This window comes from Mediterraneibacter sp. 210702-DFI.3.120 (assembly GCF_020561005.1).
Taxonomy (GTDB): domain Bacteria; phylum Bacillota; class Clostridia; order Lachnospirales; family Lachnospiraceae; genus Mediterraneibacter; species Mediterraneibacter faecis.
This window is the reverse complement of record NZ_JAJCNG010000018.1, coordinates 1-57,671: the sequence shown is the minus strand read 5'-3', so window position 1 is coordinate 57,671 and position 57,671 is coordinate 1. Positions and strand designations below refer to the sequence as shown.

At 41.2% G+C, this 57,671-nt stretch carries 45 protein-coding genes and 1 pseudogene (1 of these 46 running past the window's edge); 41 read left to right on the top strand and 5 right to left on the bottom strand.

Going from position 1 to position 57,671, the window contains the following annotated elements:
- The 6 genes in view from acgA to LI162_RS10480 are tightly spaced (at most 59 nt apart) and all read left to right on the top strand, a layout consistent with a single transcriptional unit that may run on beyond the window.
- Nucleotides 1–117, top strand: partial view of an ACGX-repeat peptide gene (acgA, locus tag LI162_RS10505; protein WP_117499048.1) — the 3' portion only. 24 nt of this gene lie to the left of the window's left edge; 117 of the gene's 141 nt are visible here — the last part of the coding sequence; its start codon lies beyond the left edge, outside the window; it ends in the stop codon at nt 115–117.
- 27 nt (nt 118–144) lie between these two features.
- On the top strand, nt 145–1,209 hold the full coding sequence (gene acgM / locus LI162_RS10500; RefSeq protein WP_227156549.1) for a radical SAM/SPASM domain protein, ACGX system: 1,065 nt from the start codon (nt 145–147) through the stop codon (nt 1,207–1,209).
- Nucleotide 1,210: 1 nt separating this feature from the next.
- Nucleotides 1,211–1,822, top strand: a complete 612-nt coding sequence (locus LI162_RS10495) for a 4Fe-4S binding protein (protein WP_117499050.1) — start codon at nt 1,211–1,213, stop codon at nt 1,820–1,822.
- Nucleotides 1,819–2,592 (top strand): protein-ADP-ribose hydrolase, encoded by a 774-nt coding sequence (locus LI162_RS10490; RefSeq protein WP_117499052.1) that lies wholly within the window; start codon nt 1,819–1,821, stop codon nt 2,590–2,592. The genes LI162_RS10495 and LI162_RS10490 overlap by 4 nt, the downstream gene beginning before the upstream one ends.
- Nucleotides 2,543–3,457, top strand: coding sequence for an SIR2 family NAD-dependent protein deacylase (locus LI162_RS10485; RefSeq protein ID WP_117499054.1), 915 nt, complete (start codon nt 2,543–2,545; stop codon nt 3,455–3,457). The genes LI162_RS10490 and LI162_RS10485 overlap by 50 nt, the downstream gene beginning before the upstream one ends.
- Before the next feature lie 59 nt (nt 3,458–3,516).
- A complete protein-coding gene (locus tag LI162_RS10480) occupies nt 3,517–4,452 on the top strand; it encodes a DUF1848 domain-containing protein (protein WP_020436943.1) in 936 nt (311 codons plus the stop codon).
- Nucleotides 4,453–4,615: 163 nt separating this feature from the next.
- Here the strand turns inward: LI162_RS10480 and LI162_RS10475 are convergent, their stop codons facing one another.
- Nucleotides 4,616–7,003 (bottom strand): glycoside hydrolase family 2 TIM barrel-domain containing protein, encoded by a 2,388-nt coding sequence (locus tag LI162_RS10475; RefSeq protein WP_055157974.1) that lies wholly within the window; start codon nt 7,001–7,003, stop codon nt 4,616–4,618.
- Between the two features lie 244 nt (nt 7,004–7,247).
- Between LI162_RS10475 and LI162_RS10470 the strand changes: the two genes are divergently transcribed.
- Nucleotides 7,248–8,294: a helix-turn-helix domain-containing protein gene (locus tag LI162_RS10470; RefSeq protein WP_055157972.1), complete on the top strand. Its 1,047-nt coding sequence runs from the start codon at nt 7,248–7,250 to the stop codon at nt 8,292–8,294.
- A 224-nt stretch (nt 8,295–8,518) separates the two neighbouring features.
- On the opposite strand, the gene LI162_RS10465 is transcribed toward LI162_RS10470, so the two are convergent.
- Complete coding sequence (locus tag LI162_RS10465) at nt 8,519–9,295, bottom strand: acyl-CoA dehydratase activase (RefSeq protein ID WP_054753777.1); 777 nt, start codon at nt 9,293–9,295, stop codon at nt 8,519–8,521.
- 192 nt (nt 9,296–9,487) lie between these two features.
- Nucleotides 9,488–10,639: a double-cubane-cluster-containing anaerobic reductase gene (locus LI162_RS10460; RefSeq protein ID WP_227156547.1), complete on the bottom strand. Its 1,152-nt coding sequence runs from the start codon at nt 10,637–10,639 to the stop codon at nt 9,488–9,490.
- A 351-nt stretch (nt 10,640–10,990) separates the two neighbouring features.
- Between LI162_RS10460 and LI162_RS10455 the strand changes: the two are divergent.
- From LI162_RS10455 to LI162_RS10320, 28 genes and pseudogenes are all read left to right on the top strand, one after another.
- Nucleotides 10,991–11,173 (top strand): annotated as a pseudogene (locus LI162_RS10455) (AAA family ATPase); the annotation flags it as partial.
- Nucleotides 11,174–11,398: 225 nt separating this feature from the next.
- On the top strand, nt 11,399–14,323 hold the full coding sequence (locus tag LI162_RS10450) for an insulinase family protein (protein ID WP_227156545.1): 2,925 nt from the start codon (nt 11,399–11,401) through the stop codon (nt 14,321–14,323).
- A 23-nt stretch (nt 14,324–14,346) separates the two neighbouring features.
- Nucleotides 14,347–15,246 carry a GTPase Era gene (era, locus tag LI162_RS10445; RefSeq protein ID WP_015529342.1) on the top strand — a complete coding sequence of 300 codons (900 nt, stop codon included), beginning with the start codon at nt 14,347–14,349 and terminating at the stop codon, nt 15,244–15,246.
- A 172-nt stretch (nt 15,247–15,418) separates the two neighbouring features.
- Entirely contained in the window at nt 15,419–16,126 is a 708-nt protein-coding gene (locus tag LI162_RS10440) for a phosphatase PAP2 family protein (RefSeq protein ID WP_227156543.1), read from the top strand.
- Nucleotides 16,116–17,150, top strand: coding sequence for a lysylphosphatidylglycerol synthase transmembrane domain-containing protein (locus LI162_RS10435; RefSeq protein ID WP_227156541.1), 1,035 nt, complete (start codon nt 16,116–16,118; stop codon nt 17,148–17,150). The genes LI162_RS10440 and LI162_RS10435 overlap by 11 nt, the downstream gene beginning before the upstream one ends.
- A 48-nt stretch (nt 17,151–17,198) precedes the next feature.
- Nucleotides 17,199–17,822 carry a CDP-alcohol phosphatidyltransferase family protein gene (locus LI162_RS10430; RefSeq protein ID WP_020435889.1) on the top strand — a complete coding sequence of 208 codons (624 nt, stop codon included), beginning with the start codon at nt 17,199–17,201 and terminating at the stop codon, nt 17,820–17,822.
- A gap of 11 nt (nt 17,823–17,833) precedes the next feature.
- Nucleotides 17,834–18,727: a phosphatidylserine decarboxylase gene (locus LI162_RS10425; RefSeq protein WP_117499064.1), complete on the top strand. Its 894-nt coding sequence runs from the start codon at nt 17,834–17,836 to the stop codon at nt 18,725–18,727.
- A 290-nt stretch (nt 18,728–19,017) separates the two neighbouring features.
- Nucleotides 19,018–20,049, top strand: a complete 1,032-nt coding sequence (locus LI162_RS10420; RefSeq protein ID WP_226866181.1) for an LCP family protein — start codon at nt 19,018–19,020, stop codon at nt 20,047–20,049.
- Nucleotides 20,050–20,282: 233 nt separating this feature from the next.
- Entirely contained in the window at nt 20,283–23,330 is a 3,048-nt protein-coding gene (locus LI162_RS10415; RefSeq protein WP_226866182.1) for a fucose pyrophosphorylase domain-containing protein, read from the top strand.
- Between the two features lie 142 nt (nt 23,331–23,472).
- Nucleotides 23,473–23,907 carry a VanZ family protein gene (locus LI162_RS10410; protein ID WP_015529348.1) on the top strand — a complete coding sequence of 145 codons (435 nt, stop codon included), beginning with the start codon at nt 23,473–23,475 and terminating at the stop codon, nt 23,905–23,907.
- Nucleotides 23,908–24,334: 427 nt separating this feature from the next.
- On the top strand, nt 24,335–25,249 hold the full coding sequence (locus tag LI162_RS10405; RefSeq protein ID WP_055172917.1) for a phosphate ABC transporter substrate-binding protein: 915 nt from the start codon (nt 24,335–24,337) through the stop codon (nt 25,247–25,249).
- An 87-nt stretch (nt 25,250–25,336) separates the two neighbouring features.
- On the top strand, nt 25,337–26,236 hold the full coding sequence (gene pstC / locus LI162_RS10400; protein WP_020435884.1) for a phosphate ABC transporter permease subunit PstC: 900 nt from the start codon (nt 25,337–25,339) through the stop codon (nt 26,234–26,236).
- Between the two features lie 14 nt (nt 26,237–26,250).
- Nucleotides 26,251–27,120, top strand: a complete 870-nt coding sequence (gene pstA / locus LI162_RS10395) for a phosphate ABC transporter permease PstA (protein WP_015529352.1) — start codon at nt 26,251–26,253, stop codon at nt 27,118–27,120.
- A gap of 86 nt (nt 27,121–27,206) precedes the next feature.
- Nucleotides 27,207–27,977, top strand: coding sequence for a phosphate ABC transporter ATP-binding protein PstB (pstB, locus tag LI162_RS10390; RefSeq protein ID WP_015529353.1), 771 nt, complete (start codon nt 27,207–27,209; stop codon nt 27,975–27,977).
- A 3-nt stretch (nt 27,978–27,980) separates the two neighbouring features.
- The gene (gene phoU / locus LI162_RS10385; RefSeq protein ID WP_020435883.1) at nt 27,981–28,643 is read left to right on the top strand and encodes a phosphate signaling complex protein PhoU; all 663 of its coding nucleotides are present in this window, start codon (nt 27,981–27,983) and stop codon (nt 28,641–28,643) included.
- 16 nt (nt 28,644–28,659) lie between these two features.
- On the top strand, nt 28,660–29,334 hold the full coding sequence (locus LI162_RS10380) for a winged helix-turn-helix domain-containing protein (protein ID WP_227156539.1): 675 nt from the start codon (nt 28,660–28,662) through the stop codon (nt 29,332–29,334).
- Between the two features lie 24 nt (nt 29,335–29,358).
- Entirely contained in the window at nt 29,359–30,678 is a 1,320-nt protein-coding gene (locus LI162_RS10375; protein ID WP_055166663.1) for a sensor histidine kinase, read from the top strand.
- 331 nt (nt 30,679–31,009) lie between these two features.
- A complete protein-coding gene (locus LI162_RS10370) occupies nt 31,010–31,393 on the top strand; it encodes a GntR family transcriptional regulator (protein WP_015529356.1) in 384 nt (127 codons plus the stop codon).
- A 32-nt stretch (nt 31,394–31,425) separates the two neighbouring features.
- Entirely contained in the window at nt 31,426–33,870 is a 2,445-nt protein-coding gene (locus tag LI162_RS10365; RefSeq protein ID WP_227156537.1) for an ATP-dependent Clp protease ATP-binding subunit, read from the top strand.
- Nucleotides 33,871–33,973: 103 nt separating this feature from the next.
- On the top strand, nt 33,974–34,387 hold the full coding sequence (locus tag LI162_RS10360) for a hypothetical protein (protein ID WP_015529358.1): 414 nt from the start codon (nt 33,974–33,976) through the stop codon (nt 34,385–34,387).
- A 135-nt stretch (nt 34,388–34,522) separates the two neighbouring features.
- Nucleotides 34,523–35,887 (top strand): DNA repair protein RadA, encoded by a 1,365-nt coding sequence (gene radA / locus LI162_RS10355; protein ID WP_015529359.1) that lies wholly within the window; start codon nt 34,523–34,525, stop codon nt 35,885–35,887.
- 254 nt (nt 35,888–36,141) lie between these two features.
- Nucleotides 36,142–36,516, top strand: coding sequence for a GntR family transcriptional regulator (locus tag LI162_RS10350; RefSeq protein WP_020435879.1), 375 nt, complete (start codon nt 36,142–36,144; stop codon nt 36,514–36,516).
- Between the two features lie 2 nt (nt 36,517–36,518).
- Nucleotides 36,519–37,367: an ABC transporter ATP-binding protein gene (locus LI162_RS10345; protein ID WP_055157950.1), complete on the top strand. Its 849-nt coding sequence runs from the start codon at nt 36,519–36,521 to the stop codon at nt 37,365–37,367.
- Nucleotides 37,367–38,038, top strand: coding sequence for an ABC-2 transporter permease (locus LI162_RS10340; RefSeq protein WP_227156528.1), 672 nt, complete (start codon nt 37,367–37,369; stop codon nt 38,036–38,038). The genes LI162_RS10345 and LI162_RS10340 overlap by 1 nt, the downstream gene beginning before the upstream one ends.
- A gap of 282 nt (nt 38,039–38,320) precedes the next feature.
- Nucleotides 38,321–38,749: a MarR family winged helix-turn-helix transcriptional regulator gene (locus tag LI162_RS10335; RefSeq protein ID WP_227156503.1), complete on the top strand. Its 429-nt coding sequence runs from the start codon at nt 38,321–38,323 to the stop codon at nt 38,747–38,749.
- 131 nt (nt 38,750–38,880) lie between these two features.
- A complete protein-coding gene (locus LI162_RS10330; RefSeq protein ID WP_227156501.1) occupies nt 38,881–41,205 on the top strand; it encodes an ABC transporter ATP-binding protein in 2,325 nt (774 codons plus the stop codon).
- A complete protein-coding gene (locus LI162_RS10325; protein ID WP_195942485.1) occupies nt 41,198–43,015 on the top strand; it encodes an ABC transporter ATP-binding protein in 1,818 nt (605 codons plus the stop codon). Before LI162_RS10330 ends, LI162_RS10325 begins: the two co-directional genes overlap by 8 nt.
- A gap of 108 nt (nt 43,016–43,123) precedes the next feature.
- Nucleotides 43,124–44,023, top strand: coding sequence for an alpha/beta hydrolase (locus LI162_RS10320; RefSeq protein WP_227156499.1), 900 nt, complete (start codon nt 43,124–43,126; stop codon nt 44,021–44,023).
- A 172-nt stretch (nt 44,024–44,195) separates the two neighbouring features.
- Here the strand turns inward: LI162_RS10320 and LI162_RS10315 are convergent, their stop codons facing one another.
- A complete protein-coding gene (locus LI162_RS10315) occupies nt 44,196–44,873 on the bottom strand; it encodes a hypothetical protein (RefSeq protein WP_227156497.1) in 678 nt (225 codons plus the stop codon).
- A 245-nt stretch (nt 44,874–45,118) separates the two neighbouring features.
- Between LI162_RS10315 and LI162_RS10310 the strand changes: the two genes are divergently transcribed.
- Both LI162_RS10310 and LI162_RS10305 read left to right on the top strand, forming a co-directional pair.
- Nucleotides 45,119–47,533 carry a GH36-type glycosyl hydrolase domain-containing protein gene (locus tag LI162_RS10310; protein WP_227156495.1) on the top strand — a complete coding sequence of 805 codons (2,415 nt, stop codon included), beginning with the start codon at nt 45,119–45,121 and terminating at the stop codon, nt 47,531–47,533.
- Between the two features lie 22 nt (nt 47,534–47,555).
- Complete coding sequence (locus tag LI162_RS10305) at nt 47,556–50,255, top strand: GH36-type glycosyl hydrolase domain-containing protein (RefSeq protein WP_226861775.1); 2,700 nt, start codon at nt 47,556–47,558, stop codon at nt 50,253–50,255.
- A gap of 104 nt (nt 50,256–50,359) precedes the next feature.
- Here LI162_RS10305 and LI162_RS10300 read toward each other — a convergent pair whose 3' ends face one another.
- On the bottom strand, nt 50,360–51,100 hold the full coding sequence (locus LI162_RS10300) for an AraC family transcriptional regulator (RefSeq protein ID WP_155204888.1): 741 nt from the start codon (nt 51,098–51,100) through the stop codon (nt 50,360–50,362).
- Nucleotides 51,101–51,241: 141 nt separating this feature from the next.
- Between LI162_RS10300 and LI162_RS10295 the strand changes: the two genes are divergently transcribed.
- The 4 genes from LI162_RS10295 (at nt 51,242) to LI162_RS10280 (ending at nt 57,045) form a co-directional block, all read left to right on the top strand.
- The gene (locus tag LI162_RS10295) at nt 51,242–52,621 is read left to right on the top strand and encodes an ABC transporter substrate-binding protein (protein ID WP_227156493.1); all 1,380 of its coding nucleotides are present in this window, start codon (nt 51,242–51,244) and stop codon (nt 52,619–52,621) included.
- A 90-nt stretch (nt 52,622–52,711) separates the two neighbouring features.
- A complete protein-coding gene (locus LI162_RS10290) occupies nt 52,712–53,668 on the top strand; it encodes a carbohydrate ABC transporter permease (RefSeq protein WP_227156491.1) in 957 nt (318 codons plus the stop codon).
- A complete protein-coding gene (locus LI162_RS10285) occupies nt 53,668–54,516 on the top strand; it encodes a carbohydrate ABC transporter permease (protein WP_055157935.1) in 849 nt (282 codons plus the stop codon). The genes LI162_RS10290 and LI162_RS10285 overlap by 1 nt, the downstream gene beginning before the upstream one ends.
- A gap of 87 nt (nt 54,517–54,603) precedes the next feature.
- On the top strand, nt 54,604–57,045 hold the full coding sequence (locus tag LI162_RS10280) for a glycoside hydrolase family 3 protein (RefSeq protein WP_195942480.1): 2,442 nt from the start codon (nt 54,604–54,606) through the stop codon (nt 57,043–57,045).
- Nucleotides 57,046–57,671: the final 626 nt, after the last annotated feature.

Here is a 57,671-nt window from a genome sequence, read left to right as displayed (position 1 = left end):
TGGAAAAAAGCAGAAACAGAAGCTGGTTCAGCATGCGGAACAGCGTGTGGAGCAGGTGAAAAGCCAGAAGAGACAAGTGCGGCATGCGGAACAGCATGTGGAGCATCTGACAAGTAAAATAAGTTAAGGAAGGAGTTGGATAGGATGAGTCAGTATTTTTCTTTTCAGTGGCATATTACAGATGAGTGTGATCAGCGTTGCAAGCATTGTTATATATTTTCAGGTGAAGGCTGCAAAGAGCTTAAGAGTATGACTTGGAAGCAGATGAAAGAAGTGGTAGAAAACTGTGAAGATTTCTGTAAAGTGTATAACAGAATCCCATATTTTTATATTACTGGCGGTGATCCTATCCTTCATCCGGATTTCTGGAAACTGATGGTGTTGTTAAAATCAAAAAACATACCATTTACATTGATGGGAAATCCATTTCATTTGAACGATGAAATTTGTAGAATGCTAAAGGTGTGTGGTTGCGATAAATACCAGATGTCTTTGGATGGAATGCGAGAAACGCATGACTGGTTCAGAAAGCCGGGAAGTTTTGACCTGACGATTGAGAAAATCGGATGTCTGAACAGAGCAGGAATAAAAAGTGTAATTATGAGTACGGTATCCAAAACAAATATGGAAGAGATACCGGATATTATTGATGAAGTTGTAAAAGCGAAAGTAAAGGTCTTTGCATTTTCGCGCTATGTGTCTACAGGTGGTGAAGTTGACACAAGCATGACACCGGAAGAATACAGAAAACTTCTGGAAGTCTGTGATGCAAAGTATAAGGCATATGAAAAGGCAGGATGTGAGACCTATTTTAATAAAAAGGATCATTTGTGGACGCTGTATGAATATGAAACAGGAGAGTTTAAGCTTCCTGAGAGTGCAGAGGCAGGAATGATCTATGGTGGCTGTAACTGTGGAAACTGTCATATTACCATATCTTCGAATGGAGATATTATGGCATGCAGAAGGGTGACAGACAGTAAAGTAGCCAATATTTTTGAAGACCGACTGGCAGACGTCTGGATCTGTCAGATGGAAAAATACAGAGATTACGATAAATTTGTAAAATGCAGCAAATGTGAACTTAAGGCATGGTGCCGTGGATGTCCGGCAGTTGCCAATGGAACAAGCGGTAACTTTTATGGGGCAGATCCACAGTGCTGGAAGACAAGAAATGAGATTACCGGAGAGATATTGGAGGAGCGATAAAATGGATTTACAAACATGCTTAAAGAAGATGCAACTGGTGGGAGTGCTTGCGTTTGCAACAGTGGACAGTGAAGGAGCACCACAGATACGAAATATCAGTGCCATTCATTACGAACCGAATGCACTCTATTTCTTTACCGCCAGAGGTAAAAATTTTTGCAAAGAATTAATGGAAGATGGCAGGGTTCAGATTCTTGCCTATACGAAATACAAAGAAATGATCCGTTTGTCAGGAAAGGTTTATGCAGTAGCAGAGAATGAACAGAAAAAATGGATGGATATCATTTTTGAAGAACAGCCGTACCTTGCGAATGTATATCCGGGAGATACGCGAGAAATCGGAATTATTTTCTGTATTGATCAGGCGGAAGTGGAGTATTTTAATCTTGGCGTAAATCCAATCTTTCGGGAGACATATATTCTGGGGAATGTTAATATAAAAGAAAAAGGATATTACATAACGGAATCCTGCATTGGCTGTGGCACATGTATGAAACATTGTCCACAGAAATGTATTGAGAAGGGAACACCTTTTGTCATCCGACAGGAGCACTGTCTTCATTGTGGAAACTGTTATGAAAACTGTCCGGTGAAAGCGGTGATCAGGAAATGAATCAGAATGACAGAAGAAGATATTTAATCGAAGAATTATTGAAAGAGCGACCGGAATATGAAAACATGCAGATTCCATCAGATGCAGGTGAGCAGAAAATGCTGCTCCGATCGCTTATGAATATAAGAATGCCGGAGGAAATTGATCCTGCATTTTTGCAGATTCAGGATGCGTACCTTTCAGAAGAAAATGAGAAGAAAGGGATTGTCACATTGGCAGATATCAGGGAGATGCAGCCTGATCTGTATATCTGGAAGGGTGATATTACAAGACTTAAAGTGGGAGCAATCGTAAATGCAGCCAACAGCGGCATGACAGGTTGCTATCAGCCTTGCCATAATTGTATTGATAATTGTATTCATACCTATGCAGGAATTCAGCTTCGAAACTATTGCAATCATATGATGATAAAACAGAGACATGAAGAACCGACAGGGCAGGCAAAGATTACTCCAGCGTTTAATCTGCCGTGTGAGCATGTGATTCATACAGTTGGACCAATTGTGCAGGGAAGGCTGACAAAGAAACACGAACGTTTGCTGATATCCTGTTATGAATCATGCCTTAGGATTGCTGATGAGAATGAGGTGACTAGTATTGCTTTTTGTTGTATTTCGACAGGTGTGTTTATGTTCCCAAATAAAAGAGCCGCTGAGCTTGCAGTACAGACAGTAAAGCAATATAAAGAAAAGACAAAATCAAAGATAAAGGTGATATTTAATGTTTTTAAAGAGGAAGATGAACGACTCTACAAACAGTTACTCGGATAAGATATTACAGATAAAAGAAAAAATCAGACAGGCAGATGCAGTTATAGTTGGGGCAGGGGCAGGGCTTTCTACAGCGGCAGGGTTTGTATATACCGGAGATAGATTTACATACTATTTTTCGGATTTTGAGAAAAAGTATGGGTTTTCAGATATGTATTCAGGTGGATTCTATCCCTATGCGACTTTAGAGGAACACTGGGCATATTGGAGCAGGTATATCTATATCAATCGATATATGGATGCGCCAAAACCGGTATATCAGAACCTGTATGAGCTGGTAAAAGAAAAAGATTATTTTGTTCTGACAACAAATGTGGATCATTGTTTCCAGAAGGCCGGTTTTGATAAAAACAGAATCTTTTATACACAGGGAGATTATGGTCTGTTTCAATGTAGTGAGCCTTGTCATAAGGAAACTTATGACAATGAAGAAACAATTAAAAAAATGGTGCTGAGTCAGGGATTTCAGATAAAAGATGGAGAACTGCAAAAACCGAAAGATGGAGAAGTTAAGCGTATGGTTCCGTCTGGTATGATTCCATATTGTCCACGTTGCGGTAAGCCGATGAGTATGAATCTCAGATCGGATCAGACATTTGTTGAAGATGAAGGATGGCACCAGGCAGCAGAACGGTACGAGAAATTTATACAGGATCACAAAAAGCAGAAAATGGTGTTCCTGGAGCTTGGTGTAGGATATAATACTCCTGGTATTATAAAATATCCGTTTTGGCAGATGACAAACAAATTTCAACATGCATTTTATGTGTGTCTGAATCAGGGTGAAGCATATGCACCTGCAGAAATAACGAGAAAGTCTGTTTGTATGAATGAAGATATTGGAGAGATTCTGAAAGAACTGTAGACTTGTGATAAAGAGCGGTTGTGAACGGAGTGAACAGTGACAAAAGAGGGTATGATAAAATGATAATACAAACAGGAATGAGAACAGATATACCTGCATTTTATTCGAAATGGTTTTTGAATCGGATAAAAGATGGATATGTATGCGTGAGGAATCCCTATAATCCAAAACAGGTGACGAAATACAGCCTTTCACCAGAAGTTGTGGATCTGATCGCATTCTGCACGAAGAACCCTCTTCCAATGCTGCCGTTTCTTGATAAGTTAAAACCGTATGGTCAATACTGGTTTGTAACAATTACGCCTTACGGACGAGATGTTGAGCCAAACGTTCCGGATAAAGAAACTGTGATGGAAGGTTTAAAAAAATTGTCGGATGTCGTGGGCGTAGACAGTATTGGATGGAGATATGATCCGATTTTTATAGATAAAAAACATTCTGTGGAGTGGCATATATCTGAATTTGAAAAAATGGCTGAAAATCTTGCCGGATACACAAAGACATGTGTAATCAGCTTTATAGATATTTATAAAAAGGTGGAACGCAATTTTCCAGAAGCAAAATCAGTACGGGCAGAAGACCGGGCTATGATAGGAAAAGCATTTGTAAAAATAGCATCAAAGTATGGAATGGTTCTGAGGCCTTGTGCAGAAGGAGAAGAGCTTGCCCAATATGGTGCAGATTGCTCCGGGTGTATGACTGTTCATACATTTGAGACAGCTCTCCATAGCAGACTGGAAGTTCCAAAGAGAAAGAAAAATCAGAGAAATGGGGAATGTGCGTGCCTTTTGGGGACAGATATAGGTGCCTATGATACTTGCGGACATTTGTGTAAATACTGTTATGCGAATGTAAATCCTGTTTTGGTCAAAGAAAATATGAGAAAGCATAATCCTGCATCTCCTTTTCTAATTGGTGGACATATGCCGGGTGATATTGTTCGTGAGGCAAAGCAGGAAAGCTGGATTGACAGACAGATTCGATTGGAGTTTTAGAATAAAATTGCATAATAACGGTAATAGAGAAAAGATAATTAGAACATAACAATTGATTTTCAAGTAGCACAACTATATTAGAAAAATGACCGAAAGGAGAACGTCAGAACGGAAAAAGAGTTCTGATGTTCTCCCTTGATTTTATTTAGAAATCTGTAGAGTTTCAGCAGATATTTAATGTAAGTTTTTGTGTGTCTAATCCTTTTCCGGAAACTTTTACAGTGACAGTACCTGGTTCATATCCAGCCCGGATAACGGCTAAGGATTTTCCGTAGAATGTCTTGAAAGTATCACTGCAGAAGCTTTTTTCAATATTCGGTCTTGCAGAGCCATAGCCCTGAAGGGTTGCAGGACCGGAGATTTCTATCTTCAGATTCTGGTCGACAGAAGATTTTGTGATTCCGTTTTCCCCGATAAGATCGATATTAAGGAAGCAGAGATCCTGACCATTTGCGCAGAGACTGGTTGCCTCAGGAGTAAGCTTTATCAAAGTTTTTCCAGTGGCAGAGATCAGTGAGGTGCGGCCTGTTTCTTTTCCGGAGGAGTCATAAGTAACGGCTTCAATTTTTCCGGCTTCATATGGGATTTTTTTGAATTTTGCAATATCTTTTTTTGTTTTCTTTTTACCGGCACTTTTTCCATTGACAAACAGTTCTACTTTGGCTGCATCGGAGTAGACTGTTACAGATGCCTTTTTACCTTCACAGCCTTCCCAGGACCAGCTTTCTACCGCATCTGTGATACGCCACATAGAAAGAGACTGGAAGTAGTCTGCACGTGTATAAGGATCAACGCCAATTGTTGGAGTTTTCTGTAATCCCCAGATGATTTTACTCCATCCGACTTCCGGGCGTTTCTTTCCACAGATATCAATGATACCGGCACCACCGGAAATAATGAGACCTGGATCAGCAGGTTGCTTTGTTTTCTTATCTTTATACTGGATGGTACCGATTCCTGACTCGCCAAGATAATCATATCCAGTCCACATAAAGTCGCCGGTCATAGTGGAAATGGATTTTACAAGCTGCCAGTTATCGTAAAGAGTCTGTGGAAGGGTTTCGGAACCGGTTGTTGCCTGTTCAGGATGATTTTTTGCATCAATTTTATAGCGGCTGGACGCGTAATTATATCCGGGAATATCAAAAATATCGGACATGATTTCAGCAATGGCAGTCGCCTTTTTGGTTTTGGCAGCTTTATTGATGAGTCCGCCCATTTTGTTCATCATGATATTGAAAAATTCAGAGGTTGGAGCATCATCCATTCCTCCGGTACCACTGTTTTTGACGTTGCCGTCTTCGTCTGTGCCATAAATACTTTTTTTACTTTTAGCCATTGTTGCGAGCATCAGGTTGATCCCGGCTGTGACAGGGCGTGTGTGATCCTGTGTATGGCAGAATTCAGTCATGATACGGGCTTGTTCCTGTCCGGTTGCAAGGCCAAGTTCTGTAATCTCGTTTCCAATAGAGTACATCACAACAGAAGGATGGTTATAGTCTTTTGAAATCATGGCAGCAATGTCATCTTTCCACCATTTGGAAAACTTTTCACCGGCGTAATCGTAAGGATTTTTTTTGATCAGCCACATATCAAAAGCTTCGTCAATAACGTACATACCAAGTTTATCACATGCATCCAACATTGCCTTTGAAATAGGGTTGTGTGAAGAACGGATGGCATTAAATCCGGCTTCTTTTAAAATGCGTACTCGCCGAAATTCGGCATCATGGAAGCCACAGGCGCCGAGTACTCCATTATCATGATGGATGCAGGCACCCCGGAAAAGGACGGGATTGTTGTTTACAAGGAATCCATCTTTTCCCCAGGAAAGGGTACGGATTCCGAAAGAGCTTTTTGCAGTATCAATGACAGTTCCGCCTTGCAGAAGAGTAGCCTGACAGGTATATAAATAAGGATCTTCGGAAGACCAGAGGTGTGCATCTGGGATGGTAATTGTGACATCTGTGCCTTCGGCAGATGCAATTTTGCCACTGTCACTGAAAATTTCCAGTACAATTTTTTCATTAGGCTGCATAACCGCATCAGCAAAAATGTGGATTGTATTAAGATCAACAATCTGCACTTTCAACCCTTCTGGGCGAATATAAGAACTTTCGGAACGGTAAAGGTGCACTTCGCGGTAGATACCGGATCCGGAGTACCATCGGCTGTTCGGGACATCTGCGTTGTCTGCAACGACTTTCAGTTCATTTGTTCCGGCAATGACTTTTCCAGTGATGTCAACAAAAAAGTTTGTGTATCCGTAAGGACGTTCGGCAACCTGTCTACCGTTTAAGAATACGATTGCGTTTTGATAGACAGCCTCAAATTCTAAGATCAGAGTCTGTCTGGTTTCATCTTCCGAAAGATTGAAAATTTTAGTGTAAATATATTTGCCACCGGCGAAATAGGCGCTTGCACTTGCAGTTTTATTCTCTTTTGAGCGCTCTTCACGGATCATGGCGTCATCTGGAAGATTGACATGAAGTATTTCGGTGGAGCCGTCTTTCTGCACGGTCCAGTCACGGTTGAAATCTGTTTTTTGCATAAGTTTTCCTCCCCTTTTACTATTGAACAGAACAATTCGGTTATACTAGTGAGTGGTAAAAAAATTTTGACACCCATATCATTTCATATTATTATAAATAATATGAAATGGAGTATAAATGGCATATATGAGGGGATTGAATCCTATATGTATCAGATTCAATTATTAAGAGCTATTCGTGCTAAACAGGAATGATAACTATAAAAAGACGAAAACTGATTTTTATCAGAAAGAGGAATAAACGATGTATTTTCAATCTACGCGTCTTATGATGCATCAGGATTTAATTAAAGAAATGAAGGCGTATGAAAAAGGTTTTGGAGAAAATCATTTTACAGAAGACAGTCTTTCTTTTATTTTAGATTCCTATTATCCGGAAAAAGAAGAAGGAAGAGAGGTGCTTACATTTATAGGACCGAAGGATGTAGGATATTTTTGCATGGACAAGAAGGAATCGGACAAAATTCTTGAAGGAAAAAGTATGCACAGACATAATTTCTATGAGTTGATGTATGTTGCGGATGGAAGGTTATATCAGAATATTGAGAATACCATACATCTTTATCCGAAAGGAAGTTGCTGTCTGATGAATATGAATATTCGCCATCTGGAGGAATTCGATGAGTATTGCAGAGTGATTTTCCTGGAGTTTACACAAGAATATATTTTGAATTTACTACAATTTCCAAGTGTTTTTACCGGGAAACTCACACCGGAATATGAAATGGTAAGGAAGTTCTTTTTACATGAACTGGATAAAGAAGAGGCATCACAACGGGCTTATATCGATTTTATTCCGATGAAAGAGACAAAAGTAGTGCATGATTGTTTTGACAAAATTGCACTAGGCCTGCAGGAGAGAACGCCAAAATCAAATTTTCAGATTGCAGGAGCAATGATTGAAATGTTATCTGCATTGTTTGATAAAGAAGCCTATACGAATACGCCGGTTGCTTTTGGAAATACATCTGAAAGGGAACTGTTTGATCAGATAAGCAGTTACATTCGAGAAAAAGATGGACAGGTACGTAGAAAGGATTTGGAGAAAAAGTTCAGTTATTCAGGGGATTATCTTTATAAAACGGTTGAAAAATATACAGGGTTGTCTCTGTATGAATATAGTACGAAATTTACAATGGAAAAGGCGGGGGAACTTCTTTTGGATTCTGACCTTACAGTGGCGGAAATTATGGAACGGATTGGATTTAGCAATAGGACACAATTTTACAGACTTTTTCAAAAAAATTATGGAATGACTCCGAGAGAATATAGAAAATCGCAGTTTCACTAAATGGAAAGCAAGAACAGCAAATGTATTTGCACGTGTCGAACCTGAAGTAAAAGAACAGGCAGAGTGTATTCAGCAGATGAAGTTGAAGCAGAAATGAAACGGGAATAGTATACGTAGTGCGAATTATGTATGGTGGACGTAATGTTCATAAACAGTTAAGTCAAACAGAAGACGTATAAAAGCACTTCTTAGGAGTTAATCTGAGAAGTGCTTTTTGTGGATATTTATCTTCGTACCTTCATCGCACTAAGTGCAGCACCGATCGCACCGGCGTAACGGGCATCCGGGCAGGAAAAAACATCTTTTCCAAGTTCTTTTGATAAAGCCTCACGGATGTAATCACATTCACACAGACCTCCGGTCAGGCAGAATGTGAACATTTCACCATTCATCCGGCTGACCTGGGCGGCAACTTTACGAATGGTGGAATTTACTACTGCATAAGCAATATTTTCTTTTGGCTCGCCTTTACCGATCAGTCCGATGACCTCAGATTCTGCGAATACAGTACACATAGAGCTGATCGTTGTGTCAGAACCCAGGCGTGCCAGATCAAACATTTCATTTGGGCGAAGGGAAAGTGTGTTGGCCATCACTTCAAGAAAACGTCCGGTTCCGGCGGCACATTTATCATTCATGATAAAATCTTTTACGAATCCCTGTTCAATCTGGATGATCTTCGTATCCTGGCCACCGATGTCAATTACGGTCAGGTCAGGATGCTGAAATAAATGTACGGCACCAAGTGCATGACAGGTGATCTCTGTAACAGTCTTATCGGCATAAGGAACAGAGATACGTCCGTAACCGGTTGCTACACAGTGGGAAGATTCATTAGAAAGATTGATTCCGGCAAACTCCAGTTTTTGACGGATTTCCTCGGCTGTATCTACGCTGCTCCATCCGGTTGGCTGAACGAATTCCAGGATAAGTTCTTTCTTTTCGTTCAAAACAACTGTCTTCGCACAGGTTGAACCGATGTCAATTCCAATATAGTTCATAATAAAAGCTCCTTTATAAAAACAGTCGGCTCTCACACGAGAACAGCCGATTGTTCAGAGCCAACCTCCAAAATGCTACGCATTTCGTCGGTGTGGCGTATCCGCCAAATAAAATTTCAAAAACATTCTTAAAAATGCAAGCATTTTATAGCTGTTTTTTGAAATTTTGCTTGGCTCTGAACAGTTACCAGATTATAACATTTCGATAAAGGCTGCAATACGTGTATTCAGCTGTCCGACATCAGTCTGGGAATAATCTGTCTCAACATTCACGTATGGAATTCCTTTTTCCTCGTTTACAAAGCGGCGGATGGAAAGAGTCTCTACGTTATATGTGTGGCATGCCTGAAGAGTCATCTCAAGGACTCCGTCTACTTTGTACTCGTCGATCAGTCTTCCGAGAAGTTCCAGACGGTTCGGGTTTGGAGTCATAACAGAACATCCGATTGAGAGATAACGCTCTGCGATTGCCTGGTAAATGTCTTCAGCATCTTCGTCGATGAGACGATCGATGGATTTTGCACCGGAGCAGTTTTCAAATGTAACAACGATTCCACCGTTATTTTCGACTGCGTCGATGACCTTCTCTGTTGCACCGCCGATCGGACATCCGGTGATCAGGATTCTCGGTTTCTTATCCTCACGTTTTCCTTCTGCATATTCTTTCTCAATCTTGGCTGTCAGTGCGTCAACTTCGTCGGCAATCAGTGTACGGTCGAGCTTGAATCCACTTCCATACAGAACGCGGAAAAGGTCATGCCCTTTGATCGGAGCAGGATCATGTCTCATAACTCCGTAAAGATTCTTCAAGGATGTGCGGACTTTATTTTCAAGCTTAACTGCTTCACGAACCTGCTCTTCAGTGATCGTTACCTCGAATTTTTCTTCAAGATATTCTTTGAAGCGGAGAATCTCAGCTTTCCAGAGATCAAGAACTTCAGCCCGCTGGGACTGTGGCAGTTCCATGATGAAGACATCTTTGAATTCACCCATATATTCATACATTTTCTTCTTTCCGTCACAGGTTGTCTCTCCGACAACAACGTCTGAGAAGTAGAAGAAAGGACATTTGTCTGTCTTTGCAAATCCATAACTGGATTTGATCAGTGGACATAAGTTACGTGGCAGATCCTTCTCAGCAGCAGGGATCGTCTCATCAGATGTAGAACAGAGGCTGACGGTTACAGCGCCCATTGCCATGGCAATCTCCTTTGGAAAATAAGTACAGTAGGATCCAACCACAGGGATTCCTTTGTCTTTTAACTGTTTTACAGCGAGAAATGATTTCTGACGCTGCTCTGCGAATTCTTCAAATACTTCCGGTAAATCTTTAATAATTTCCATAATCGTTCTCCTTATTGTTGGTTTTGTGGATGGCTGTTGTAGAGAGATTATTTTATTAAACGTATGCTTTCTAAAAAAACAAACGATGGGAATAATACACTCATAACCAAAGTCTTTATAGATAAATTTTATCGTTTTTGAATGAAGTTTTCCAATAGATAATGTGTATATGAAATGAATATATATAGATGAAACCTATAAGTGAAAAAGGAGAAGAAACTACAGTCGGAAATGCGGGTTATAATTTACATATATCATTAAGTGCCAAATGTTATTACAAACCCTACTCTTTGTTTAAGCGGAAAAATATGATACAATAGGGAAAGTAATGTGATAATAACATGCGGAAAGGATCTGGATTATATGAATCAGTTTATGAATCAGGTTGCACTTCAGACCTTTAGCAGTTTTGATACCGGGAATAAGCCATCCGAAGAACAGGAACCGGAGAGATTCTACCACGGATTTGTTCTTGGACTGATCGTGGATTTAGCCGAAAAATATAGAATTACATCGAACAGAGAAAGCGGATTTGCATTTCGTGGAAAAAAGGTTTTGATAGGAACAGAAGAATAAAGGTAAAATAAAGGGATGAAGATTTTAGGGGATTCATCCTTTTGTTATAGTAACAAAAAGATTTTAAAAAGTTTTCTTTCCACTGGCTTTCCTTGTATTTACCAGTGAAATCGGATATACTAAAGAATAGTCAATCTTTGAAAAATTTGATATTTATAAGAACAAAAACCAAGGAGAAAAAGAATGAGTATATATGATTTGAATGCATATGAAGTGCTCCAGACAGAAGATTTATCTGATCTGAAGTCAAAGGGGACACTTCTGAAGCATAAGAAAAGCGGAGCACGAGTGCTTCTTATGGAAAATGATGATGAGAACAAGGTGTTTACAATTGGATTCCGTACACCACCGTCAGACAGTACAGGAGTTCCACATATTATGGAACATTCTGTTCTGTGCGGATCGAAAGAATTTCCGGTGAAGGATCCGTTTGTTGAGCTTGTGAAAGGTTCTCTGAATACATTTTTGAATGCGATGACTTATCCGGACAAGACAGTATATCCGGTGGCAAGCTGCAATGACAAGGATTTTCAGAATCTGATGCATGTCTATATGGATGCAGTATTTTATCCAAATATTTATCAGAATGACAAGACATTCCGCCAGGAAGGTTGGAGCTATAAGCTGGATAATCCAGATGGAGAGTTGACAATCAGCGGTGTTGTATACAACGAGATGAAAGGAGCATTCTCTTCTCCGGAAGGCGTACTTGACCGCGTGGTTCTGAACTCTCTGTTCCCGGATAATACGTATTCCGTAGAGTCCGGTGGAGACCCGGAGGTAATTCCGGAACTTACTTATGAGCAATTTTTAGATTTCCATAGAAAGTATTATCATCCATCTAACAGCTATATTTATCTGTATGGTGATATGAATATGGAAGAGAAATTAAGATGGCTTGACGAGAAGTATTTGTCAGATTTTGAGAATGAACCGGTGGATTCAGAGATTCATCTGCAGAAGCCATTTACAGAGATGAAGGAAGTCGTTCAGGAGTATTCCATCGCAAGTGAAGAGAGTGAGGAGGATAACACCTATCTTTCTTATAATAAAGTGATCGGTACTACACTGGATGAGAAACTGTATCTGGCATTTGAGATTCTGGATTACGCACTTCTGTCCGCACCGGGCGCACCGCTGAAGAAAGCACTTCTCGATGCAGGGGTCGGCAAGGATATCTCAGGATCTTATGACAACGGAGTTTATCAGCCGATTTTCTCTGTGATTTCTAAGAATGCGAATGTAGAGCAGAAGGAAGAATTCGTTCGTGTAATTGAAGATACATTGAAAGATATTGTGAAAAATGGAATCAATAAGAAAGCACTTCGCGCAGGAATCAACTATCATGAATTCCGTTTCCGCGAGGCTGATTTCGGAAATTATCCGCGTGGACTGATGTATGGACTGCAGTTGTTTGACAGCTGGCTTTATGATGAGACAAAACCATTTATTCATATGCAGGCGATTCCGACATTTGAATTCTTGAAGGAACAGGTGGAGACAGGATACTTTGAAGAACTGATCCAGAAATATCTTCTTGATAACACACATGGTTCTATCGTGATCATTAAGCCGGAGCGCGGACGTACTGCAAGAATGGATAAGGAACTTGCAGATAAGCTCCAGGCATACAAAGACAGTTTGTCAAAAGAAGAAATTGATGCACTTGTGAAAGCAACGAAAGAGTTGGAAGAATATCAGGAAGAAGAGTCGGCACCGGAAGATTTGGCGAAGATTCCTGTACTCGGGCGCGAAGATATTTCCAGAGAGATCGCACCGATTTATAATAAAGAGCTTGAGACAAGCGGAGTGAAGCTGGTACACCATGAAGTTGAGACGAATGGAATTGGATACACAGCGCTTTTGTTTGACCTGTCCGGTATTCCGGAAGAGAAACTTCCATATATTAGCATTCTGCAGAGTGTGCTTGGAATTATTAATACAAAGAATTATGAATACAGTGAACTGTTTAATGAGATCAATGTACACACAGGAGGAATCGGAACTTCTCTGGAGCTTTACACAGACGTAACAAAGGTAAAGGAGAAAGAATTCCGTGCGACATTTGAAATCAAAGGTAAAGCACTGTATCCGAAGATGGATGTTCTGTTTTCTATGATGCGTGAGATTCTGATGGAATCTGATCTTGGGGATGAGAAGCGTCTGAAAGAAATCTTAGCAATGTTGAAATCCAGACTGCAGATGTCCTTCCTGTCATCCGGACACACAACAGCAGCCCTTCGTTCCCTGTCTTATACTTCACCGATGGCGAAGTTCAAAGATGATACAGATGGAATCGGTTACTATGAGGTTGTAAAGGAACTGGAGGAAAACTTTGAGGAGAAGAAAGCAGAACTGATTGAAAACTTAAGACAGATTGCACAGCAGATTTTCCGCAAGGATAATCTGATCATCAGTTATACTTCATCAGCGGATGGTCTTGCACCGATGGAAGAAGCATTTGCAAAGATTGCAGACACACTTCACACAGAGGAAAAGGAAGCAGAGATACCGTGTGAAATTCATTGTGTGAAACGCAACGAGGGATTCAAGACATCTTCAAAAGTTCAGTATGTTGCAAGAACAGGTAACTTTATCGACCGTGGTGTTGAGTATACAGGAGCACTTCAGATTCTGAAAGTCATCTTGAGCTATGATTATCTGTGGCAGAATGTCCGTGTGAAGGGCGGAGCTTACGGATGCATGAGCAGCTTCAATCGTATTGGAGAGGGATATCTGGTATCTTACCGTGACCCGAATCTGGAGAAGACAATGGAAATCTACGAAGGAGTTGTGGATTATCTGAAGAACTTTAATGTAGATGACAGAGACATGAACAAGTTTATTATCGGAACGATCAGTAATATTGATCGTCCGATGAATCCGGCAGCAAAGGGAAGCAGATCAATGAATCTTTATATGAACCATGTATCTGCTGAGATGATCAGGGAAGAGAGAGATCAGATCCTTGATGCACAGCAGTCAGACATCCGTGCACTTGCCGATGTACTTCAAGCATTACTTGATGCACATGAACTTTGCGTGATCGGAAGTGAAGAGAAGATTGAGGAGCAGAAAGAGATGTTCCTTGAAATAAAGACGCTTTAAGATGGAAAAAGAAAGGAAAAAGTATGCAGGATAATTTTAAATCAGGATTTGTCACACTGATCGGAAGACCAAATGTTGGAAAATCTACTTTGATGAATCGTCTGATCGGACAGAAGATTGCAATCACATCAAATAAACCACAGACAACAAGAAACCGTATCCAGACTGTTCTGACAACAGAGGAAGGTCAGATTGTGTTCGTAGATACACCGGGAATTCACAAAGCAAAGAATAAACTTGGTGAGTATATGGTGAATATTGCAGAACGTTCTTTGAATGAAGTGGATGTTGTACTTTGGCTTGTAGAGCCATCTACATTTATCGGTGCAGGTGAGAAGCATATTATTGAGCAGTTAAAGAAGGTAAAGACACCGGTTATTCTTGTTATCAATAAAGTTGATATGGTGAAGAAGGAAGAGGTTCTTACTTTTATTGATGCATATCGCAAGGAATGTGATTTTGCAGAAATCGTTCCGGTATCTGCAAGAAGAGGCGATAATACGGATGAGCTTGTGAATGTAATTATGAAATATCTTCCATACGGACCGCAGTTCTATGATGAAGATACAATCACAGACCAGCCGGAGCGCCAGATCGTGGCAGAGATTATCCGCGAGAAAGCATTGCACAGCTTGAATGAGGAGATCCCTCATGGAATCGCAGTAGCAATCGATCAGATGAAGATGAACCACAAAGTGTGTCATATTGATGCTACAATCATCTGCGAGAGAGATTCCCATAAAGGGATCATCATCGGAAAGCAGGGAAGTATGCTGAAAAAAATCGGAAGTACTGCAAGATTTGAGATCGAGCGTCTGCTGGATTGCAAAGTAAATTTGAAGCTGTGGGTAAAGGTTCAGAAGAACTGGAGAGACAGCGATTATATGATGAAAAATTTTGGATACAGGGAAGACGAGATGTAAGCCCTGAAATGCATTTGCGGTAAATTCTGAAGAAATTCTAAAGAAAAAAGTGCTGTTCCTTAAAGAATGGCACTTTTTTCTTTAATAAATGCCAAAGCCTATTGTTATTATGAAAAAGTGGGATAAAATGATGTAAGTACATAGCAATGGAGCAATCTGGTTACATCATAAAATGGGAAAAGAATGGAGAAAACAAGAAGTGAGACAAAGGACAGGGGATTTGGACAGAAAGAGAATAATAGAAATCTTACTCCCGCCGGTAATTGTTTTTCTGGTGAATTCAGCTGTCTACTGGGGAGCACCGAGATTGACAGATACAAGGGAGTACCATAACCTGTCACTTGCATTAGATACAAAGATCCCATTGATCCCGGCATTTATTCTTGTTTATTTTGGATGTTACAGTTTCTGGGTGATTAATTATCTGCTTGTATCATTGCGGGAGGAAGAGATAAAATACAGATTCTTTACGGCTGATTTGTATGCAAGAATCATTTGTTTTCTGTTTTTTGTGTTTTATCCGACAACAAATGTAAGACCAGAACTTGTAGGAAACGGAATTTTTGTTCAGGGCATGCGCTTTTTATATCAGATTGATGAACCGGTGAATTTATTTCCATCAATCCATTGTATGGCAAGCTGGTTCTGTTGTATTGGAATCAGGGGAGATAAAAAAGTACCGGTGTGGTATAAGATCGTATCTGTAATGATTGCAGTGTTGGTCTTTATTTCTACGCTTGTAACAAAACAGCATGTAATTGTGGATGTGATCGGTGGAGTTGCGGTAGCGGAGCTGACCTGGTTTGTGGGCTGCCGGACAAACGGATGGAAAATTTACAGAAATCTGGTTCGTAAAGCAGGAGGAGAAAATGGAAAATAAAAAGAAAATGATATTTAATGTACTTTTTCTCTTTCTTGTCTTTGCGGCAACAATCTATGGAGTATTCCATGGGGAGGATTTAAGTGAGATTGCAGAAATTCTGAAAACAGTGAATTTATACTGGTTGCTTCCGGGTGTTGCCTGTGTGATTATCTTTATCTGGGGAGAGTCAATTATTATATTTTATATGATGCATACGCTTGGTATTCATCTAAAGAAATGGAAATGTTTCTTGTTTTCCTCTGTAGGATTCTTTTTCAGTTGTATCACACCATCCGCAACAGGAGGACAGCCGGCGCAGATTTATTATATGAAGAAAGAGAAAATTTCAATCCCGGTATCAACGCTTGTATTGATGATTGTCACGATTACCTATAAGATGGTTCTCGTTGTGATCGGTCTTGGACTTATGATCTTCGGCAGGGGATTCATCAGAACACATATGTATAATATCCGTCATATTTTTTATCTTGGAACAGGCCTAAATGTATTTTGTGTGGCTTCTATGCTGCTCCTTGTATTTCATCCGGTGCTTGCGCGTTCTATTCTTGTAAAAGGGATGGAACTGCTGGAAAAAATGCATCTGATGCGATATAAAAGTACAAGAATTGAGAAACTGAATGCATCGATGGATCAGTATCATACAACAGCGGTTTATCTGAAAGATCATATAATGGTACTGGTCAATGTATTTGCAATCACATTATTTCAGAGGTTCGCACTGTTTACAGCAACCTGGTTTGTATATAAGGCATTTGGACTGTCCGGAACGAATGCATTCGTGATTATTCTTCTGCAGTCTGTGATTTCCGTTTCTGTGGATATGCTGCCACTGCCGGGGGGGATGGGAATCAGTGAAAAACTGTTTTCGATGATTTTTGAACCAGTTTTTGGAAGTGCACTTTTGATCCCGGGAATGATCTTAAGCAGAGGACTTGGATATTATACAGAATTATTGATCAGTGCAATTTTTACGATCGTGGCGAATTTTACAATAGGAAGAAACTTAAGGAAGAAAGCATAAATAAAAGGATGGTTATTCTGATAAGAATAAAAGCAAGGGGGAAATAAAATGTTAGGTGTTTATGATTACACAGTTATACTTACATATATCAGTCTGTGGATTTCAATTGGTGGGATGATGCTGTCATTGAATGGACATCTGGATCTTGCAGTATTGTGTCTTGCATTGTCTGGTCTGTGTGATATGTTTGATGGGAAGATTGCAAGAACAAAGAAGGATAGAACAGAAATAGAGAAACGTTTTGGAATCCAGATTGATTCACTGTGCGACATTGTCTGTTTTGGAGTTGGACCGGCGATCATCTGTTATTGTATGGGAATGAATGGGATTGTCGGTGTTCTTATTCTTATGTTTTATGTGTTGGCAGGATTGATCCGTCTGGCATGGTTTAATGTAACAGAAGAGTGCCGACAGGATGAGACAACAGAGAACAGAAAGTGTTATCAGGGATTGCCGATCACATCCATGTCGATCGCATTACCGATTCTTGTTGTGCTTCGCCCATTTTTGCACTGTGATTTCAGAATTGCACTGCATGCGATGGTTCTTCTTGTAGGACTTCTGTTTGTTATGGATTTCAAATTAAAAAAGCCGGGGAATAAGACACTTTCTGCATTAGTCGGAGTAGTAGCGGTTGCAGTAGTCTGGACATTGAGACGAAGATTCATGTAAGAGGAGAGATTATGATTTATGCAGACAGAAACGGAAACAGGATGGAGAAAACAACAGGGCAGGACAGATTCCTGGAATATATCTATGGACATACATTGACAAGAATGATGTTGAAACCATTGCTTGGATCCGGGGTATCCCGACTTGGCGGAAAAGTGCTGGACAGCAGAGTGTCCAGGCTGTTGATTCCATCGTTTGTCAGAAAGAATCAGATTGATCTGTCAATCTATGAAAAGAAACATTATTCTTCTTATAATGACTTTTTTACGCGTAAGATTTTAGTGGAGGAACGTCCGATTGACGGAAGAAAAGAAGTGCTGATCAGTCCTTGTGACGGGAAAGTGACAGTTTGTCCGATTCAAAGGGATGGACTTTTTCTTATCAAACAGACACAGTATACAGTCCGTAGTCTTCTGAAGGATGAAAAGCTTGCGAAACGCTATGAAGGTGGAACAGCTTATATAATCCGTCTCACGGTAGATGACTACCACAGATATTGTTATGTGGCAGATGGTGTGAAATCTGCACAGCGAAAGATCAGAGGAGTATTCCATACAGTAAATCCGGTGGCAAATGACTATGCTCCGATTTACAAGATGAATACAAGGGAATATTGTCTTGTACAGACAGAAGAACTGGGAACCGTTTTGCAGATGGAAGTCGGTGCTCTTATGGTTGGACGGATTAAGAATCATAAAAAGAAAGTATCTGTTGTACACCGGGGAGAAGAAAAAGGAATGTTCGAGTTTGGCGGGTCTACAGTCGTTCTTTTGACAGAGCCGGGAAAAGTGCAGACGGATGAAGATCTGGTGAGAAACAGTGCAACCGGTGCAGAGACATTGATAAAGATGGGGGAGAAAATTGGTGAAAAATGTCAGAAAGAACCGTTTTCGGGCGAGAACTGAGGATTTTCTATAGCTTTCTAAAATAAAGTGTGCTAAAATGGCTGTGTTTGTTAAAGAAACATAGCCATTTTTTGCAAATATGCAGAGAAACTGTTACTGTTCACTCCCGTGTCAATCACTCCGCTGATTGACACGGAGGAGGCATGTTTTGGCTTGAATGCATCTCGCCTCATCGCCAAAGGCGATTTAAAATGGCGAGATGCGTTGCTGGTCGCACATCGTGTGAACAGTAACGAGAAACTTTTTCGTATCAATATGGAGATAAGACAGAGAGAGGGAGGAAAATTCAGGTGAAAAAGAGAAGAATACTTGCAGTTCTTTTGATTGTTGCACTTGCAGTTGCTTCTTTTTCCGGTTGTGGAAAGAAGAAAGAAAAGGAAGAGCCAAAGAAAGAGACAAAGCAGGTAGTACAAGAGGAAGAAGAGCCGGAAGAAGTAGAAGAAGAGCCGGAAGTTAATCAGGAGACATTTGCTATTTTTGGAGTTGACTCCAGGGAAAATAATCTTGGTAAGGGAACAAGATCAGACTCCCTGATGGTGGTAAATGTAGATAATACAAATAAAAAAGTGTATATTGCTTCTGTCTATAGAGATTGTTATGTACAGATTGAAGGTCATGGTCTGGATAAGATCACACATGCACACTCTTTCGGAGGACCGGAGCTTGCAATGGATACATTAAATACAAACTTTGATCTGGATATTCAGAAATATATTACAGTTAACTTTATGAATGTTGCAGAACTGGTTGATGATATGGGTGGAATCGAGCAGGACATTACAGAAGAAGAAACAAAGTATATCAACGGTTATATTGATGAACTTAATGGAATCCGAGGAACATCTTCTGCACACATTACAGAAGCCGGTACTTATACATTAGACGGAACACAGGCGGTTGCATTTAGCCGTATCCGTTATACAGAAGGAGGAGATTATAAGAGAAGTGAAAGACAGAGAACAGTTCTCTTTAAGATTTTCTCAAAAGCACAGGAGCTTGACAAAGCGAAAAAGATCGATATTGCCAAGAGCATGCTTGATAAAATTAATACAAACTATTTAGAGAGCGAAGTGCTTCGTCTTTTAAGTACAATCACAGAATACAAGGTGGAAGCAATGGATGCATTTCCAAAGGTATTCTATTCCGGTAAGATTGATGGTGTGTTCTATGAAGTTCCGGTTACACTGAATGACATGAGTACACAGATGCATACATTTTTGTATCCGACAGAAACGTATACACCTTCTGAGACAGTTCAGTCGATCAGTGCTCAGGAAAGCGCAGTAGCGCCGACAGCGAATAATGATTTTACACAGCAGTAAGAGCTGGAGTTAAACCGATTTTTGAAAAGAGTTGTGAGAAATAGAGGATAATCTCGTTTTTTACAGCTCTTTTTTGTATATGAAAAAGTCACGTTCTGGTTACTGTTCTGATATAGAAAAACATCTACTCGGGTTGCAATTACTTTCAATTTTATAAAATGTGTGTTATCCTAGCATTGGATGTTATTTGAACGTTTAACTAAGATAAGAAAAAGGTAGATAAGGGGTAAGAAATGAAATACGAGAAGATGAATAATCTCTTCCTGCGTCAGTCCTATCTGGATTCCTGGGAAGATTATGAAAGAAGTTTAAAGAAAAAAAGCTTTATCAAATGGGATTATATTATATTGACAGCATCAAATGAAGCACAGGCAACGGCTTATCGGAATCAGATCGAGAACCGTCTGGAAAAAGGTCTTCTTCCGGAAGAGACAACGTATGCGGTTCTTCCGGATCCGGAGGGAAAACGTGTGGGATCAGGAGGAGCTACATTTCAGGTGATGCGTTATATTGCAGAACAGGAACCGGAGAGAGAGAATCCTTTTAAGAATCGTAGAATTCTTGTGATTCATTCAGGTGGTGACAGCAAGAGAGTGCCGCAGTATTCTGCAATCGGCAAGCTTTTCTCACCGGTTCCAAGAGAATTGCCGGATGGAAGAAGTTCCACTTTATTTGATGAGTTTATTGTGGGAATGTCAGGAGTTCCATCCAGAATCCAGGAGGGAATGCTTGTTTTGTCAGGTGATGTATTGCTTCTGTTTAATCCACTCCAGATTGATGCGCAGTTTGACGGAGCAGCAGCAATTTCCATTAAAGAGCCGGTAGCTACAGGAAAAAATCATGGCGTATTTCTGAATGACGGACATGATTATGTAAAGTGCTTTCTTCATAAACAGACGGAAGAGCGTCTGCGAGAGATGGGAGCTGTTAATAAAGCAGGAAATGTAGATCTTGATACAGGTGCGGTATTGTTTGGCAGCGCACTGTTGCAGGCACTGTTCCGTCTGATTTCAACAGGGGGCAAAGTAGACGAGAAGAAATTCAGGCAGTTTTGTAATGAAGAAGCAAGGATCAGCTTTTATGGGGATTTTTTATATCCGCTTGCAAATGATTCTACATTAGAAGATTTCTATAAAGAGGCAGCAGAAGGACAGCTCAATGAGGCACTGCATGAATGCAGGACACAGATCTGGAATGCGATCCATCATTTCTCAATGAAGCTGTTGTGTCTGTCACCGGCGGAATTTATTCATTTCGGGACAACAAGGGAATTGAGAAGCCTTGTAACAAAAAATGTGCAGGATTACGAGTTCCTGGATTGGAAGATGCAGGTGAATTCAGCGGTGCAAAAAGAAGGATTTGCAGCGCATAATGCTTATGTAGGAAGCCGTGCAAAGATAGGAAAAGAAGCATATCTGGAGAATTGTTATATTCTTGGTAATTCTGAGGTCGGCGACGGAACCGTTCTTTCCCATGTGCGCATTATGGACCGGAAGATTCCAGAACAGATTGTTATGCACGGAATTGAACTGACAGGTGGGAAAAAAGTAATTAGGATTTATGGTGTACCAGATAATCCGAAAGGAAAATATCCGGGAGAGGTTTCATTTCTCGGCACGACATTGAATCAGTTTATGGCTCAGAATAAAGTGACGAAAGAAGAACTCTGGAAAGGAGAAGAGACCTATCTGTGGTTTGCAGATCTTTATCCGGTGTGTGATGACTGGGAAGATGCACTTGATATGGCTGAAATCATTTACAAGATGGCACATGGTACTGCAACAAAAGAAGAGATTTCCAGATGGCGTGAGACTGAACGTATGAGCCTCTATTCCAGTTTTAATGCAGCAGATATTGAGGCATCCTGTGATCAGGAGAGGTTTCTTGAAAACCGTATTCTTGCAAGGTGTTTCATCAGAAAACTGGAGCAGGGAATGTATTATGCGGATGCACTCAAGATATTTGGAAAGCGTGGAATATCGAAAGAAATCTTTAAGTTACTGATGGAAGATGCGGCAGAAGCAGATTTCTCATTGAAGATTCGAATCTATCATGCAGTCTCCTGTTATATGAAAAAGACAAGAACGATTTATGATGATCTGCATTATGATGCACTTGAGAATGACTGTTTTGGAACAATCCAGGAGGTAATTTATGAAGAAGCAGAGAAGAAACTTCCGGATAGTGCAGGATATAGAATTGTAAAAGATCAGGTTGATATCGCCCTTCCGGTTCGCGTGAACTGGGGCGGAGGCTGGACGGATACACCACCACATTGTAATGAAAAGGGTGGAGTAGTTCTTAATGCTGCAATGAAATTAAGAGGAATTTATCCGGTACAGATCACGGTGAAGAGATTAGATGAGCTTCATGTGGAATTTGAAAGTAAGGATATCGGAGTCTATACAACTGTAGACAGTGCAGCTGAGATCCAGGATTGTCATAATCCATATGATTCATTTGCACTGCATAAAGCAGCTTTGATCGCCTGTGGAATTATCCCGGTCAGGGAAGAAGCAGATCTTCAGGAGATTTTAAAGCGGATGGGAGGAGGAATCTATCTTTCTACCCAGGTTTATGGAGTACCGAAAGGATCAGGACTTGGAACAAGCAGTATCTTATCAGGAGCGTGCGTAAAGGGAATCTTTGAATTTCTTGGTCAGGAGCGTACAGATGCAGAGATCTATGATGTTGTCCTTGGTATGGAGCAGATCATGAGTACCGGAGGAGGATGGCAGGATCAGGTTGGCGGACTGACAGAAGGAATTAAACTGATCTCAACAAAACCGGGGATTGCTCAGAATCTTGTTGTAGAGAAGATAGAAATGCCGGAAGAGGGAAAGAAAGAACTGAAAGAACGTTTCGCATTGATTTATACTGGTCAGAGGCGTCTCGCAAGAAATTTGCTGCGTGATGTGGTTGGTGGCTATATCGGAAGCAGACCAGAATCATTGAAGGCATTAAAGGAGATGAAGGCAGTCGCCGTGTTAATGCGTTTTGCACTGGAGCAGGGAGATATTGACGAATTTGCTGAGCTTTTAAACCAACATTGGAAATTATCCTGTATGTTGGATGCCGGTACAACCAATACCTGTATCGATCAGATCCTTCTTGTATGTGAAGACCTGATCGATGGGAAGTTTATATCAGGAGCCGGTGGAGGCGGATTCATTCAGGTGATTCTAAAGAAAGATGTGACAAAGGAGCAGCTGCATGAACGTCTGCATGGCGTGTTCCAGGACAGTGGCGTAGATGTATGGGATTGCGAATTACTTGTTTAACGTATAAGTAAGACAAGAAATGAAATTTGACAAAGAATTTCTACATGGTATAATGAGCGAAAAAGAAAGCAGTATATCAGTTAGGAGTAGATTTTTGAAGAGCAATAAGAAAACGAATAGAGCGAAGAACAGGAAATTGACGATGATCTCATTTTTGCCGGCAATCATTTGGCTGATCCTTCTTCTGGTTTTGTCAAGCCAGAATGGACCACAGACAGCGGCAACCAGTCTGCCGATGGCAGAATGGATCCAACAGCACTTTTTTCCACAGGACAGTGTGGATTATGTGCATATGTATCTGAGAAAATGGGCACACTTTATCGTTTATTTCATAGAATCAGGATTATTGGTTCTGGCAATGAAGAATGTGATGAAAGCCTGGAAAGCGGCGTGTGCGGTATTCGGACTTTGTACGATCCTGGCAATTGCAGATGAGGCACACAAGGTTCTGATCGTAGGAAGACACTGTCAGTGGGATGAAGCAGGAATCAATATTGTCGGTGTGATCATGGGAGTGTTGCTGACCTGGAGTATTCTATGGCTGATTCGTTGGGCAAGGGGAACACTTGAAGATTAGAAGGAATATTTTCGCAGAAAGCTTCATATAATGACATCAGGAAGACAAGCGGTGAAAGGGGAAATCGAAAGGTGGTTCTTGGATATATTGTCTGTTTTCTCGGTGGTCTGATTCTGGGCGTAGTCCTTATGTGTTTGCTTCAGATAAAGAGATGATTTGTGAGAGAGGTTGAGAGGCCTCTCTTTTTTTGTATATCAGGAAAGTATTTTCCTGATATACAAAAAATACTCCGTTTAGGATCTGCACAAATCCGAAAAACACCCGTTGTTGTTTTACATAAACTTAACATTTGGTTGATTTCAGACTTTACATTTCTTACGTAACATATGTACTGTGCTTGAGGGAAGCATAAATGACTGCAGAAAATAAAAAAAAGAAAATGCAGTGGGATTAGAAATGTGTATGAAATGTAAAGGAGATAATTGACATGAAAATGAAAAAGTTTATTGCATTACTTACAGTAGCAGGTATGACAGCAACAATGGCAGTTGGATGTGGAAGTTCATCAAACGAAACTTCAGATAATGCAGCAGATACAAATACAGAGAGCAGTGACAGCTCATTAAGCGGAACAATCACAGCAGCCGGTTCATCAGCACTGAAACCACTTGCTGATGATGCAGCAGATTCGTTTCTAAATGATCATCCGGATGTATCTATCACAATTGATGCAGGCGGTTCAGGAGAAGGACTGAAGCAGGTATCAGAAGGAACTGTAGATATCGGTAACTCTGATGTGGCAGCAGAAGATAAACTGGATGAGACAGCAGCAAAAGAGCTTGTAGATCATCAGGTATGTGTTGTAACTATGGCACCGATCGTAAACAAAGATGTTGCAGAAGCAGGTGTTAAGAGTCTTACAAAAGAGCAGTTGATCTCCATCTTCACAGGAAAGACAACAAACTGGAAAGATGTTGGAGGACCGGATGAGGATATCGTTCTTGTAACACGTCCTGAGTCTTCAGGAACAAGAGCAACATTCCAGAAATATGCACTGGACGGAAACGAAGAAGCTTCTAACACATCCATGGAAACAGATGATTCCGGAGTTCTTCTTACAAATGTAAAGAGTACAAACGGAGCAATCGGTTATGTAGCACTTTCTTATCTGACAGGAGATGCAGGTGTTGAGACAGTAGCAATTGATGATGTTGAGCCAACACTTGAGAATACTTACAGCGGAAAATATCCTGTATGGACATTCGAGCATATGTACACAAAGGGTGAACCAAATGAAGTGACAAAAGCATTCCTTGATTATATTACAGGTGATGAATATGGCGCTCAGATGGAGAAACTTGGTTATGGTGTTGCATCTAAGATGACTGCAACAGAGCACTAATAGCATAAAGTGAAAAGCTATGAAATGTACTGTGTGTTCCGAGAAAATTCAGAACAGCAGTACATTTCACTGATAAAAGGTGAAAATATGAAGAAACAAAACATGTTTACAAAAGAGTATGCATGGAGAGGACTGATGACAGCGGGCGGTTTGCTTGTTATTGCCATCACAATCTGTATCGGAGCCTTTCTTATATATAAGGGATCCGGTACATTTACGATATTTGGTCATTCCATATTTGAATTCTTAGGATCGACAGACTGGAACCCGGAAGATAATGCACAGGGGGGTGGAACTGTCGGAGCATTGATCTTTATCGTGGGTTCTCTATGTACATGTGGTCTGGCACTTCTGATCGCGACTCCATTTGCAGTAGGTTCTGCAATCTTTATGATTGAGATCGCGCCGAAATTCGGAGAAAAGTTTTACAGACCAATCGTTGAAATTTTCGCAGGAATTCCATCAGTTGTTTATGGATGGGTTGGACTTACAGTCCTGATTCCGGCAATTAAGAAAGTATTTCATTTACAAGTTGGACATTCAGTTCTTGCGGCAGGGATTGTTTTGGCACTGATGATCTTCCCAACCATCAGTAATGTGGCAGCAGATTCCATTCATTCTGTGCCAAAAGATTACCGTATGGCAGCCTACGGACTGGGTTCTACAAGATGGCAGTCCATTTATAAAGTTGTCATTCCGGCAGCAGGTTCAGGAATTCTTTCAGGAATTATTCTCGGACTTGCGAGAGCATTCGGTGAGGCACTTGCGGTTGCAATGGTAATTGGACAGACAACAGCTCTTCCAAAGGGATTATTCTCCACAACAAAGAGTTTGACTACAGAAATCGCAGCACAGATGGGAAATGCAACGGAGGGCGGTGAGATGAAGACAGCACTCTGGACAATGGCATTGTTATTGTTCTTATTATCTCTGTTATTCATCCTGCTGATCCATTATTTTTCAAGACCGAAGAAAGACAAAGAGTAAGGGGGAGCAAATAGATGAATCGAGTACAACGTGCGCGTGGAATAAATCAAATAATGACCGGCGTGTTTTATCTGATCGCAGTGTTCTTCTTTACATTATTGATTGGATTTGCATCTTATGTAATTATCAAAGGATTTACAGGAGCAACACCGGAGATGTTTGCCTTTGCGAGAAAAGGAAGCATCGGAAACCAGTTGTTCAATACAATTTATCTGGTATTTATTTCGTTGTTATTCTCCATTCCGCTTGGAGTGACAGCCGGAATCTATCTGGCAATGTATGCGAAGAAAGGATTTCTTACAAAATTTCTAAGAATCTGTATTGAGACACTTTCTTCGCTTCCGTCCATTGTTGTTGGATTGTTTGGATATCTGGTATTTCTTGTGTTTTTCGGACTTGGAAAAAGTCTTCTCGCAGGAGCATTATCAGTTTCCATTCTGGCGATCCCAGTTATCACAACAACGACAGAGGACGCGATCAATGGTCTGCCGGGACATTACCTGCAGGCAAGTCTTGGACTTGGAGCAACAAGATGGCAGTCCATTTATCATGTGTTGATCCCGGCGTGTATCCCAAGAATCATGACAGGTGTCATCCTGGCAGCAGGAAGAGGATTTGGTGAGGCGGCAGCACTTCTGTATACAACAGGATCAGGAACAGATCTGCGCTGGAACAACTGGAATCTGACATCCCCAACCTGCCCGCTGAATATTTTCCGTCCGGCAGAGACATTGTCATTGCAGATCTGGGGACTTCAGATCAATGGACAGGATCCGAATCTTGCAAACCTGTCAGCAGCAATCCTGATGATTCTTGTTCTGCTGTTCAGCATTGGCGCAAATGCATTGAGCCGACACATTAATAAGAAGAATTCGGGAAACTAAAGACAGAAAATGAAAGAGGAAGCCAACTGATAATTTCTATGTCAATCATTTTATTGACTGGCATGTGGAAAGGATAATTAATAAAAATGGAAGCAAAAAAAGCAAATGATTATAAATTTGATATCAGCCATCTGAATCTTCATTATGGAGACTTCCATGCACTCAAAGATGTGAATATGAAGATCGAGGCGAATAAGATCACTGCATTTATCGGACCTTCCGGATGTGGAAAATCTACATTTCTGAAGACACTGAACCGTATGAATGACTTGGTGGAAAACTGTAAGATTGACGGAAATGTGCTGTTGGATGGCAAAGACATTTTTAAGGAAATGGATGAGATCACACTGCGTCATCGTGTTGGAATGGTATTCCAGCAGCCAAACCCATTTCCAAAGAGTGTGTATGATAATGTAGCTTATGGACCAAGAATCGCCGGAATTAAGAAAAAATCTCAGCTGGATGAGATCGTAGAGAGAAGTCTTCGTCAGGCAGCAATCTGGGATGAACTCAAAGACCGTCTGAATAAAAGTGCACTCGGACTTTCCGGTGGACAGCAGCAGAGACTTTGTATTGCGAGAACACTGGCAGTTGAGCCGGAAGTAATTCTGATGGATGAGCCGACATCCGCACTGGATCCAATCTCAACATCTAAGATTGAAGACCTTGCGATGGAGCTGAAAAAAGATTATACTATCGTTATGGTAACGCATAATATGCAGCAGGCAGTCCGTGTATCGGATAACACAGCATTTTTCCTCTTAGGAGAAGTGATTGAGTATAATGACACTGAGAAATTGTTCTCCATTCCTGAAGATAAGAGAACAGAGGATTACATCACAGGGAGGTTTGGTTGATTTATGCGTAACAGATATGATATGCAGCTGCATCTTTTGGATACACAGCTTACACATATGGGTGAGTTGTGTGAAACAGCAATTGCAAAGGTAACTCAGGCATTAAAGGAAGGTAACACGGAACAGGCTAAGATTGTGATCAAAGAAGATGAAGAGATCGATCAGATTGAAAAAGATATCGAGAGACTTTGTCTGAAGCTTCTGCTCCAGCAGCAGCCGGTCGCAAGAGACCTCAGAAGAATCTCAGCAGCACTTAAGATGATCACAGATATGGAGCGAATCGGAGATCAGACTTCTGATATCGCAGAGATCATCATTTCATCCAAGTGGGAGAAGATGGATGAGAATCTTGACAAGCTGACAGCGATGGCAACAGGCGTAAGCAAGATGGTTCGCAACAGTGTAACAGCATATGTTGAGAAAGATCTGGAGCTTGCACGTACAGTCATGAATGATGATGATGAGATTGATGATTATTTTGATGAGATCCGGGATCAGATCATCCAGCTGATCCGTGAGGGTGATGGCCGTGATGGAAGAAAACTCTTTGATTTTATCATGGTTACAAAGTATCTTGAGCGAATCGGAGACCATGCGACAAATATTGCCGAGTGGGTAGAATTTGCAATTACCGGAGTGCATAAGGATAGTGCTGTAATGCATTAGAAGGAGAAAGAAATATATGATTTTTTGTGTAGAAGATGACGATAACATTCGCGAACTTGTAATCTACACTCTGGAGACAACCGGACTGGAAGCCAGAGGATTCGCAGACGGGACAGCATTTATGGAGGCTTTGGCGTTTGACACGCCAGAGCTTGTTTTGCTTGATATTATGCTTCCAGGGGAAGATGGACTTGAGATTCTTAAGAAACTGAAAAATTCATCAAAGACAAAGGATATCCCTGTGATCATGGTGACAGCGAAAGGTTCAGAGTATGATAAAGTAGTAGGACTTGATTCAGGGGCGGATGATTACGTGACAAAACCATTCGGTATGATGGAGCTGATCTCCAGAATCAAAGCGGTATTAAGAAGAAGTGGAAAACAGCAGGATAAGACGAAACTTACTGTCGGTGAAATCAGCTTAGATACGAAGAAGCATGAAGTGAAAGTAGACGGTGAGAATGTCGTGTTGACATTGAAAGAGTTTGAACTTCTTGAAAAACTGATGCGTAATCAGGGAATCGTGCTGACAAGAGACCAGCTTCTGACAGAGATCTGGGGCTATGATTTTGACGGCGAGACAAGAACGGTTGATGTTCATATCCGGACACTCCGCCAGAAGTTAGGTGAGCAGGGCAGTCTGGTTAAGACAGTTCGTGGTGTTGGATATCGGATCGGTGGAGAAGCGTAATACAAGTCTGGAGGATATGAGAAAGTGAGAAAACGAATTCAGAAAAGCATGATGTTTATACTGATTGCAATTTTAGTTCCGATATATCTGATCATGTCTGTTGTTGTGTATCAGCGGAACCTGAAGATCCTTGAGGGTGAGATCAAACAGGAAGCAGCGTATATCAAACGGGCAGTCGATCTGTCAGGAACAGAGTATCTTGCACAGCTGGATGATGTGGATCAGGGAACGCGAGTGACGCTGATCGCATCTACGGGAGATGTTCTGTATGATTCCAGAAATGATGGAAGTACGATGGAGAATCATAAGACCAGAGCCGAAGTACAGCAGGCTTTGAAGAATGGAACAGGCGAGAAGATCCGTATGTCAGATACCGTAAGCAAAGAATTGTATTATTATGCGGTTCTTCTGGATGATGGGAACGTTCTCCGTGTTTCAAAATCAATGGATAGTCTGATGTGGACTTCATTAAATATTTTGCCGGTGGTTATAGGGATTGGAATCATTGGACTTGTACTTGCCTGGTTTCTTGCAAAATGGCAGACAAACAGACTGATGGAACCTGTAATTCATTTGGATTTGGAAAACCCATTGGATAATGTTGTATATGAGGAGATGACCCCGCTTTTGAAAGCTATGGATAAGCAGAATAAAGAAAAAGAAGCTGTGGCCAATATGCGTAAAGAATTCTCTGCAAATGTATCCCATGAGCTGAAAACTCCGCTCACTTCGATTTCCGGATATGCAGAGATCATGATGAATGGACTCGTGCGTCCGGAGGATATTCCGAGATTTTCTGAGACAATTTATAAGGAGGCACGTCGGCTTTTGACATTGATTGAAGATATTATTAAAATATCAAAGCTAGATGACGAATCTGTTGAGCTTGAGAAAGAAGATGTAGATTTATTTGAACTGACGAGAGAAATTGTCAGTCGTCTTTCTCTTACAGCGGCTCAGCGGAATATTCATATGGAACTGACAGGAGAATCTGTGAAAATACATGGAATCCGTCAGATTCTGGATGAAATGATCTATAACATTACAGAAAATGCTGTAAAGTATAATAAAGAAAATGGAAATGTAACCATTTGGGTAGGAAATACACTGGAAGGACCGAAAGTCCGCGTGAGTGATACAGGGATCGGAATTCCAAAAGAACATCAGGATAGAATCTTTGAACGATTCTACAGAGTTGATAAGAGCCATTCGAAAGAACGGGGGGGAACAGGACTTGGACTGTCGATCGTGAAGCATGGAGCAATTCTGCATGGGGCGAAAGTTCAGGTGGATAGTGAGTACGGAAAAGGAACAAGAATGGAGATTATATTTCCTGAGAAATAAAATAGTGCTGTTTTACGCAGGAGAAGAGGAAGAAAACCTTCCTTTTCTTCTGCGTTTTTGCTTGAATCAAACAAGAGGTTGTGCTAGGATAGATATAACAAGTGGAAAATATCCCCTGCGGCTGATTTTACGTTACTGTTCACTCACGTGTCAATCACTCCGCTGATTGACACGGAGGATGCGTGTTTTGACTTGAATGCATCTCGCCCCATCGCCAAAGGCGATTTAAAATGGCGAGATGCGTTGCTGGTCGCACATCGTGTGAGCAGTAACGATTTTACAGAAGACAGCAGGAGATCTGTTTTACACGAAAGAGAAAGGGGCTACGCGTATGCTGATAGAAGTTGATTTCAACAGTGATGAGGCGATTTACATTCAATTGTGTAACCAGATCATTCTTGGTATTGCTATGTCAGATATTCAGGAAGGGGATTCACTCCCATCTGTCAGGCAGCTTGCGGATACGGTTGGAGTGAATATGCATACTGTGAACAAAGCGTATCATGTGTTGAAGCAGGAAGGATATATTAGTCTGGATAAACGCAGAGGTGCGGTGATCGCAGTTGATGTAGATAAACTTCAGCAGCTCGAAGCGATGAAAGAGCAGTTAAGGATCGTACTTGCGCGAGGGCGTTGCAAGAATATCTCACGGCAGGAGGTTCATGGGCTGGTAGATGAGATATTTGACGAGTATGAGCTGCACGAGAACCGGTAGCAGAGAAGTAGAAAGACATAAGGGAGATATATATGCAGATTTCATATACAAAGTCGGCGCAGCATGCGCTTAAGTATGCAGCTAGAGCTGCCAGAGAGATGAAGCATCCGTATATCGGAACAGAACATTTGCTTCTGGCATTGAGAGAAGAATATACAGGAGTGGCAGGACAGGTACTTGCGAACAGTGGAGTAGAGTCGGAGAAGATCCTGAAGCTGATGGATGAGCTGATCACTCCGTCAGAAGAACATCCGGCAGCGAAAGGAAAGAGATTAGAAGAGAGTCCGAGACTCCAGTATCTGTTAGAGAACAGCGCAAAGGAGTGTAAAAGACTCCGTACAACGGAAATCGGAACAGAACATCTCCTTCTTGCGATGATACGTGATGTGGATTGTGTGGCAGCAAAGATTCTGATCACATTGAATGTGAATCTTCAGAAATTATTCCAGAGTATTATGAATGCAGCAGGGATCGATCCGAAGATCTATCAGGAAGAACTTCAGGAGGATAATCGCGGAAGCGGTGCGATGATGGAGCAGTACTGTACGGATCTGACAGAACGTGCGGCAGAAGGAAAAATGGATCCGGTTGTGGGAAGAAACCAGGAAATTTACCGTCTGATGGAGATTTTAAGCCGAAGAACAAAGAACAACCCATGTCTGGTTGGAGAACCGGGAGTCGGTAAGACAGCAATTATTGAAGGTTTAGCACAGAGAATCGCATCCGGTGTGGTTCCGGAGAAGATGAAAGATAAGAAGATTTACAGTCTGGATCTTCCGGGACTGATTGCTGGTTCAAAGTACCGTGGTGAGTTTGAAGAGCGTATGAAAGGCCTGATCTCAGAAGTAGAAGCCTGTGGAAATGTGATTCTGTTCCTTGATGAGATCCATACGATGATCGGTGCCGGAGGCGCAGAAGGAGCGATTGATGCATCCAGCATTCTGAAACCTTCACTGGCGAGAGGTGAGATGCAGCTGATCGGTGCAACTACGATTGCAGAATATCGGAAGTACATTGAGAAAGATGCAGCACTTGAGCGAAGATTCCAACCGGTGACGATTGAAGAGCCGACACAGGATCAGTGTATTGAGATCTTAAAAGGTCTGAAAGAGAAATACGAAGCGCATCATAAAGTTGTGATCGAAGAACAGGCACTGGAGTCAGCAGTACAGCTGTCAGAGCGTTACATCACAGACCGGAATCTTCCGGACAAGGCGATTGATGTTTTAGATGAAGCATGCTCAAAGGTGAGTCTGAAGGGATATGAGGTTCCAGAGAATCTGAAGCAGTTAGAACAGGCAGTGAAAGAACTTGCTTCGCAGAAGGAAGAGAGCATTGAACGGGGAGATTTTGCAGAAGCGTCCCTGATTCAGAAAGAACAGGATGCAGTGCAGAAGAAATTAGACTCAGTGAAGAAACGCTTTGAGAAGAAACAGGCGAAGGCCAACCCACCGGTAACTGTAGATGCGGTTGCAGAAGTGGTGTCTGCCTGGACAAAAGTACCGGTGAGTAAGCTCGCAGAGAGTGATGCCCAGCGTCTGAAGAATCTGGAGCATGTCCTTCAAAAGAGAGTGATCGGACAGGACGAGGCTGTCGGCGCAGTTGCAAGGGCAGTGAAGAGAGGAAGAGTCGGACTGAAAGATCCGAAGCGCCCGATCGGTTCCTTCCTGTTCCTGGGACCAACCGGTGTTGGTAAGACAGAATTATCAAAAGCACTGGCAGAAGCATTATTTGGGAAAGAAGATGCAATGATCCGTGTTGATATGTCAGAATATATGGAGAAACATTCCGTTTCCAAGATGATCGGATCTCCTCCGGGATATGTCGGTCATGAAGAAGGTGGACAACTCAGTGACCAGGTGCGTACACATCCATATTCCGTGATTCTGTTTGATGAGATTGAGAAAGCACATCCGGATGTGTTCAATGTACTTCTTCAGGTGCTGGACGATGGGCATATTACAGATTCTCAGGGGAGAAAGGTTGACTTTTCTAATACTGTGATTATCATGACATCAAATGCAGGTGCGAAAGCAATTGTTGAACCGAAGAAGCTAGGATTTGCGACAAAAGAAGATCCGGCGAGTGATTATAAGAAGATGAAGCAGAATGTGATGGACGAAGTGAAACAAATCTTCCGTCCGGAATTTCTGAACCGAATTGATGAGATTATTGTATTCCATTCACTCGGCAAAGAAGAGATGAAGAAAATCGTTTCTTTGTTATGCAATCAGTTTACTAAACGTCTGGAATCACAGATGAATATTCATCTGAAACTGCGTGAATCTGCGAAGGCTCTCATTGTGGAGAAAGGAACGGATGCGAAGTACGGAGCAAGACCACTGCGCCGTGCATTGCAGACAGAACTGGAGGATAAGCTGGCAGATGCGATCCTGAACGGAGAGATTCAGGAAGGGGATCATGTGGCAGCAGGAGCATCCAAAAAGGGAATTCATTTTGTGAAGACAGAATCTTAAAATCACATCGAATTGTAAATGTGAAGAATAAATAAAATCTATAGAAAAACTATTTTAAGTAGTATATAATAGGAACATATATATACCCAGGAGGAAATTAAAAATGGCAACAGTGAAAGAATTATTGCGTGCAGAGAACGACGGAACATTAAGCTTTGGAGATTACACTCTTGCATCCAAGACAAAGAAGGACGGATTTGAATTTAAAGGAGATCTTTATAAAGTAAAGACATTTGCGGAGATTACAAAGCTGGAGAAAAATGGAATGTTCGTTTATGAGTCTGTTCCGGGAAGTACAGTAGAGAACTTCAAAGAGACAGAAACAGAAGTTGAGTTCACAGTTTCCGCACCGGAAGACGTACAATTTACATTGGAACTTGAGCCAGAGAGCGAATATGAAGTATTTATCGCCGGAGAGTCTGCAGGTAAGATGGGAACAAACTTAAGCGGAAAATTAAGTGTAAGTGTTGAACTTAACGCAGATCAGAGTGCTGCAATCAAAGTTGTCAAATGCTAATCAGTCAGATTCGGATAGAAACAAGAGTAGTGTAAAAACAGAGGGAAAGGAATTGCAAGATGCGCCTTTCCCTTTTCTAATCTATAAACCTGGCAAGCTGTATTATGCTTGCTTTGAACAGAAAGGAAATTATGAATGGCAAAAGGAAAGAAAACAGTTTACTTCTGTCAGAATTGTGGGCATGAGGAAGCGAAGTGGCTCGGTCAGTGTCCAATGTGTAAGGAATGGAATACATTTGTCGAGGAGAGGATTGACAGTGGCATCACGAAAGGAACGACTGTAGCAGCCAGAGCGGTGAATGAAGCGAAAGTGGTTCCGATCACAGAAGTTTCCGCGGATGATGATACAAGGAATAAGACTGGAATTAAAGAATTAGACAGGGTTCTTGGTGGTGGGATCGTGCCGGGGTCACTCGTTCTGGTAGGAGGAGATCCGGGAATTGGAAAATCAACTTTGCTCTTGCAAGTCTGCCAGAGGATGGCGAAGCAGCAGAAGATTTTATATATTTCAGGTGAAGAGTCTCAGACTCAGATCAAGCTTCGCGCAAACCGTATGGGTGAATTCAGCCAGAATCTGTTGCTTTTGTGTGAGACGAATCTTGGGATTATCCGCAGCGTGATCGAGAAAGAGAAGCCGGAGCTTGTGATCATTGATTCCATCCAGACGATGTACAGTGAAGATGTGAATTCCGCACCGGGAAGTGTCTCCCAGGTCCGTGAGTCTACGAATGTATTTATGCAGCTGGCGAAGGGACTATGTATCCCAATCTTCATTGTTGGCCATGTGACAAAAGAAGGAACCGTGGCTGGTCCGCGTGTGCTGGAACATATGGTGGATACGGTACTTTATTTTGAAGGAGATCGTCATGCATCTTACCGAATCCTCAGAGCTGTGAAGAATCGTTTTGGCTCTACGAATGAGATCGGTGTCTTTGAGATGAGACAGAATGGACTTGTAGAAGTAGAGAATCCATCCGAATATATGCTGAGTGGAAAACCGGAGAATGCATCCGGTTCAGTTGTAGCCTGTTCGATGGAGGGAACACGCCCAATTCTTCTGGAGATTCAGGCACTAGTTGCAAGAACGAACTTTGGTATGCCAAGAAGAACTGCAGCAGGAACAGATTATAACAGGGTGAATCTTTTGATGGCAGTACTTGAAAAACGACTTGGTATGAATCTTGGAAATTGCGATGCTTATGTAAATATTGCGGGCGGAATCAAGATGAATGAGCCGGCAATCGATCTCGGAATCGTGATGGCACTTGTGTCAAGTTACCGGAATCGTCCGATTGATGAAAAAACGATCGTGTTCGGTGAGGTTGGTCTGAGTGGTGAGGTACGTGCGGTGAATATGCCGGAGCAGCGTGTGGCTGAGGCGAAGAAGCTTGGATTCGAGACGTGTATCCTTCCGGAAGTGTGCATGAAGACGGTGAAGGATGTTAAGGGAATCAAGCTGCTGGGTGTGAAGAGTGTGAATGAGGCTGTGGCGATTTTTTAGTAATAAGAAACATTGCAAGGTTATAATGAAATAGAGCAAATGAAGAAAGAAGTTTCTGATATAAGATGAAAATTTTGTGTTAGAAACTTCTTTTTTATATCTTAAGATGCGTTTTGATTTACAATATGCTGGGGGATATTGGATAACGGAGTAATACAATAAAACAATGCCCTGAAAATTGAAAAAACAAACAGTATATAACAGTTGACAACAGTGATATACTGTTATATACTGTTTACAACAGGAGGTTGCTTATGAAGATTATAATCAATAATTCATCGATGGTACCAATCTATGAACAGATCATGGAGCAGATCAAAGCGCAGATCATCTCCGGAGAATTAAAAGAAAATGATATACTGCCGTCAGTGAGAACGATGGCAAAGGAACTGAAGATCAGTGCACTTACCGTAAAGAAGGCATATGACAATCTGGAAGCGGAGGGCATGACGGTCACGGTTCATGGAAAAGGAACTTATGTTGCAGCTTCGAATACACAGTTGATGGAAGAAGAGCGCAGAAAAGAAGTTGAGGCGGATCTGGAAGCGGCGATTCAGAAGGGAAGACGCTGCGGAATGAAAGAGGAAGAGATCCGCTCCTTGTTTGAACTCATCATGGAGGACGAATAATTATGTTAGATATCAAAGGGGTAAAGAAAAGCTACGGCGAATTTCAGTTAGACTGTTCGCTAAATGTAGAAAAAGGAAGAATCACAGGTCTGGTCGGAGAGAACGGAGCCGGTAAGAGCACTGTGTTCAAGGCAGTACTCGGACTCATTTCCTATGATGGTGGCGAGATAAAGATTCTTGGAAAAACACCGCAAGAGTTAAGCGAGAAAGAGAAAGAACAGATAGGAGTAGTCCTGGCAGAAGCAGGATTCAGCGGATATTTAAAAGGAAAAGATGTTAAGGCAGTTCTTGCCAAACTGTATCCAAAGTTTGAAGAAGAAAAATTTCTTCAGATGTGTGAAAGATATCAGATTCCACTGGATAAATTCTTAAAAGAGTATTCAACTGGAATGAAAGCAAAGCTGAATCTGATCATTGCATTGACGCATCAGGCAGATTTTCTGATGCTGGATGAGCCGACAGCCGGTCTTGATGTCGGAGCAAGAGAAGGGATGCTGGATATTTTGAGAACATATATGGAAGAAGAACCGGAGAGAAGTATCCTGATCAGTTCACATATATCTTCAGACTTAGAGCATCTGTGTGATGATATTTATGTGATTCATAAAGGAAAGATCGTACTTCATGAAGAGATGGATAGAATTCTTGAAAAGTATGCCATGTTGAAAGTCAGCGAGGAACAGTATCAGGCTTTAGATAAAAACTATATCCTGAAAGAGAGAAAAGAAAATTTCGGAATTGCCTGTCTGACAAATGAGAAGCAGTATTATACAGAAAATTATCCGGAAATTGTAGTGGAAAGCGGATCACTCGATCAGGTGATTCTGATGTTGACAGGAGGCGGGATGTGATGAAAGGAATCAGAGGACTTTTGGAAAAGGATTTTCGGTTGTTTTTTCGGCAAGGTGGCAATCTTTTTTGTGTGTTAGCGTTTGTGGCGTTATTTTTTACGCTGACGGAAAAGAAGACAGCTACTTTTATTGCAATCTATATCCCATCTGTTATAGCAGTATATGCGGGGAATACAATTAGTTATGATGAAAACAATCATGGATATATGTATTTATTTTCTTTACCTGTAAATAGAAAAGTATATGTTAGAGAAAAATATATTTTTTCCTTTATTATGACAGCGTGTGGATGGTGTATTGGAGTAATCTGTGCAGGAATCACTGTACTCATAAAGCCAGAAGAAGTGTTTGATCCGGAAACGCTGGCAATGGAGTTGATCACAATCTTTGTATTTCAGGCAATTGCGGGAATTACGATTGCAATTCGGTTAAGGTTTGAAGGAGAGAAAGGACGATTAGTGCTACCAATTGCAATTTTAATTGTTTTTGCAATTTGTTATGCAATTGGCTCTTTTTTGATGGATAACCTGGGATTAAAAGAAAGTATTTTGTATATGATAGAAGGGATAGGCGATTTTGAAATTGCGATTGCACTTATCGTGCTGAGTCTGCTTGTATGGTTCATTTCTTATATTTACAGTATGAGAGTCATGAAAAAGAAAGAGTTTTAGTTATTGTTCACTTTTTAAGATGGAGTGATGAAATCAGATGGTGTCAGCCATTTGGTTTCATCATTTTTATATATTAAATTTAATTAACTATCTAACTTGTTTGTGTGCAAAAAGTATTAAGAAAATGTGAAAAAACAGAAATAATATTGACTTACTTTGTGAAAAGTACTATATTTTCATTTAGTTAATTAACTAACTAATTTTCACTATTCATTCTGTGGAAAAAGGGATAGTCAGAATTTTTTTGTAGAATGTATCAATAAATCAAGGAGGGAAAAGAACGTGAAGTGTCATAAAGAGGATGCCCCATTACTTGGATTGATGGGACAGAGTATGCGCCTGATCGGAAAGAGAGCACAGGAATTGTATGCAGAATACGATTTGAACAGAGCCCAGTCAGGGATCTTATTTGCCCTTCATCAGGAAGATTCCATGTCTCAGAAAGAACTTGCGAAGCGCCTGAATGTAACGCCGCCGTCAATTACATCGATGATCAAGAAGATGGAACAGGAAGGTTACATTACAAGAAAAGCCGATGAACAGGACCAGAGAGTGATGCGCCTGACTCTTGCACAGAAAGGGAGAGACAGCATTGCTTATGTGATCAAGACAGCTGAGAAACTGGAAGAAAAAGTGTTTGAAGGAATGAGCGTGGAAGAGAAGATGCTTTTTCGCCGGCTGCTCCTGCAGATTATAGAGAATGTGGAGTAGTGAATGAAGTAGATTACTGTCGCTGAGAATCAGCGGTTAGTGATAAATTGTGTAACTTGAAGAGAGTTGTTGTTGCTTACACATATTGCGAACAGTAACAGAGAATTACCAGGAAAGGAAATACGCAGATTATGAAGAACTTATTCAAATACGCTGCATCGTACTGGAAAGCCATGATTGCGATCGTGCTGATTCTGGTTGTGCAGGCGTATTGTGATCTGTCCTTGCCGGCCTACACATCAGATATTGTAAATGTAGGAATCCAGCAGGGCGGTATTGAAGATGAAGTACCGAGACAGATTGCAACAGAAGAAATGGAAAAATTGCTTTTGTTTGTATCGGAAGACGATCAACAGACGGTGATGGATGCATATACAGAAGATAATACTTCTTATAAAAAAGAAGCTTATGTCTTGAAAGATTCTGTTGCTGAAGAGGAAAACACGATGGAGAATCTGAAAGATATTCTTCAGATTCCAATGATGATGACATCCGGAATCGAGTCCGGAAGTGACACAACAAAGCAGATGGAAGACAAGCTGAAAGAGCAGATGTCCCAGGGAATGGCGCAGAACATGCCACAAGGGGCAGACCAGACAATGCCGGAAGGAATGCCACAAGGCGAATCCCAGGCAGTGTCACTGGATGACATGTCTATGTTTGATCTTCTGAAAATGCTTCCGGCTGAGCAGAGAGCAACAATAGTTGAGAAGATTGAAGAGCAGATGTCAGAGATGTCGGATACAATTCTTGATCAGGCATCAGTGAGCTTCTGCAGGAGTGCATATAAAGACCTTGGAATGGACATGGATCAGACACAGATTCATTATCTGTTAAAAACAGGAGGTCAGATGGCTGCACTTGCTCTTCTTGGAATGGTAGCAAGTATTATGGTTGCATTTCTGGCATCAAGAGTTGGAGCAAGTGCAGGACGTGATCTGAGAAGTGGAGTATTCCATAAGGTTGTTGGATTTTCAAACAACGAGTTCAATCACTTCTCAACAGCATCTTTGATCACGAGAAGTACGAATGATATCCAGCAGATTCAGATGCTGATCGTTATGCTGCTTCGTATGGTTCTGTATGCGCCAATCCTTGCAATCGGTGGAGTGCTGCAGGTTATGAAGACGAATGTATCCATGTCCTGGATCATCGGACTTGCGGTTATTATCATTGCATTTGTAGTTTTGTTGCTGTTCCTTGTTGTTATGCCAAAGTTCAAAGTGCTGCAGAATCTTGTTGACAAGTTGAACCTTGTAACAAGAGAGATTCTGACAGGACTTCCGGTTATCCGTGCCTTCAGCACAGAGAAGCATGAGGAAGAGAGATTTGATGATGCGAACCGCACACTGACGAAGACGAATCTTTTCGTCAACCGTGCAATGACATTTATGATGCCGGTGATGATGTTAGTCATGAACGGTGTATCTGTTCTGATCGTATGGACAGGAGCACATGGAATCAGTGATGGACAGATGCAGGTTGGAGATATGATGGCATTTATCCAATATACGATGCAGATCATTATGGGATTCTTAATGCTTTGTATGATTTCAATTATGCTTCCAAGAGCAGCTGTGGCAGCAGACCGTGTTGAGGAAGTATTGAAGAGTGAGACGATGATCCACGATCCAAAGCAAGAAAAACATTTCCCGGAAGACGGAAAAGGAGTACTTACTTTCGATCATGTATCTTTCCGTTATCCAGGTGCAGATGAAGATGTTCTGGAAGATATTACATTTACAGCGAAGCCGGGTGAGACAACAGCGATTATCGGAAGTACCGGAAGTGGTAAGTCTACGCTGGTAAATCTGATTCCACGTTTCTATGATGTGACATCCGGAGATATTACGCTGGATGGTGTAGATATCCGTGAAGTGAAACAGCATGAACTTCGTGAGAAGCTTGGATATGTTCCGCAGAAGGGAGTTCTGTTCTCGGGAGATATCGCATCTAATATCATGTTTGGTAATTCACATGGAAGCGATGATGAGATGATCGAGGCGGCAGAGATTGCACAGGCAACAGAATTTATTGACACAAAACCGGAGAAATATAAGAGCCCGATCTCACAGGGAGGTTCGAATGTATCCGGTGGACAGAAGCAGAGACTTTCTATTGCAAGAGCAATCGCAAAGCACCCGCAGGTATTTATTTTTGACGACAGTTTTTCTGCCCTTGACTATAAGACGGATGTAACACTCCGCCGTGCGCTGGCTGAAAAGACAAGCGGAAGTACGGTGCTGATCGTTGCACAGAGAATCAGCACGATCCTGCATGCAGAGCAAATCATAGTATTGGACGAAGGCAAAGTGGCAGGTAAGGGAACTCATGCGGAGCTTCTCAAGAACTGTCCGGTATACCGTGAAATCGCAGAATCCCAGCTGTCCAGGAAAGAGTTAGAAGCAGCGTTAAATGAGCAGACAGATGGAAAGGAGGATCAGATTCATGGCTAGAATGCATGGCGGTCGAAGACCGAATGAAAAAGCAAAAGACTTCAAAGGAACAATGAAGAAACTGATCCGCCACATGGCAATTTACAAAGTACAGGTATTTTTCGTAGCCGTGTTTGCTATCTGTGGAACAATATTCAATATTGTCGGACCGAAGATTTTAGGAAAAGCAACGACAGAGATTTTCAATGGACTTGTAAGTAAAGTTTCCGGTGGAGACGGAATGAATTTCGGTAAAATCGGACAGATTCTGCTGACTGTTCTTTGCCTGTATGTGATCAGCGCAATCTGCAGTTTTGTGCAGGGATATTTGATGACGGGGGTGTCTCAGAAGACAACCTACCGTTTGAGAAGAGAAATCTCTGAGAAGATCAACCGCATGCCGATGAGCTATTTTGACACAAAGCCGGTAGGTGAAGTGCTTTCCCGTGTGACAAATGATGTTGACACACTTGGACAGAGCCTGAACCAGAGTGCGACTCAGATGATCACATCGGTTACAACTCTGATTGGTGTATTTATCATGATGTTGTCAATCAGCCCGCTGATGACAGTGATTGCAGTTTTGATTCTTCCGCTTTCTGCCGGATTGATCGGATTCGTAATGAAACATTCACAGAAATATTTCGTAGGGCAGCAGACATACCTTGGAAATGTGAATGGACAGGTAGAAGAAATCTATGGTGGTCATAACATCATCAAGGCATTTAATAAAGAAGAGGAAGTAATTGAAGTATTCAATGAAACAAATGATAAGCTGTATGATTCCGCATGGAAATCCCAGTTCTTTTCCGGTTTGATGATGCCTGTAATGCAGTTTGTAGGAAACTTGGGTTACGTGGCAGTGGCAATCCTTGGGGGATATCTGACAATTAAGGATGTAATCGAGGTTGGAGATATCCAGTCCTTTATTCAGTATGTACGTAACTTTACACAGCCATTGCAGCAGATCGCACAGGTGGCGAATATGCTTCAGTCAACAGCTGCAGCATCAGAGCGTGTATTCGAGTTCCTGGAAGGACCGGAGGAAGATCAGACAGTAGAGAATCCGGTTTCCGTAGAGAATCTTCAGGGAAATGTTGAATTTGAGCATGTACGTTTTGGATATAATGAAGATAAGATCATCATTAATGACTTCTCAGCGGATGTGAAAGAAGGCCAGAAGATCGCAATTGTTGGTCCGACAGGAGCCGGAAAGACAACAATGATCAAATTGCTCATGCGTTTCTATGATGTGAATGGAGGTTCGATCAAAATTGACGGACATGATGTCCGGGACTTCAATAGAAGTGAACTCCGTGAAATGTTCGGAATGGTTCTGCAGGATACCTGGCTGTTCCATGGTACGATCAGTGACAATATCCGTTACGGAAAACTGAATGCGACAGAGGAAGAAGTGATTCAGGCAGCGAAGGCGGCACATGTGCATCGTTTCATCCAGACACTTCCGGGTGGATACAATATGGAACTGAATGAAGAAGCAAGTAATGTATCCCAGGGACAGAAACAGCTCCTCACAATTGCAAGGGCAATCCTTGCAGATCCGAAGATCCTGATTTTGGATGAGGCGACAAGTTCCGTTGATACCCGTACAGAAGAAATGATCCAGAAAGCGATGGACAATCTGATGAAGGGAAGAACAAGCTTTGTTATTGCCCACCGTTTGTCAACCATTCGTGATGCCGATCTGATCCTTGTTATGAAGGACGGAGATATCATTGAGCAGGGAAATCATGAGGAACTTCTTGCAAGAGGCGGTTTCTATGCAGATCTGTATAATTCTCAGTTCGAAAGTACGACAGAGATCGCGTAAGGGAAATTTTACAAGTTAATAAGTTTATATACTAAGAGCAGTCAGAAGATTGCTGGTCGCACATCGTGTGAACAGTAACGGCTGCTCTTTTTAAGAAAGGAAAACAAGATGAAAACAAGTACAATTGTCCGTAAAGCATTTGCGGCAGGTGATATGGTAAGAGATGCCGGATTAAAGACACCGGAAGATGTTCAGAGATTTGATAACATTGTTTATGGAGAAGATAAAGTCTGGCAATCGCTGGATGTATATCGACCAAAAGCAACTAATATAGAAGAAAAACTTCCGGTTATTGTCAGCGTGCACGGTGGCGGCTGGGTCTATGGTGATAAGGAACGCTATCAGTATTACTGCATGAGCCTTGCACAGAGAGGATTCGCAGTAGTGAATTTTTCCTATCGTCTTGCACCGGAGTCAAAATTCCCGGCATCTATCATAGATACGAACCTTGTGTTTGGCTGGATCTTAGATCATGCAGAAGAATATGGATTAGATTCAGAAAATATATTTGCAGTCGGTGACTCTGCCGGAGCCCATATGCTTGGTCTGTATACAAATTTATGTACGAACCCGGAATATGCAAAAACTTATGAAGATAAATTTGGAATCCAGATACCGCAGGATCTTAAGATTCGTGCAGTAGCCCTGAATTGTGGTCAGTACCATTTTGGCCTGGAAGAAATGAGCAATGAGATGACAGATAATCTGATGAAAGAACTTCTTCCGGAAGGTGGTACACCGGAGGAATTAGAGTTGGTTAATGTAGACACATATGTGACAGAGAATTTTCCACCGGTATATCTGATGACAGCAGAAAAAGATTTCCTGAAAGAGCAGGCACCACTTTTGGAGAGGGTCTTGAAAGAAAAGAAAGTTCCGTATATATATTCCTGCTACGAGGGAACAAAAAAGAAATTGGAGCATGTGTTCCATCTGAATATGAAGCTGGCAGATGCAGACAGGTGTAATGATGCAGAGTGTGATTTCTTCCGCCAGTATTGTAGATAGATGAATGTTACTGGTCGCGCATAGGGATAACGAATATTTTGAAATATGGAATCGCCTGTTATAAGAAAAGATGCAGAGTTCTAGTACAAAAGAATAAAATCAATATATAAGCGGGATTTGTTTTATATTCTATACAGAAAAAGGGCGCGTGAAAACTTTCACACGCTCTTTTTTACAATGATAAAAATTCAATTGCATATTGTTCAAGTGAAGCAAGAAGCTTATCAAGTGGAAATACTTTAAGATCATTTACCGCATCTTCGGTAACACTGAGATATCCATGCAATGAATCCAGGACTTGCTGTACATTTCCATACTGAATTTCATTGATCCCGGGATTTATGATCTGCGGGTTCAAATCTAAAGGGATCTGATAACGGTTTACAAGATAAGTATTCATCTTTGTATAGTCCCCATAATAATATTCCTCAGTAAGATATTTTTCAAAAGGGATATAAGTCTGGAAATTTCTGATATAAACGGTCGCAATCTCTTCTTTTATATCTGTAATTTGTCCGGTTTCATCATAAAAATCAACAATCTCCGGAATAAAATCCTTGAAAAACCGACGGTCGATATATAAATGAAAATAGTAGCCCAAAACACTGGAATCAGAAAGAAGAGAGTCGTATTTAGCAGTAAAACGTGTTAAATCCGGAAATACCATCATCTTATCACGATAAACAGGATTCCGGAAATGTGAAAGCTCTTTTTGGTCTGTCGCATCCGGTAGAAGATTCCCAATCAGAAAATCATTTACAGATTGAATCGGATAAGGAAAATCAGGGTACTCGTGAAGATGGCTTCGCAGCATCTGGGCTGCAGTTAAATGTAAAATAAAACCAGGCATGAGAAAATCCTTTCATATATAAAGCTGATATTATCTTAACATGAAATGAGTATATTATACAAGCGAGCTGATACGGGAGTAAAATAAGTCCTTTTTGTCATGTCACGAATTTGATATTTTGAGTTCTTATTTTGTATATTAATGTGTTCTGATTTGATATTCTTTTATCACAGTAAAGATAGAATTGCAGATAGTAGGAATGGCTGCAATTTGTTTATAATAAGTGTGATAGGAGAATGTGAAGTATGAAATATGGTTTTTTTGACGAATCGAAAAAAGAATATGTGATCACAAGACCGGATACACCGGCACCTTGGGTGAACTATCTTGGATCTCCAGAATATGGAGCAATTATTTCTAATAATGCAGGTGGATATAGCTTTGCAAAATCAGGAGCGAACGGAAGAATTTTAAGATATATCTTCAATCAGTTTGACCAGCCGGGAAGATATATCTACTTAAGAGATCAGGAGAGTGAAGATTATTGGTCAGCTTCCTGGCAGCCGGTAGGAAAAGATCTGAATTCTTATAAGAGCGAATGTCATCATGGTACAGCATACACAAAGATGATGGCTGATTATAGCGAGATCCATTCAGAAGTAAGATACTATGTTCCGCTGAATCAGTCTTATGAAGTGTGGAATCTTGCAGTGACAAATACCTCAGATCGCATGCGCAAGATCAATGTAACAGGCTATGCAGAATTTACAAACAACAGCAATTACGAGCAGGATCAGGTAAATCTTCAGTACTCTCAGTTCATTACAAGAACAGTGTTCCGTGGAAACCGTGTGCGGCAGATGATCCATGCCAATCTGGATCAGTTGGAAGATGGAAAAGATGTGGATGACAAGATCGTTGTTGACCGTTTCTTCGGACTTGCAGGTGCAAAGGTTGATTCCTGGTGTGGAAGCAGGGAAGGTTTCCTTGGAAGATATCATGGATATAACAATCCGGTCGGAGTGGAAGATGGTATTTTAAATTGTGAAGGAAATTATAATGAAAATGGATGTGGAGCATTAGCTACAATCCTGACTTTATATCCGGGAGAGACAAAAGAAATAGCATTTCTTGTTGGTATGAAAGAAGATGCTGATGCAGAAACAATCATGTCTCGTTATGAGGATTGTGAAACAATCTGCAGAAATGAACTGGAAGAACTGATCCAGTACTGGCATGGACATCTGTCCCATTTCCAGGTGAAGACACCAAGCGAAGAATTTAATACAATGATCAATACATGGAATGCATATAACTGCTTTATGACATTTATCTGGTCACGTGCTGCATCCTTTACATATTGTGGACTGAGAAATGGATACGGTTATCGTGACACAGTACAGGATATCCAGGGTGTGATCCATCTGGCACCGGAGATGGCAGTAGAGAAGATCCGCTTCATGCTTTCTGCACAAGTAAATAATGGTGGAGGGCTTCCACTTGTAAAATTCACACACAATCCGGGACATGAGGATACACCGGATGATGCTTCTTATGTGCAGGAGACAGGACACCCGGCTTATCGTGCAGATGATGCGCTGTGGCTGTTCCCAACAGTATACAAATACATTTCCGAGACGGGAAATCTGGAATTTATCGATGAAGTGATTCCGTTTGCAAATAAAGAAGAAGGTACCGTGTACGAGCATTTGAAACGTGCAGTAGATTTCTCCATGAATCATCTTGGAAAGCATGGTATGCCGGCAGGCCTTTATGCTGACTGGAATGACTGCTTAAGACTCGGAAAAGATGGAGAGTCCACCTTCGTTGCATTACAGTTCTACTATGCAATGACAATTTTGAAGGAATTTGCTGAGTATAAGAAAGACACAGAATATCTGAATTATCTGGAGGAAAGTCAGAAGAAGCTGGAAAAACTGATCCAGGATCTCTGTTGGAACGAAGACCGCTTTATCCGTGGCTTCACAGAGGATGGTGAAGTGATCGGACAGCGCACAGATCCGGAGGCAAATATGTGGCTGAACCCACAGAGCTGGTCTGTGATCAGTGGACTTGCAAATGAAGCGCAGGCAGATCTTGCACTTCAGAATGTATATGACAAACTGAATACAGAATATGGTGCAATCCTGATGGATCCTCCGTATCATGCACATGCATTCGAAGGTGCACTGGCTGTGATCTACAATGCCGGAACAAAGGAAAATGCAGGAATTTTCTCACAGTCTCAGGGATGGATCATTCTTGCAGAGGCGCTTCGTGGACACGGAGAGAGAGCATTTAACTATTTTATTGAAAATGCACCGGCTGCACAGAATAATCGTGCAGAGATCAGAAGACTTGAACCATACTGCTATGGACAGTTCACAGAAGGAAAACACAGCCCGAACTTCGGCCGTTCTCATGTACACTGGCTGACAGGAACAGCATCTACTGTTATGGTGGGATGTGTAGAAGGAATTCTCGGAATGCGGCCAGACTTCTATGGACTGAAGATTGCTCCGTCAGTACCGAAAGAGTGGGAGGAATTTGAAATCGAAAAAGATTTCAGAGGTTCACATTTACATATCATTGTGAAAAATCCGGGGCATGCAGAGTCAGGATGTGAAAAACTTTTCGTAAATGGAGAACAAATGAAAGATAATTATATTCCACAGGAGAAGTTAACAAAGACAACAGAGGTAGAATTATTCCTTTCTTAAATGAAATGACGAGGGACTGGACATGAGAAAAATCAATTTTACAGATAAAAACGGAACATTTACGATTACAAATCCGGAAAATTATAGTGGACTTTACTTACCACTGGCAGGAGAAGAAGGTCTGAAATCCAGTATTACACCAACTTTAGGGGGAGATAGTAAAACGGACCAGAATCATTTCCTTCTCGAACCTGTCAGCATTGAAAACCTTCACAATAACCGTGGCACCAGAAATTTCTGGTGTCGGGTAGAAGGAAAAGGCTACTGGTCAGCATGTGGAGTTTCAGCGGAGCAGGAGTTTGATAAATATACAGACAGACAGGATGAAAGCACTCTGGAAGCAGGAATGATGTGGCAGAAGTTGACAAGAACTTCAAAAAAATATGATCTTCGGTCAGAAATCACATCCTTTGTTTCTATTGATGGCACAACAGAGATCCAGCTGATCAAGATTACAAATCTTTCGGAAGAAGAACAGGAAGTAACACCGATCGTTGCCATTCCGGTTTATGGAAGAAGCGCAGATAATATTCGCGACCACAGACATGTCACATCACTTCTTCACAGAATCGACACGAAAGAATGTGGCGTAGAAGTTACACCGGTATTATCCTTTGATGAGCGTGGACATCAGAAAAATGATACGACTTATTTTGTATATGGTTTTACAGCAGAAGGAAATGCCCCGAAGGAGTTTTATCCGACTGTTGAAAGCTTTATTGGAGAGGGAGGTTCTTTCCTGATTCCGGAAGCAGTACGTGTAGAAAAAACGGGATGTACCGCAGGCTGCCATCTGGAGGGGAAAGAGGCTGTTGGGGCATTCAGGTTTGAACGCAGAAAATTAAAAGCAAATGAATCAATAGAGTATGTTGTTCTTGCCGGAGCAACGGGAGAAAAGGCTTCCATTTCAAAAATCTGTACTTCATTTGGTACGAAGGAGCAGGCGGAAAACGAGCTTGCCAAAGTGAAAAAGTATTGGACAGAAAAAGTAAATGTAGAGTTTGAAACCGGTGATGAAGCTACAGACAATTATCTGAAATGGATTTGTTTCCAGCCAATTTTAAGAAGAATTTATGGATGTTCCTTCCTTCCATATCACGATTATGGAAAAGGAGGAAGAGGCTGGAGAGATCTCTGGCAGGATTGCCTTGCACTTCTGATTATGGATCCCTCAAACGTCCGTCAGATGATCGTGGATAATTATGGCGGAGTAAGAATTGATGGAACAAATGCGACAATCATCGGAAATAAGCAGGGTGAGTTTATTGCAGACAGAAACAATATTACACGTGTCTGGATGGATCATGCATTCTGGCCATTTGTAACGACTCGTCTGTATCTGGATCAGACAGGAGATATGGAGGTTCTGTTTGAAAAGGTTCCGTATTTTAAAGATTTGCAGTCTATGAGAGGTACTGCACATGATAAGCTTTGGAACAGCGAATATGGACAGAAGCAGAAAACAGAAAGAGACCACATTTATTTCGGAACAGTTTTGGAGCATATTCTTTTACAGAATCTGTGTGCGTTCTATGATGTAGGAGAGCATAATGAAATGCGTCTTCATGGTGCCGACTGGAATGATGCACTGGACATGGCATGGGAGAAGGGTGAAAGTGTTGCATTTACCTGTGCTTATGCCGGAAATTTGAGAAATATTGCAAAAACACTCCGTCAGTTGGAAGAAATCAGTGGAAGTAGCAAGATTGAAATTGCACATGAGATGGAAGATCTTCTTGCAGGAAGCGTGGAACTGTATGAAGATGCAGCACGTAAGCAGGCACTCCTTGCAGGATACGCAAAGAAATGTGAACATAATATCAGTGGAGACACAATTGTTGTAAGATTGGATCAACTTGCCGCTAATCTTGAGGGAAAAGCAGACTGGATGATGAAAAATATCCGTGCCAACGAATGGGTGAAGGATGGAGAAGATGGCTGGTTCAATGGCTATTATGATAACCATGGCAGAAAAGTAGAAGGCGTTATGGATGAAAGCGTGAGAATGATGCTGACCGGACAAGTATTTGCCATTATGAGTGGAACGGCAACAGAAGATCAGGTGGAATCTATCTGCAGGAGTGCAGACAAGTATCTTTATGATCAGAAAGCCGGCGGATACCGTTTGAACACGAACTTCCATGAGGAAAAATTTGATCTTGGAAGAATGTTTGGATTTGCTTATGGCGAGAAAGAGAATGGAGCAGTGTTCTCACACATGGCTGTTATGTACTCAAATGCATTGTACCAGAGAGGATTTGCAAAAGAAGGAAATAAAGTACTTCAGGCACTTTTAGATGCAGCAATGGAATTTGATAACAGTAAGATGTATCCTGGACTTCCGGAATATTTTGATAATCAGGGAAGAGGCCTCTATGCATATCTGACAGGCGCTGCAAGCTGGTATATGCTTACCATGATCACAGAAGTGTTTGGGGTGAAAGGAGATTGCGGTGACTTGAAGATCGCACCTGCACTTATGCTGGAACAGTATAATCAGGATGGAAAAGCAGTACTTAAGATGACATTTGCCGGAAGGAACTTTGAGATTATATTCTATAATAAAGAAAAGAAAGAATTTGATCAGTTGAAGATCCAGAAAGCAGCTTGCGATGGAAAAGCATTAGAAATAACAGCTGAAAGGTGTACAATACTTTCAAAGAGAGAGATTCAGATGCTTTCAGTGAAAGAGACACATAAGATTGAAATTGAATTAGTATAATCGACAGATTAAAAAAAGATAAAAATACTGTCAGAAAGAGAATTGCTTTCTGACAGTATTTTTTGTGGGAAAATCTGCGAATTCTTCTGTGAAGAAATCTGATTTTACCACATGCTTTTATAGTATTTGTCCCGGTACTTTTTTGGAGTGAGCCCGGTAAAGTTCTCGAATGTCTGGATGAAGTGACTCTGTGAAGAAAATGCAAGATAATTTGCGATATCTACAATTGATTTGTTTGAGTATCGCAGCAGATGAGTTGCTTTTTCTATCTTCTGTTCACGAATATAATCGCTGACAGAGACTCCCAGATTCTGCTTGAAAATGCGTGAAAGATAATTCGTGGAAAGTCCGGTGTGGTCAGCAAGAACCTGAATCGTGATTCTTTCTTTGATGTGACTGTAAATATAATCAACACATTGCATAACGGGTTTTGATAAAATGGAACTCTTTTTCTGAAGAATCATCTTACCTGTAAAATCCTTTGCCATCTCATGGTGAAGATCTGCAACCTGACGGATCGTTTTGCAGGAATCCATCTTCAGAATATAGAAGTCACTGAGCCTGTAAGCCTGCTCTGGTTCGAGCCCACCGTCGATACAATAACGGGTCAACATTGCAGTGGTGACAACAAAATGATATTTTATATTAGTAAGCGCATTACGGGATAGAACACCCGTTCCTTCCAGGCGAATAAATTCATCTTCGGAACAGTTTTTAATGACTGCTTCCATGTCGCCGGAGCGTACAGCATTATAGAAAGAATATTCTACAGTTGGTGATCTGTGAAGAGTTTCTAATTCGCTGTTTTCGAGTTCTGTATTGTACCATTCATTAGATAAAGTCATAAAAAACCTCCTTTTTTATATTATGACATGAATTTGATATTTTGTTAAGATAAATAATATAATCGGAGGAAAAAAGATGGTATATTTAGTTCAACAACAAGAAAAGCATAGCAGAGTGCTTAGATAAAGGAGGATTTATAAATGAAAAAGAGAGTTGTTGCGATTCTTATGGCAACAGTAGTTGCTGTTGGATCACTTGCCGGATGTGGAAGCAAAGGCGGAAATGGCGGAGAGGCTAGTACAGAAGAAGGAAAGGTAATTAACATTTATTCCTGGAATGATGAGTTCCGTGAGAGACTGGAAGCTGTATATCCTGAAGTTGAGTCAACATCCAAAGATGGAACTGTTACAACATTGAAAGATGGAACAGAGATCCACTGGATCATCAATCCAAACCAGGATGGTGTTTATCAGCAGAAACTTGATGAGGCACTTATGAAACAGGCAGATGTTGATACAGATGATAAAGTAGATATCTTCCTGTCAGAGACAGACTATGTATACAAATATACAGATGCTGAAGCAGACACTGCAGTACCACTGAAGGACCTTGGAATTGATCCGGATAAAGATCTTGCAGATCAGTACGACTTCACAAAAACAACAGCATCTGATGCAGACGGGGTTCAGAGAGGATCTACATGGCAGTGCTGCCCGGGAACAATGGTTTACCGTCGTGATATTGCAAAAGAGGTATTCGGAACAGACGATCCGACTGCTGTAGGTGAAAAAGTAAAAGACTGGGCTGCTATGAAACAGACAGCAGAAGAATTGAAGCAGAAAGGATATTATGCATTTGCTTCTTATGCTGATACATTCCGTCTCTATGGAAACAACATTTCTAATTCATGGGTAAAAGATGGAGACACAAAGGTTACAGTTGATCCAATGATCATGCAGTGGATTAATGATTCAAAAGAATGGCTGGATGCAGGTTACTTAAACCCGACAGTAAAAGGTCAGTGGAATGATGACTGGAACAAAGCAATGGGAAGTCAGTCCAAAGTATTTGCATTCCTCTTCCCGGCATGGGGTATTGATTTCACACTGAAACCGAACTGGGATGGAGAAGACGGTGTATGGGCAGTAACAAACCCACCGCAGGAATACAACTGGGGAGGATCTTACATCCATGTTGCAACAGGTACAGATAATCCGGAACATGCAAAAGACATTATCCTTGCTATGACAGCAAAAAAAGATAATCTGTTAAAGATCTCCCAGGATTACTCAGACTTTACAAATACAAAATCCGGTATGCAGGAAGCAGCAAACGATGATGCTACATATGGTTCAGAATTCCTTGGCGGACAGAACCCATTCCAGTACTTTGCACCAGTTGCTGAAAACATCAAGATCGCACCACTTTCCGCTTACGATCAGGGATGTGTGGAGTTGATCCAGAACGCATTCAGTGATTATTTCCAGGGCAAAGTTGACTTTGAGAAAGCAAAATCAAACTTTGAAACAGCAATTAAAGAACGTTATCCTGACATTACAGAGGTTGTTTGGCCAGAATAATGTCTGGAATGAACAGCTACTAACGCAGGGAGCTCTGTGACAGCAGAGCCTCTGTTCTGTTAGAAGATATTGTGGAAAGGAAGAACCATTATGAAGAAAAAGAAAAAAAGTATTGATTATGGAAAATGGGGATATATATTTATTCTTCCTTTTTTCGTAACATACATTATTTTCTCATTGATACCGTTGATCGATACAGTAAGGTATAGTTTCTTTGAATATTACCGATCAGGAATTAAAGAGGTTGGACCGAATTTTATAGGAATGGCAAACTATGTGAGTCTTCTTCATTCAGATATGCTGAAATATGGAGCGAATACTTTAATTCTGTGGGTGATCGGATTTATACCTCAGATTGTGATCGCGCTGGTACTTGCAGCGTGGTTCACTGATGTCCGATTAAAGATTAAAGGGCAGCAGTTTTTCAAAGTTGTCATTTATCTTCCAAACCTGATTATGGCATCTGCATTTGCATTGTTATTCTTTACAATGTTCTCAACAAATGGACCGATTAACTCAATTCTGATGTCAATCGGAATCCTGAAAAAACCGATCGATTTCCTTGGATCTGTATTTGGAACAAGATCGTTGATCGGATTTATGAACTTCCTGATGTGGTTTGGAAATACAACTATTATGTTGATGGCAGCAATCATGGGAATCAGTCAGGACATCTTCGAGGCATCTGATCTGGATGGATGTAACAGTATCCAGAGATTCTTCTATATTACACTGCCTTTGATCCGTCCAATTCTGGCATATACATTGATCACATCCATTATTGGCGGACTTCAGATGTTCGATGTTCCTCAGATCCTGACAAATGGACAGGGTAACCCGAACAGAACATCCATGACTCTGATCATGTTCCTGAACAGTCATCTGAAGAGCAAAAACTATGGAATGGCCGGTGCACTTTCTGTATATCTGTTTATCGTAAGTGCAATCCTCTGTTTCTTTGTATATCGTATGACAAATGATAACGATCCGGATGGTTCTAAGAAAGCAGCTAAGAAAAGAGCAAAAGCAGAAAGGAGAAAGAGATAATGAAATCAAAAACAAAGTCAAGTCGTGGACGTAGCATACTGGCACATACCGTATTGATTCTGTTATCTTTTATGTGTCTGTTTTTCTTCTATGTATTGATTATAAATGCAACACGTTCTCATGCAGAGCTACAGAAGGGATTCTCAGCACTGCCGGGAAAATATTTCTTTACAAATCTAAAAAATGTAGCGAATGACGGAAGCTTCCCGATGTTCCGTGGTATTTTGAACAGTTTGATCGTATCAGGGTGTTCAGCAGCATTATGTACCTATTTTTCAGCTCTGACAGCATATGGACTTTATGCTTATGATTTTAAAGGGAAAAAAGTAGCATTTACATTTATTATGGCAATCCTTGTTATGCCTACACAGGTTACAGCAATGGGATTCCTGAAATTGGTTACGAACATGGGAATGTATGATTCTCTGCTTCCATTGATCATTCCATCAATTGCATCACCGGCTGTATTTTATTTCATGTACAGTTATCTGCAGTCTTCCCTTCCGATTTCTCTTGTAGAAGCGGCAAGAATAGATGGATCTGGAGAATTTAAGACATTTAACCACATTGTTCTTCCAATCATGAAGCCGGCAATTGCAGTTCAGGCAATCTTTACTTTCGTAGGTTCCTGGAACAATTACTTCGTTCCGGCTTTGATCATTCAGTCAAAGAATAAGATGACAGTCCCGATCCTGATCGCAACACTTCGTGGAGCGGACTATATGAACTTTGATATGGGTAAAATCTACATGATGATTACGGTAGCAATCGTGCCGATCATTATTGTATACCTGCTGTTGTCTAAATATATCATTGCAGGAGTTACTCTTGGTGGAGTAAAAGAATAATAAGAATTAAGTTGTTGGAGGAAAGCTGTCATTTAGTGGGCAGCTTTTTTCTTACAGTTGTTCGACTTGAATTAAGGAGATGTGTAAATGGAAAAGAATTTGAAACATAGTGGAACAAGAAGTACAGAAGTTTGCCAGCGTGAAATAGATCATGCTGTGTTTGCACGTGAGGCAGCAGAAGAAGGAATTGTTCTGTTGAAAAACGAAGGACTGCTTCCATTAAAAAAAGATACAAAGATTGCACTTTTGGGGATTGGGGCAGAGAAGACGATTAAAGGTGGTACTGGTTCCGGAGATGTAAATAACAGAGAAAGTGTATCTATATATGCCGGAATGAAAGAGAAAAACGCGGGTATTGTAAGCGAGGAGTGGCTGAAAGATTATCACAACCGCTATGAGCAGGCGAGAGCAGAATGGAAGGAGCAGATCTTAGAAGCTGCAAAACATGTAGACAATCCGTTTGATGCCTATGCTGCCAATCCATTTGCCATGCCGGATGGCCGTGCGGTGACAAATGAAGATATCAAGGCTGCAGAAGCAGCGGTTTATGTTATAAGCCGTATTTCCGGCGAAGGAAAGGACAGAAGAAAAAGAAAAGGGGATTATTATCTGAGTGACCAGGAAGAAAAAGATCTGTATTTCCTGAATGAGCAGAAAATCCCAACTGTATTGATCATTAATGCAGGTGGACCGGTAGAACTTACAGACCTGCTGGCTGGAACAGAAAATATATGTGCAATCCTGAATATTTCCCAGCTTGGACAGGAAGGTGGAAATGCAGTTGCTGATATATTGTTTGGAGAATTTACACCGAGTGGAAAGCTGACAACAACATGGACAAAACGCTACGATGATTGTCCGGCAGCAGAGGAGTTCAGCTATTTGAACGGAAATCTTGAGACGGAAGAATATGCGGAAGGAATCTATGTTGGATACCGCTATTTTGACAGCTTTGGAATTGAACCATTATTTTCATTTGGTTATGGTCTGTCTTATACAGAATTTGACATTCGACTTTGCGGTATAAATACTGCTTCGAAAGGTGTGACAGTAACTGTTGAGGTAGAAAACATAGGAACAACATACAGCGGAAAAGAAGTTGTGCAGATTTATGCTTCTCTTCCTCAGGATGGAAGCAGAAAAGAATTTCGTCGTCTGGTCGGATATGAAAAGACAGAAGAACTGAAACCGGGAGAGAAAGAGATGCTGAATATTGTTCTTCCTGCAAAGGCGTTCGCAAGCTTTTTGGAAGAGCAGCAGGAGTGGAGAATCCAGGCTGGTGCTTATGGAATATGGATTGGAAACAGCTTGTCAGAGGCAAAACTTTCAGCGGGGGTAAAGGTATCTGCTGATGTAATGATGGAGAAAACAAAGAAACTGGAAGATCATAGTGAAGTTGTTGAAATCAAAGACTGTGCAGAAGAATTATGCAGACGCGCAGAAGAATGGACAGCACTGCTTGAGGAACTTCCAAACGTATCATTTGAACCAGAGACAGAAGAAAAGAAAGTATGCAGATTTCCAGAAGAAACGGAGATTCCTGTAGAAGATTTGATTCCACTTATGTATGGAAATATGTCTGAAATCAGAAGTACACTTGGAGCATCTGGAATTAAAGTGCCGGGAACAGCAGGAGAGACGAGTGAAGCACTGCTTGATCAATACGGAATCCCATCTTTGATCATGGCAGACGGACCGGCCGGAATCCGCCTGCAGCAAACTTATGAAGTAGACCGTGAGAAAGATACAGTTTATGGAACAGGTGTGCTTGGTTCACTTGAAAATGGTTATCTTGTTGGAAGAAAAGATCATGAGGGCGCAGAACGTTACTATCAGTATTGTACTGCATTTCCGGTAGGAACAGCACTTGCACAGTCCTGGAACAAAAAACTGATGGAACAGTTTGGACGGAAGGTTGCGGCAGAGATGGAAGAATTTCATATTAATCTCTGGCTTGCACCAGGATTGAATATTCACAGAAATCCGCTGTGTGGAAGAAACTTTGAATATTATTCAGAAGATCCATTCCTTGCAGGCACACTGGCAGCAGCAGTGACCAGAGGAGTTCAGAGCAGACCGGGATGCGGTGTTACGATCAAGCATTTTGCATGCAATAATCAGGAAGATAACAGAATGGGTGTTGATGCACACATATCAGAAAGAACATTGAGAGAAATTTATCTCAGAGGTTTTGAAATTGCAGTGAAAGAGGGCGCACCAACTGCGATCATGTCTTCCTATAATCTGATCAATGGTGTGCATGCAGCAAACAGCAAGGACCTTTGTACAAGAATTGCACGTGAAGAGTGGGGGTTTGACGGAGTTATCATGTCTGACTGGAATACAACAGTACCGGAGGATGGAAGTATTCCGTGGGTTTGTGTGGCAGCAGGAAATGATATTATTATGCCGGGAAATCCGGATGATGATAAAAACATTCGTGATGCATATAAAGAAGGAAAACTTACAGAAAAGGAAATCCGTCTTTGTGCAAACAGAATCCTGAAACTGATTCGAAGATTAAGCTGATTATGTCAATTTAGTTTTTGCCCTATGTTCCCCAACCATATCAGCTTAGTGCAAGCAAGCTTGCAATAGCTGTCGTGTTTTGAAATGTATGTTATGCATCTGCAACAACCGAAAGAACTGACGTCCTTTCGGTTAAGGGCATTCGCCCTATGTTCCCCAACCCTATCAGCTTACTGCAAGCAAGCTTGCAATAGCTGTTAGTGTTGGGGAACGCAGATGCTAATTTTTCAGAATATTCTGAATTGCATGAAATATATAAAAAACATTGACAATTAGAAATGGCTATGATAAGATAACATTCGTCGCTGAGAACGGCACTGAAAACTACAGAACAGACACTTGAATAAGAGGAAGGCGCGGAGGCGGACAGTCCCTGAGAGAGAAAAAGTTCGAGGAAAAGATTTATAAGTAAAGATGATAAAAACTTATAAGAAATTTTAAAAAGTGGTTGACAGAAAAGTTTGAATGTGATAGCATAAATACACTGCTAGTGAGAAGTAATCAAACGGATTCGGCAGTGAAAGAAAAATAAAAAAGTTCTTGACAAAGACAAAAGCTTTTGATAAAATATAAAAGCTGTCGCTTGAAAAGAACGACACAAACAAAGAACCTTGATAACTGAACAA

Coding starts and splice junctions, on each gene's coding strand:
- acgM (WP_227156549.1), top strand. CDS start 145: ATGAGTCAGTATTTTTCTTTTCAGTGGCATATTACAGATGAGTGTGAT.
- LI162_RS10495 (WP_117499050.1), top strand. CDS start 1,211: ATGGATTTACAAACATGCTTAAAGAAGATGCAACTGGTGGGAGTGCTT.
- LI162_RS10490 (WP_117499052.1), top strand. CDS start 1,819: ATGAATCAGAATGACAGAAGAAGATATTTAATCGAAGAATTATTGAAA.
- LI162_RS10485 (WP_117499054.1), top strand. CDS start 2,543: ATGTTTTTAAAGAGGAAGATGAACGACTCTACAAACAGTTACTCGGAT.
- LI162_RS10480 (WP_020436943.1), top strand. CDS start 3,517: ATGATAATACAAACAGGAATGAGAACAGATATACCTGCATTTTATTCG.
- LI162_RS10475 (WP_055157974.1), bottom strand. CDS start 7,003: ATGCAAAAAACAGATTTCAACCGTGACTGGACCGTGCAGAAAGACGGC.
- LI162_RS10470 (WP_055157972.1), top strand. CDS start 7,248: ATGTATTTTCAATCTACGCGTCTTATGATGCATCAGGATTTAATTAAA.
- LI162_RS10465 (WP_054753777.1), bottom strand. CDS start 9,295: ATGAACTATATTGGAATTGACATCGGTTCAACCTGTGCGAAGACAGTT.
- LI162_RS10460 (WP_227156547.1), bottom strand. CDS start 10,639: ATGGAAATTATTAAAGATTTACCGGAAGTATTTGAAGAATTCGCAGAG.
- LI162_RS10450 (WP_227156545.1), top strand. CDS start 11,399: ATGAGTATATATGATTTGAATGCATATGAAGTGCTCCAGACAGAAGAT.
- era (WP_015529342.1), top strand. CDS start 14,347: ATGCAGGATAATTTTAAATCAGGATTTGTCACACTGATCGGAAGACCA.
- LI162_RS10440 (WP_227156543.1), top strand. CDS start 15,419: ATGGGAAAAGAATGGAGAAAACAAGAAGTGAGACAAAGGACAGGGGAT.
- LI162_RS10435 (WP_227156541.1), top strand. CDS start 16,116: ATGGAAAATAAAAAGAAAATGATATTTAATGTACTTTTTCTCTTTCTT.
- LI162_RS10430 (WP_020435889.1), top strand. CDS start 17,199: ATGTTAGGTGTTTATGATTACACAGTTATACTTACATATATCAGTCTG.
- LI162_RS10425 (WP_117499064.1), top strand. CDS start 17,834: ATGATTTATGCAGACAGAAACGGAAACAGGATGGAGAAAACAACAGGG.
- LI162_RS10415 (WP_226866182.1), top strand. CDS start 20,283: ATGAAATACGAGAAGATGAATAATCTCTTCCTGCGTCAGTCCTATCTG.
- LI162_RS10410 (WP_015529348.1), top strand. CDS start 23,473: ATGATCTCATTTTTGCCGGCAATCATTTGGCTGATCCTTCTTCTGGTT.
- LI162_RS10405 (WP_055172917.1), top strand. CDS start 24,335: ATGAAAATGAAAAAGTTTATTGCATTACTTACAGTAGCAGGTATGACA.
- pstC (WP_020435884.1), top strand. CDS start 25,337: ATGAAGAAACAAAACATGTTTACAAAAGAGTATGCATGGAGAGGACTG.
- pstA (WP_015529352.1), top strand. CDS start 26,251: ATGAATCGAGTACAACGTGCGCGTGGAATAAATCAAATAATGACCGGC.
- pstB (WP_015529353.1), top strand. CDS start 27,207: ATGGAAGCAAAAAAAGCAAATGATTATAAATTTGATATCAGCCATCTG.
- phoU (WP_020435883.1), top strand. CDS start 27,981: ATGCGTAACAGATATGATATGCAGCTGCATCTTTTGGATACACAGCTT.
- LI162_RS10380 (WP_227156539.1), top strand. CDS start 28,660: ATGATTTTTTGTGTAGAAGATGACGATAACATTCGCGAACTTGTAATC.
- LI162_RS10370 (WP_015529356.1), top strand. CDS start 31,010: ATGCTGATAGAAGTTGATTTCAACAGTGATGAGGCGATTTACATTCAA.
- LI162_RS10365 (WP_227156537.1), top strand. CDS start 31,426: ATGCAGATTTCATATACAAAGTCGGCGCAGCATGCGCTTAAGTATGCA.
- LI162_RS10360 (WP_015529358.1), top strand. CDS start 33,974: ATGGCAACAGTGAAAGAATTATTGCGTGCAGAGAACGACGGAACATTA.
- radA (WP_015529359.1), top strand. CDS start 34,523: ATGGCAAAAGGAAAGAAAACAGTTTACTTCTGTCAGAATTGTGGGCAT.
- LI162_RS10350 (WP_020435879.1), top strand. CDS start 36,142: ATGAAGATTATAATCAATAATTCATCGATGGTACCAATCTATGAACAG.
- LI162_RS10345 (WP_055157950.1), top strand. CDS start 36,519: ATGTTAGATATCAAAGGGGTAAAGAAAAGCTACGGCGAATTTCAGTTA.
- LI162_RS10340 (WP_227156528.1), top strand. CDS start 37,367: ATGAAAGGAATCAGAGGACTTTTGGAAAAGGATTTTCGGTTGTTTTTT.
- LI162_RS10330 (WP_227156501.1), top strand. CDS start 38,881: ATGAAGAACTTATTCAAATACGCTGCATCGTACTGGAAAGCCATGATT.
- LI162_RS10325 (WP_195942485.1), top strand. CDS start 41,198: ATGGCTAGAATGCATGGCGGTCGAAGACCGAATGAAAAAGCAAAAGAC.
- LI162_RS10320 (WP_227156499.1), top strand. CDS start 43,124: ATGAAAACAAGTACAATTGTCCGTAAAGCATTTGCGGCAGGTGATATG.
- LI162_RS10315 (WP_227156497.1), bottom strand. CDS start 44,873: ATGCCTGGTTTTATTTTACATTTAACTGCAGCCCAGATGCTGCGAAGC.
- LI162_RS10310 (WP_227156495.1), top strand. CDS start 45,119: ATGAAATATGGTTTTTTTGACGAATCGAAAAAAGAATATGTGATCACA.
- LI162_RS10305 (WP_226861775.1), top strand. CDS start 47,556: ATGAGAAAAATCAATTTTACAGATAAAAACGGAACATTTACGATTACA.
- LI162_RS10300 (WP_155204888.1), bottom strand. CDS start 51,100: ATGACTTTATCTAATGAATGGTACAATACAGAACTCGAAAACAGCGAA.
- LI162_RS10295 (WP_227156493.1), top strand. CDS start 51,242: ATGAAAAAGAGAGTTGTTGCGATTCTTATGGCAACAGTAGTTGCTGTT.
- LI162_RS10290 (WP_227156491.1), top strand. CDS start 52,712: ATGAAGAAAAAGAAAAAAAGTATTGATTATGGAAAATGGGGATATATA.
- LI162_RS10285 (WP_055157935.1), top strand. CDS start 53,668: ATGAAATCAAAAACAAAGTCAAGTCGTGGACGTAGCATACTGGCACAT.
- LI162_RS10280 (WP_195942480.1), top strand. CDS start 54,604: ATGGAAAAGAATTTGAAACATAGTGGAACAAGAAGTACAGAAGTTTGC.